General features: G+C 62.2%; 32 protein-coding genes. 13 read left to right on the forward strand and 19 right to left on the reverse strand.

Annotated features, from left to right (window positions below; genetic code table 11):
• From LJE93_00980 to LJE93_01000, 5 genes are all read right to left on the reverse strand, one after another.
• Window positions 1-1,347 (reverse strand): glycosyltransferase (locus LJE93_00980; protein ID MCG6947476.1); only part of this gene is annotated, 1,347 nt, incomplete at its 3' end.
• A gap of 3 nt (window positions 1,348-1,350) precedes the next feature.
• The gene (locus LJE93_00985) at window positions 1,351-2,238 is read right to left on the reverse strand and encodes a carbohydrate kinase (protein MCG6947477.1); all 888 of its coding nucleotides are present in this window, start codon (window positions 2,236-2,238) and stop codon (window positions 1,351-1,353) included.
• A 111-nt stretch (window positions 2,239-2,349) separates the two neighbouring features.
• Entirely contained in the window at window positions 2,350-3,240 is an 891-nt protein-coding gene (gene ablB / locus LJE93_00990; protein MCG6947478.1) for a putative beta-lysine N-acetyltransferase, read from the reverse strand.
• Window positions 3,240-4,547, reverse strand: a complete 1,308-nt coding sequence (ablA, locus tag LJE93_00995) for a lysine 2,3-aminomutase (GenBank protein ID MCG6947479.1) — start codon at window positions 4,545-4,547, stop codon at window positions 3,240-3,242. The genes ablB and ablA overlap by 1 nt, the downstream gene beginning before the upstream one ends.
• A gap of 225 nt (window positions 4,548-4,772) precedes the next feature.
• A complete protein-coding gene (locus LJE93_01000; protein MCG6947480.1) occupies window positions 4,773-5,345 on the reverse strand; it encodes a MarR family winged helix-turn-helix transcriptional regulator in 573 nt (190 codons plus the stop codon).
• 204 nt (window positions 5,346-5,549) lie between these two features.
• Between LJE93_01000 and infC the strand changes: the two genes are divergently transcribed.
• The 3 genes from infC (at window position 5,550) to LJE93_01015 (ending at window position 8,290) form a co-directional block, all read left to right on the forward strand.
• The gene (infC, locus tag LJE93_01005) at window positions 5,550-6,101 is read left to right on the forward strand and encodes a translation initiation factor IF-3 (GenBank protein ID MCG6947481.1); all 552 of its coding nucleotides are present in this window, start codon (window positions 5,550-5,552) and stop codon (window positions 6,099-6,101) included.
• A gap of 18 nt (window positions 6,102-6,119) precedes the next feature.
• Window positions 6,120-7,520 (forward strand): sodium:solute symporter family protein, encoded by a 1,401-nt coding sequence (locus LJE93_01010; protein ID MCG6947482.1) that lies wholly within the window; start codon window positions 6,120-6,122, stop codon window positions 7,518-7,520.
• Window positions 7,521-7,633: 113 nt separating this feature from the next.
• Complete coding sequence (locus LJE93_01015) at window positions 7,634-8,290, forward strand: hypothetical protein (protein MCG6947483.1); 657 nt, start codon at window positions 7,634-7,636, stop codon at window positions 8,288-8,290.
• Window positions 8,291-8,337: 47 nt separating this feature from the next.
• Here LJE93_01015 and LJE93_01020 read toward each other — a convergent pair whose 3' ends face one another.
• Window positions 8,338-9,321: a hypothetical protein gene (locus LJE93_01020; GenBank protein MCG6947484.1), complete on the reverse strand. Its 984-nt coding sequence runs from the start codon at window positions 9,319-9,321 to the stop codon at window positions 8,338-8,340.
• A 226-nt stretch (window positions 9,322-9,547) separates the two neighbouring features.
• Here LJE93_01020 and LJE93_01025 point away from each other — a divergent pair, with 226 nt between their 5' ends.
• Entirely contained in the window at window positions 9,548-12,859 is a 3,312-nt protein-coding gene (locus LJE93_01025) for a PDZ domain-containing protein (GenBank protein ID MCG6947485.1), read from the forward strand.
• A 311-nt stretch (window positions 12,860-13,170) separates the two neighbouring features.
• Here the strand turns inward: LJE93_01025 and LJE93_01030 are convergent, their stop codons facing one another.
• A complete protein-coding gene (locus LJE93_01030) occupies window positions 13,171-13,548 on the reverse strand; it encodes a YigZ family protein (protein ID MCG6947486.1) in 378 nt (125 codons plus the stop codon).
• A 261-nt stretch (window positions 13,549-13,809) separates the two neighbouring features.
• On the opposite strand from LJE93_01030, the gene LJE93_01035 reads away from it, so the two are divergent.
• Window positions 13,810-16,134, forward strand: a complete 2,325-nt coding sequence (locus LJE93_01035) for an aminotransferase class III-fold pyridoxal phosphate-dependent enzyme (protein MCG6947487.1) — start codon at window positions 13,810-13,812, stop codon at window positions 16,132-16,134.
• A 76-nt stretch (window positions 16,135-16,210) separates the two neighbouring features.
• Here the strand turns inward: LJE93_01035 and LJE93_01040 are convergent, their stop codons facing one another.
• Entirely contained in the window at window positions 16,211-17,599 is a 1,389-nt protein-coding gene (locus tag LJE93_01040; GenBank protein ID MCG6947488.1) for an amino acid permease, read from the reverse strand.
• Window positions 17,600-18,005: 406 nt separating this feature from the next.
• On the opposite strand from LJE93_01040, the gene LJE93_01045 reads away from it, so the two are divergent.
• Window positions 18,006-19,112: an aminotransferase class I/II-fold pyridoxal phosphate-dependent enzyme gene (locus LJE93_01045; protein MCG6947489.1), complete on the forward strand. Its 1,107-nt coding sequence runs from the start codon at window positions 18,006-18,008 to the stop codon at window positions 19,110-19,112.
• A 2-nt stretch (window positions 19,113-19,114) separates the two neighbouring features.
• Here the strand turns inward: LJE93_01045 and LJE93_01050 are convergent, their stop codons facing one another.
• From LJE93_01050 to trxC, 3 genes are all read right to left on the reverse strand, one after another.
• Window positions 19,115-20,068, reverse strand: a complete 954-nt coding sequence (locus LJE93_01050; protein ID MCG6947490.1) for an ornithine cyclodeaminase family protein — start codon at window positions 20,066-20,068, stop codon at window positions 19,115-19,117.
• 108 nt (window positions 20,069-20,176) lie between these two features.
• Window positions 20,177-21,160: an ornithine cyclodeaminase family protein gene (locus LJE93_01055; protein MCG6947491.1), complete on the reverse strand. Its 984-nt coding sequence runs from the start codon at window positions 21,158-21,160 to the stop codon at window positions 20,177-20,179.
• Between the two features lie 32 nt (window positions 21,161-21,192).
• A complete protein-coding gene (trxC, locus tag LJE93_01060; GenBank protein ID MCG6947492.1) occupies window positions 21,193-21,639 on the reverse strand; it encodes a thioredoxin TrxC in 447 nt (148 codons plus the stop codon).
• Between the two features lie 178 nt (window positions 21,640-21,817).
• Here trxC and asnB point away from each other — a divergent pair, with 178 nt between their 5' ends.
• Complete coding sequence (gene asnB / locus LJE93_01065) at window positions 21,818-23,761, forward strand: asparagine synthase (glutamine-hydrolyzing) (GenBank protein ID MCG6947493.1); 1,944 nt, start codon at window positions 21,818-21,820, stop codon at window positions 23,759-23,761.
• Window positions 23,758-25,371 carry a glycosyltransferase family 39 protein gene (locus LJE93_01070; GenBank protein ID MCG6947494.1) on the forward strand — a complete coding sequence of 538 codons (1,614 nt, stop codon included), beginning with the start codon at window positions 23,758-23,760 and terminating at the stop codon, window positions 25,369-25,371. Before asnB ends, LJE93_01070 begins: the two co-directional genes overlap by 4 nt.
• Before the next feature lie 84 nt (window positions 25,372-25,455).
• Here the strand turns inward: LJE93_01070 and LJE93_01075 are convergent, their stop codons facing one another.
• A complete protein-coding gene (locus LJE93_01075) occupies window positions 25,456-25,854 on the reverse strand; it encodes a DUF302 domain-containing protein (protein MCG6947495.1) in 399 nt (132 codons plus the stop codon).
• Window positions 25,855-25,958: 104 nt separating this feature from the next.
• Here LJE93_01075 and LJE93_01080 point away from each other — a divergent pair, with 104 nt between their 5' ends.
• From LJE93_01080 to LJE93_01100, 5 genes are all read left to right on the forward strand, one after another.
• Window positions 25,959-26,930, forward strand: coding sequence for a carboxypeptidase regulatory-like domain-containing protein (locus LJE93_01080; protein MCG6947496.1), 972 nt, complete (start codon window positions 25,959-25,961; stop codon window positions 26,928-26,930).
• Window positions 26,931-27,111: 181 nt separating this feature from the next.
• Entirely contained in the window at window positions 27,112-27,498 is a 387-nt protein-coding gene (locus LJE93_01085; protein MCG6947497.1) for a GntR family transcriptional regulator, read from the forward strand.
• A 1-nt stretch (window position 27,499) separates the two neighbouring features.
• Window positions 27,500-28,393, forward strand: coding sequence for an ABC transporter ATP-binding protein (locus tag LJE93_01090; protein MCG6947498.1), 894 nt, complete (start codon window positions 27,500-27,502; stop codon window positions 28,391-28,393).
• Window positions 28,390-30,192 (forward strand): hypothetical protein, encoded by a 1,803-nt coding sequence (locus tag LJE93_01095; GenBank protein MCG6947499.1) that lies wholly within the window; start codon window positions 28,390-28,392, stop codon window positions 30,190-30,192. Before LJE93_01090 ends, LJE93_01095 begins: the two co-directional genes overlap by 4 nt.
• Before the next feature lies 1 nt (window position 30,193).
• Window positions 30,194-30,490 carry a hypothetical protein gene (locus LJE93_01100; protein MCG6947500.1) on the forward strand — a complete coding sequence of 99 codons (297 nt, stop codon included), beginning with the start codon at window positions 30,194-30,196 and terminating at the stop codon, window positions 30,488-30,490.
• A 15-nt stretch (window positions 30,491-30,505) separates the two neighbouring features.
• On the opposite strand, the gene LJE93_01105 is transcribed toward LJE93_01100, so the two are convergent.
• The 7 genes from LJE93_01105 to LJE93_01135 all read right to left on the reverse strand — a co-directional run bounded on the left by LJE93_01105 (window position 30,506) and on the right by LJE93_01135 (window position 40,666).
• Window positions 30,506-30,739, reverse strand: a complete 234-nt coding sequence (locus LJE93_01105; protein ID MCG6947501.1) for a hypothetical protein — start codon at window positions 30,737-30,739, stop codon at window positions 30,506-30,508.
• Window positions 30,740-30,800: 61 nt separating this feature from the next.
• Entirely contained in the window at window positions 30,801-31,598 is a 798-nt protein-coding gene (locus tag LJE93_01110) for a methyltransferase domain-containing protein (protein ID MCG6947502.1), read from the reverse strand.
• A gap of 68 nt (window positions 31,599-31,666) precedes the next feature.
• Entirely contained in the window at window positions 31,667-34,096 is a 2,430-nt protein-coding gene (locus LJE93_01115; GenBank protein ID MCG6947503.1) for a heavy metal translocating P-type ATPase, read from the reverse strand.
• A 70-nt stretch (window positions 34,097-34,166) separates the two neighbouring features.
• Window positions 34,167-34,526 carry a P-II family nitrogen regulator gene (locus tag LJE93_01120; protein ID MCG6947504.1) on the reverse strand — a complete coding sequence of 120 codons (360 nt, stop codon included), beginning with the start codon at window positions 34,524-34,526 and terminating at the stop codon, window positions 34,167-34,169.
• Window positions 34,523-37,687: a CusA/CzcA family heavy metal efflux RND transporter gene (locus tag LJE93_01125; GenBank protein ID MCG6947505.1), complete on the reverse strand. Its 3,165-nt coding sequence runs from the start codon at window positions 37,685-37,687 to the stop codon at window positions 34,523-34,525. The genes LJE93_01120 and LJE93_01125 overlap by 4 nt, the downstream gene beginning before the upstream one ends.
• Before the next feature lie 46 nt (window positions 37,688-37,733).
• Window positions 37,734-39,302 carry an efflux RND transporter periplasmic adaptor subunit gene (locus LJE93_01130; GenBank protein ID MCG6947506.1) on the reverse strand — a complete coding sequence of 523 codons (1,569 nt, stop codon included), beginning with the start codon at window positions 39,300-39,302 and terminating at the stop codon, window positions 37,734-37,736.
• A complete protein-coding gene (locus LJE93_01135; GenBank protein ID MCG6947507.1) occupies window positions 39,299-40,666 on the reverse strand; it encodes a TolC family protein in 1,368 nt (455 codons plus the stop codon). The genes LJE93_01130 and LJE93_01135 overlap by 4 nt, the downstream gene beginning before the upstream one ends.
• Window positions 40,667-40,863: the final 197 nt, after the last annotated feature.

Below are 40,863 nucleotides of genomic sequence, written 5' to 3' on the forward strand. Positions count from 1 at the left end.
TTGACGCAGCAGTGGTTTGACCCGTTTCAGGTACTCGGCCACGTGCCCCTCCCACGAGAAGTGCCGATCCGTATTGCGGATGCCGGCGCGCGACCGTCGATTCCACTCGGCCCGATCCGACAACGACTTGAACAGAGCCTCGGCAAGCGCATCTGCGTCGAGCGGATCGATCAGAACCCCGTTGCTACAAATGCGGACGATCTCTTGTGGGCCACCATCATTGGTGGCCACGATCGGCAGTCCACTGGCCGCAGCTTCAATCAAGGTCAGACCGAACGGCTCGGTCAGGGCAGGATTGACGAAGACTCCGCGACGGGCAGCGGCCAGGCGGTAGATCTCGGCCACGTCATCCGAGGAGTGCTGCTTTGGATACGCCACCGATCCGTAGAGATCGTAGCGGTCTATGAGGTTCAGCATCTGCTGAAGGACCTTGCGCTGCCCCTTCGGCAACCCGTCGACGTCGTTTCGGGTGCCGATGAGCAACACCAGATTGGCGATCTTCCTGAGGTTTTCACTCTGGCCGAAGGCGCGAATCAGGGTTTCGAGGTTCTTGCGTTCGTCGGGTCGTTGCACGGCCAGGATCATCGGCTTCTTCGGCCTGTCTAAAAAGCGATCGACCACCTGTGCGACCTCGAAGCGTTCGCCCCTTTTCGGCGGTCGGAAGCGGCCGAGGTCAACCCCCGGTGGAATCACGACCATCCGATTGCGGGCATCGACCTTGTACATGCTGTACTGCTCATCTATTTCCTGGAGGGTGCTCGCGACGATCAGATCGGTCAGGCCAAGGACCCGTTCTTCCGCCTCGATCCGGCGACTCATGTGGTACCGCTCCTCGATGACCTCTTCCGAAATGCCCTTCTCGAGTAACCTTTGCATTTTGACCCGGCCGAGCGAGTGGCCTGTGTGCACCAGAGGCGCGGTCACCAACCGTGCCAGCCTCGCCCCCGCGTCGCCGGCATCCGCGTAATGGCTGTGAATCACGTCGGGTACGCGTCCGATTTCACGAAAATGGACCAGGGCGTTGTCAACGAATTGTGGCAGGTACGGCCACAGGTGCTCCTTGTAGAGGTAGCGGTGCGGTCCGAAGGGAATGCGAACGATCCACGCGCTGTCGGCGATCTGTTCGAGATGTTCGCCGTACTCGTAGGCGACGTTGGTCGACAGGATCTGACGGGTCAACAGCTCGACGCGCGCTACCTCGGGGTGTTCGGAAAGCGCCCGCGCAAGGTCGAGAACGTACAGAATCTGGCCCCCCGTGTCGGCGTCCCTGCCGAGCTCTGGCTCCTCGCCCCGTATAAGCCCGTGGAGGCTGATCAGCGCGATGTAGAGGCCGCGACTCTCATTCATCTGTTACCACCATCCCCGGCTGCCAAACCTGGAGTAAAAGTCCCGGTCGTTGACGGTTGCACCCGGAACCGTACACATCGCCGCAGCGAACTCGAGGGACCGCGCCAGGCTCACCTCCGTCGGCCATCCCATGGTGAGACCCAGGATGAACACCGCACTGAAGGCATCGCCCGCGCCGACCGTATCGACAACCTCGATGTCCGACCATGCGGCCGCTTCGATAACCCCGTCGCGATCGACGACGTCCGCGCCTTTTTTGCCTCTGGTCACAATCACGGTGTCGAGCCCGTGTTTGGATCGAAATGCTTCGGCGCTCGCCGAATCCAGGGCTCCGGCGAGCAACCCGAGCTCCGCTTCGTTGAGCTTGACCCATCTCGCCCGGCTTACCGACGCCAGGACGTCGACGCGGTTCCACCAGGGGTCTCGCAAGTTGACGTCGACGAAAACTGGTGCACTGCAGGTTGTTTCCAGCTCGACGAGCGCTGAACGCGCAGTCTCTGCTCGCAACACCAAGCTTCCGTGGTACGTCAAGGACAACGGCTCCCCGGCCACGAGCTCCCTCGCCCGGTCGCGATCGATTTGATCGTAGGCCTGGTCGGGAAGAATATGAAATATCGGCTCGCCGTCCGCGAGCTCGACCTGCACCGTTCCGGTGGGTCGGGCCTGGTCGCGCTGCACGCCGGACGTGTCCATTCCCCAGGACTCCATTGCAGCCACGACCTCGTCGCCCGGCGGATCTATCCCAACCCTCGTGACCATCAACGGTTGCAACCCGAAAGCCTGGAGGTGCCAAGATACGTTGAAGGGCGCACCGCCGAGCATACGTTCGCCGTCGGGCAAGACGTCGAACAGGACCTCACCGACTATCAGTGGTCGCCCCTCCTCGCTCACCCGTCACTCCGACTTGAAATTCCGTCTCGGATTTGTTGACACGCCATCTCCACATACTGTACGACGGAATCCGCACACGATCACGTCCGGTGGCGAGTCATTCTTGGTGGGCTAGCGCTGCCGGGATGGCTCCAGCGTCTTGCACCACACGTGCATGTCTTCGAACTGACCGGAAATGTGGCAGTTGTTAACCAGAGTCCCGGTCATCGTATATCCGCGGTTATAAAACACACGATTCATGCCAAAGGACCGCGCTCGGGCTATCGTGTAGAGGTTCGGGTTCGAGCACACGGCCATATCTTCCTCGAGCGCCGCCAGGATGTGCTGGGCGAGTCCCAGCCCGCGCTGGCTCGGCAGAGTCGCGAAATCGGTCATTTCCGCGTTGTGGTGCCGGCGGCAGGTCTCCGCGGAAGCCGCCGCGACCACAACGCCCTCGGTGTCGCGGACGATACGGTAGACGACGTGCGAGTCCATGGTTGATAACAGGTACTCCGGGTCGGTGATCGGAAAAGGATAGCTGTCGAACACGGTTCCGTAGAGCGACGCGAGCTCCTCGAGATCCGACGCCGTCGCGACGGCCATGCGGTAGCCGTCCGGCAGGTCCGGTACCGAAGCGTCTGGTGGTCGAGAACCGATCGTTTCCAGAATCTCGTCCTGCTCGGACTCAAACGGCCGCTCCATGCGGTCATCATTCAGATAGAGCGACATCACGACCGCCGGCTGCCCGGAAAAGTAACCGGTGATCGTAGCTTCGAAGACCATCCCAGCATCTTCAAGAGCTTTGCGATCGAAGACTGGCGCCTTCAGAAAAATCTTTCCGTAGCCTCGGTTGCGCGCCTCGGCCACCAGACCCCGAATCATTGCGCGCGGTTCTCGAGCCTCGTAGTCCAAAATCTGGATACGTCGGTTGAAATCGCTTACGACCATCTGAACCGTGAAGTCGCTGGCCTTGATGCGGTGTTCGACGCCCATTTCTGACGTGGACTGCGTTCCGACTCCCATCAGGCGCTCTTCCCAGATGACACATCGTCATCTTCGGAATCGGCGTTGGCCGTCGTCTCGGTGGGGATCAGGGCGATGTTCGCGGGATCGTCATCAAACAGACCCGCCACGCCACCGTTCTCCGAACCATCGGACACCACCTCGCGGCAGTACGAACAAGGCCGGCCCTCGGTGCACATGCCGGTGTACTCCCCGGGCTCCTCGTAAGCGACGATGCGCCCCTCGAAGTTGCGCAGCACGAACTTGTGCTCATGCTGGGTTACCACATAGTTGGGGTTCACCGGGATCTTGCCGCCACCGCCGGGCGCATCAACCACGAAGGCTGGCACCGCCAAACCGGAAATGTGGCCACGCAGGTGTTCCATGATCTCTATGCCCTTGGCAACTGTGGTTCGGAAATGCTTCAGCCCTTCCGCCAGATCACACTGGTAAATGTAATAGGGACGCACCCGGTTGGCGGTGAGCTTGTGCATGAGCTTTCGCATCAGCGCCCAGCAGTCGTTGACACCGGCTAGGAGAACGGTCTGATTACCGAGGGGAATCCCGGCATCCGCCATTCGTGCGAGAGCGGCCTCGGACTCCTCGGTGAACTCCTTGGGATGATTGAAATGGGTGTTGACGAAGACCGGGTGGTATTTGCGCAAGGTCTCGACGAGACTCTGAGTGATTCGTTGGGGCATCGTCACCGGCAGACGGGAACCAAAGCGGATAATCTCCACCGACGGCACCTCGCTGCGCAGCCGGCGCAGGATGTTCTCGATCCGTTCATCCGATAGCAGAAACGGATCGCCGCCGGAAAGTAGTACGTCGCGCACCTCGCGGTGTGTCTTGAGATACTCGATCCCCGCATCGAGGTCTTCATCAGTCACGCCAGCCAGGGGCTTTCCGACTTTCCGCTTGCGGGTACAGTGTCGGCACAGCATGGCGCACTCGTGCATGATCACCCACAGCACGCGATCCGGATAACGATGCGTCATCCCCGGAGCAACCGCATCGCCCTCCTCGTTGAGGGGGTCCTTGATGTCGAAATCGCCCAGAGTCAGCTCACCGTCGCCGGGGACAGACTGCAGGCGAATCGGACACTCCGGGTCATCCGCGTCGATCAACGATGCGTAATAGGGTGGGATCGCGAACCGGAAGCGGTCGAGCGCGCGTTCAATCGTGCGCTGCTCCCGCGGCGTGATCGAAATGACCCGCGCCAGCTCCTCGGGCGACGTGATCCGATTTCGCATCTGCCAGTGCCAATCCTGCCAGGTGTTGAGAGGAAGATCTCGCCAAACCGACCGCATCTTGTGTTCCGGCTGCACGTCTCTCTCGGCCCGATGCTGGACAGAAAGTGAGTTCATTGTTGATGGCCTTTCAGCTCGGACGATGAGGAATTCAGGCCCGCCGACCTGTTACCAGGCTCGGGCAAGGTGCGAGTTTGGGGAAAAATTCCCTCGAAATTTCCATCGTGTACTAAAGTTTACCATAGAAAATAACTCAAGACAACTCGTTTTTGAGCCGTGTTGCTGGGCTGGCAGTACAGGGATTCAGTCTTCGCGATCTGGTACCGGAGCGGTTGTCAGATAAGCTTCGGTTTCTTCTGGAGTCGCATCGAGCGGACCGGTTGTGAGAATTGGCCCGGCCTCCACGTCTGCCGCCTCCATGAGCGCTACGATTCTTTGCAACGAGGAAAGAATCTGCGTCTGCTGCCAATCCGGAAGCTGTCGAAAACCGCCGGTGAAATGCTCCTGCAGTAAAGGTGGAGCGTCGGCCAAAACCCTTTCCGCCTCCGATGTAGGCGAAACCATGACCTTGCGCCGATCGTGTATGTCACGTTCTCTAATTATCATAGACTTCCGTTCGAGACGGTCGAGTATTCCAGTGACCGTCGCCTGGCTCAGATTCACCGCCCTCGCGAGTTCGCTCACGCTGCGCGGCGCTCGGGCCACCAGCTCCTTGAGAACCACGAGCTGCGGGCCGGTGAGACCGTACCGCTGCACCAGGGAGCGGGAGTGGATATCGATCGCACGAATGATTCTCCGCAGCGCCGCCATCACCTCAGAGGTGACCGGCAACTCGGTGCTGTTTCCATCGCCAGAAAGGTCTCGAGGAGACGACACTCGTTTCTCCGGAAGTGATTCTAACCGAGCGCGACATCACGCTTCAAATAAATCGGGTCTGCGAAAGGATTGACGTCATCCTGAGAGTTAGATAGTTTGAACACGATGTATCTTTTTGGGGTCTGATTCGGATTGTGACGCCGACTGGGTCCTTCGGCCCGACTCTGGATCGCCTGCAACTCGTGTAGAAATGGAGGTTTCTTTATCAGAGGTCGAAAGAGGTTATTTAGAGAGCCACCCCCGGACGCGGAACATCGCGTCAACGAAAGAATTCGTTTCACACCAGTCCGGGTCGTCGATGCCGATGGCGAGCAGATCGGCGTTGTCGAAACCGACGAAGCCAGAAGAATTGCGAGCGAGCGGCGCCTCGATTTGGTCGAAATCGCGCCCAACGCCCGTCCTCCAGTGTGCAAGATCATGGACTACGGCAAGTTCATCTTCGAGCGGGACAAAAAGGCCAAAGAGTCCAAACGCCGCCAGCATCGAATCGAGACCAAGGAGGTCAAGTTCCGACCCAACATAGGGGACCATGATTTTGAAACGAAGCTTCGTCGAGCCAAGAGTTTTCTGAATTCCGGCTACCACGTCAAGCTCACCATCATGTTCCGCATGCGAGAGCTCCGTCGCCCCGAAAATGGTTACGATCTGTTGCACAGAGCCGTCGGAGAATTGGCCGAGGTCGCAGCCATCGAGAGTCCCCCTCCGAAAAAGCTCAATGGTCGAGACCTTTCGATGGTCCTCCGCCCGGTCGGTTGATCCGAGTTCCCCCATCTCATGCAGCTACTGGATTACCTGATTTTGGCCTTCTACTTCGCGGGAATGCTTGCAGTCGGCGTGTACTTCAACCGCCGGCAGACCGGTCTGGACGAGTATTTCGTTGGTGGTCGCCAGATGAGCGCCCGTCATATCGGGCTCTCGGTAGTTGCCACCGATGTCGGCGGCGGTTTCTCGATTGGCCTTGGGGGGCTCGGATTCGTCATGGGTTTGTCCGCATCATGGTTGCTATTCACCGGGTTGATTGGCGCCTGGCTTGCCGCCGTCTTTCTCGTACCACGGGTCAAGGCCCTGGGTGACACTCACGTTCACCGCTCGTTTCCGGATTTTCTCGCCCACCGCTTCGGCGAACCGACCCGCCTCGTGGCCGCCGTCGTGTCCGCGGTCGGATACGCCGGATTCACCGGTTCTCAGCTCCTCGCCGGCGGCAAGCTCGCCTCGACCGCATTCGATTTCGATCTCACGACAGCAGTGTTGGTCATGTCGGTGGTCATCGTTGCCTACACCGCCCTAGGTGGTCTGCAGGCCGTCGTCTACACAGACACCATGCAATGGGGAATACTTTTCGTCGGCCTCATCGGTCTCGGAATTCCTCTCGGCTTCCGAGCAGTCGGCGGTGTCCAGGGGCTCACGGAATCCCTGCCGCCCCAGTACTTTTCGCTCGGAAATGTCAGCGGTGTCGAGTTCATCACCTGGATGGTGACAATCGTTCCCATCTGGTTCGTGGCGATGACCCTGTACCAGCGCATCCACGCCTCGCGCGACGTCGCCACGGCGCGCCGAGCATGGTTCATGGCGGGTCTTCTCGAGTGGCCCGCGATGGCCTTTATGGGCGCGACCCTTGGAATGTTCGCCCGCGTTCTGTTCCCAGCCGCGGAGCCAGAGATGGGATTACCACTCCTTGTTCGCGACGTGCTCCCGACCGGTGCCACCGGACTGGTTCTCGCCGCCTATCTCGCGGCCATCATGTCGACCGCTGACTCCTGTCTGCTGGCGAGTGTCGGCAACATCATCGATGACATCCTCGGCCACGCCGTCGCGCCGGCCACCACCGAGCGCTCGCTGTTGGTCCTTTCACGCGTTCTGACCGTGATTGTAGGTATCGGATCCGTGTCCTTCGCCCTCTATGTTCCACGGGTGATCGATTCGATTCTCCTCGCCTATTCGTTCATGGTCGCGGGTCTCTTCTTCCCGACGCTTGCGGCCCTGTTCTGGAGGCGCGCCAGCGGTATCGCAGCCTTCTGGAGCATCGTTGCCGGCGGAGGCACAACTGTCGTTCTCACCGTTTTCAAAATGTCGACCACACTCGACCCCGTCTTTTATGGGCTCTCCGTTTCGGGCGCCATCCTCGTCTTGATGACCATGTGGTTCCCCAGCGGACGGGCAACTGTCGACGGTTGACGCCGGAACTCTCAATGAACCCTGATCGACACTCTACTCCGACGAGGAATTCTCTCGGCAATCACCTCACCAGACGATCCGGCACCGACCGGAAAACATCCTGCCTCTCCGCTTTGGCCAGTCTCGCACGCCATACCTCACGAGATACCGTACTGATTGCGTCCGCGAGCACCGGCTCCGTTCGTCGCGCGAAGCCGACCGCGGGTCATCTGACCAGCACGGATATTGACGGGCTCTCCAGAGTCGTTCAACCCCTCGGGGCTCGAGACCTCGATCTCGTACTCCACGGATCGGCGGGGGGATTTATTGCGGCTGCGGAGCTCATCTCCCTCTTGCGCGGACGCTACGATTCGATACGCGCACTGGTCCCGGATACCGCACTGGCCGTTCTTTCGTTGATCGCTTTCGCCTGCGACACCGTGATCATGCCCGAGACAGCAGTGTTGGGCGTCAGCGATGATCCACACCAACCAAGAATCACATCGGCTCAAGCCGCGACTTGGTTGGTTCGGAATTGCGTACAGACAGACCTTTCCAAACGGATCGAGTTTGCGGCAACGACCTTCGGCGAGGAAGAGGGATCTCGGGCTCCGATGACCGCGGCCCACGCCCACGAGCTGGGTTTCCAGGTTCACCTGGTCGGCGACCGGAGTGGGATCGGTGCGGACCTTGCGGCACTGGGTCCACCGATTGAAGAATCCTTCCGCACCGCCACGCTGGTCAAGTTGATCGAAAACCATCGCGGAACCTTCTACTCCGTCGCAAGCTGACGGCTTGGAAAATCTGTCCGGGCGAACTGACACACCGCGTCCAGAGCTTATTTCACCGGATACCACACGAGATCGAGTGATTCCCTGTCAAGCAGGATCAAGTTCTCATCGTCCGAACCCACCAACATGAATTGCATCGGCAAATCAGCCAGAGGGAGCCAGGCGGAACCATCGGGAGAAAGCCGATAGAGGGCCTGGGACCACGTGTCGGCGTCGTCCCGGTCGTCGCCCACAGTGAGGAGGGCGAGAACCTCGCCGTTCGACAGGCCGGCCATCCTTGACCTGACCATGTTCTCCGGCGACGGCAGCACGAGCCGTTCCTCAACGGCGCCGTCCGGACCGAAGCTGATGATCTCGTTCGCGGCCGAGAGCCACAGTCGAACCTGATGGTGCCCATGGATGAAACCCGAGTGCAGGCCCTTCCAGGGTTTTTCCGATTCGAAGGTCGATCGCGGCAGCGAGCTGCCGAGCAGATCACCGCTCTCGTCGAATCGATGGACGAGATCGAAGCCCTCGTGGGCGCGCGCCTTCCTCCCGTCGCCACCCAGGCACCATATGGTGCCCTCATCATCGCCGAACAGGTCCCAGCAGAGCACCGAGCCCGTCTTGATCACCCGCACAAGGTCCCCAGATGAGATCTTGTACTCTGCGAGGACCGGCTCGTAGTCGGTGTGCCCGACGGTGGTGGAGACGACCAGCATGTCAGGTGTTGTCAGGGCGGCGGCGAAAATTCTCCCGTCGGTCATCCCGGGAACATCGATGAACGGGGCGCCCTCGAACAGCGGTCCACCCTCCTGATCAAAGACCGCGAGTACGTCGTGATCGCAGTCGCCTTCGGCCGGCACACAATCCTTCGCGACTACGACCCTTCCGTGTTCCGGGCTGATCCAACGGTAGTGCTGCGCGCCGCACAGGTCGATTTTCATTTTCGAGGAAGCCGTCTCCTCGAACACCGCAGGATTCTCCGAAAATGCGAGCTGACAGATGGTGGATACGAGCAACGCGGCTAACACGGAGATCCTCCGCTTCATCGAATTGCCTCCTCTCGCGGTCGGACCGTATCTCGCAACACTTCCTCGCTCGATCGCTGTTGACTCCAGCCAATTTTACGGACTGCTTCGGCGGCATGTCTATCGCCGGATTCCCGTGAACCGATCTGGCAGTCCAGGTGCAATCTGAAGGACAAAATACCCCCCGAGAATGGCGTATCCTTGGCCTGCAGGGCGTTCGACTCCTGTGGAGGAGGGTTGCATCACAATGCGTTTGAAGATCGCCATCACGGTACTGAGTCTGTGCCTCGCCGCCACCACGGCATCGGCTGAGGTGGACGCCCGAATGCTCCGCTACCCGGACGTCTCGGCAACCCACATCGCTTTCGTCTACGCGGGTGACATCTGGACGGTCGAGAAGGGCGGAGGCGTCGCCCATCGCCTGAGCTCGCCCTCCGGCGAGGAGCTGTTTCCGCGGTTCTCACCGGACGGCGCACGCCTCGCCTTCACCGCAAACTACGACGGCAACTCTGACGTTTACATCATACCCGCCATGGGCGGTTCCCCGGTGCGCCTCACGCACCATCCGGACGAGGATCTGCTCTCCGATTGGAGTCCCGACGGTGAGCGGATCCTTTTCTCCTCGCGCCGCGCGAGCGGCATCCGCAGGCTGAGCCAGTTCTATCTCGTCTCGCCTGACGGAGGATTCCCGACGGAGCTCCCGGTCCCATACGGAGTCTTCGGCGCGATCGATCCATCGGGGAGGTCCATTGCCTACTCCACCCGCCACCGTGGCTTCCGCACGTGGAAGCGATTCCGTGGCGGCACCGCGCCCGACATCTGGCACTTCGACCTCGAGACCCTCGAGGCTCGAAACCTGACCGATAGTGCTGCCAACGACGCCTACCCCATGTGGCACGGTGACACCCTCTACTTCCTCTCCGATCGCGGGCCCGCGTTGCGCTCCAACATCTGGGCTCTCGAGCCCAGCGGCGAGATGCGCCAGGTCACTCATTTCACCGATTTCGACATCACCTTCCCGGCCATCGGACCTTCGGACATCGTCTTCCAGGCGGGTGGCCGTCTCTACCTGCTCAGCCTCGACGATGAGCAAATCGCCGAGGTCGAAGTCGAGATCATCACCGATCTCGCGAGTGTTCGCCCGCAGCGTATCAATGCGTCGAGCTATATCGAGAACGCTGACATCTCCCCGCACGGCAAGCGGGTTGTGATCGAGGCTCGGGGCGAGCTCTTCTCGGTGCCCGCAAAGCACGGGGTGGTTCAAAACCTGAGCCGTACTTCGGGCGCCGCCGAACGTTTTCCCGCCTGGTCCCCCGACGGCAAGCACATCGCCTACTGGAGCGACGAGAGCGGCGAGTACGAGCTGACCCTGGTCCCGTCTGCCGGCGGCGAGCCGAAGGTGCTGACCGGCCTCGGTCCGGGTTTCAGATACCGAATCTACTGGTCGCCCGACAGCTCGAAGGTCGCCTTCATCGATCACACCCAGGTGATCCGGGTCTACACCCTCCCGACCGACACCTTCTCGGAGGTCGACAAGGGCCTATGGATGCTCCATCCGGGACTGCAGGATTTCGCAATCGACTGGTCATCCGACAGCCGTTGGATCGCGTATTCGCGGGGATTGGAAACGGGCAACAGCGCGATCTTCCTTTTCGACACCTCGAACGGCACCTGCCATCAGGTGACCTCCGGGTACTTCAGCGACTCGGGACCCGTCTTCGATCCCGACGGGAAATTCCTCTACTACCTGTCGAACCGCTCCCTCGAACCCATCTACTCGGACATCGACGCCACCTGGATTTATCCGAACACCACCCGGATCGTGGCGGCACCGCTTCAGGGCGACGTGCCGTCACCGCTCGCCCCACGCAACGACCAGGAGGCGGTCAAGGACGAGGACGAGGCCGACGAAAAGGCTGAAGAAACCGAAGAGAAGTCAAAGCGAGAGAAGGAGGGCAAGAAAACCGACGAGAAGCAAGGGAGCGCAAAGGACGATAAGAAGCCGAAGCCGGTGAAGATCGACCTCGGAGGCTTCGAAGAACGCATCGTGGTGCTCCCGCCCGAGGCCGGCAACTACGCAAACCTCGCTGCCGTTTCCGGCAAGGTCATCTTTCACCGGATGCCCCGCTCGGGTTCGGCGGACGAGAACCGGCCGATCGCCTTTTACGACCTCGAGGAACGCGAGGAGGAAACCATCATCGGCAACGCCATAGACTTCAGCGTCGCGGCCAACGGCAAGAAGATGCTGGTCAGGTCGCGCGATACCTTCGCCATCGTCGACATCAAGCCCGACCAGGAGATCGGTGGGAATGGCAACTCCGACAACAGGGTCGACACCTCGAAGCTCGAGATGGTACTCGACCCGCAGGCCGAATGGAGGCAGCTGTTCACCGAAGTCTGGCGCACCTATCGCGACTACTTTTACGATCCCAACCTGCACGGCCTCGACTGGGACGCGCTGCGGGACCACTATGGCGCCTTGCTCGACGACGCCATCACCCGCTGGGACGTCAACTTCATCATCGGTGAGCTCATCGGCGAGGTGAACGCCTCCCACACCTACGTCGGCGGCGGGGATCTCGAAAGAGCTCCGCGAAGACCTGTCGGCCTGCTCGGCATCGACTGGGCTCTGGAGAACGGTGCCTACCGCGTCGCGCGAATCGTCGGCGGAGCTCCGTGGGATGGCGGGGAGGTTCGATCACCGCTCGCCGAGCCCGGAGTCGACATCGCCGAGGGCGATTACATCCTTGCGGTCAACGGCGTGCCGATCGACACCTCGAAGGACCCCTTCGCCGCGTTTCAGGACCTGGGCGAGCAGACGGTCGCCCTGACCGTCAACTCGAAGCCGTCGGTGGACGGCTCGCGCGAAGTACTCGTCGAGACGCTTGCGAGTGAATCCAGACTGCGCAACCTGGAGTGGATCGAGCACAACCGGCAACGTGTGCTCGAGGCGTCGGATGGGAGGATCGGCTATATCTACGTTCCCGACACTTCAGTGCCGGGCCAGACCGAACTCGTGCGTCAGCTCAACAGCCAAATCCGCCTGCCGGGCCTGATCATCGACGAACGCTTCAACGCCGGCGGCCAGCTGCCCGACCGTTTCATCGAAAAGGTCAACCGGCAGATGGTCTCGCGCATCTTCTTCCGCCACGGCGCCACTCGCACCCACCCGTCGGTCACCCACTACGGTGCCAAGGCCATGCTCATCAACGGCTGGGCCGGATCCGGCGGCGACGCGTTCCCCTGGTTCTTCAAAGAGATGGACGTGGGCCCATTGGTCGGCGAGCGAACTTGGGGCGGGCTGATCGGGCCTGCAGTCGGCCATCGGCTGATCGACGGCGGGCGCTACACCGCGCCGCCAGGACGCCTTTTCAGTGTCAATGGCGAGTGGTTCCCAGAGGGTCACGGCGTGGATCCCGACATACCGGTCGTCGACCACCCGACCAAGCTCGCGAAGGGCATCGACCCGCAGCTCGAAGCCGCGATCAGCGCGGTACTCGAGCTGATCGTGGAGAACCCGCCGGTCTTTGCCAAGCCGCCGGAGTTCGAAGTTCGCTAGATTCAGCGTAATTCAGCTATCGAAGAGAGCGCTCGCAGGAGCGCCTTTCTTCAATCGATGCTGGATACTGGATGCTGGACTCTCGATCCCCCCAACCAGCCAAGAAGGCCCGCAGATCGCACAGATGGATGTGTCCTGTAGACAGTCTCAGGTGGTCCGGCGGGCCCCACAAGATCAGGATCACCCGGAAATCAGCCATTAGTGATCAGTCGAAAGTGGTCAATGTCTGTCTGTTCGGGCTGCAGGCCGTAAACATCTGCAAATACGAAAGTTTTGAACACTTATAATTAATCACTGTAAATTACTGATAATTATTTTTCGGCAGATTGGAGGGCCCCCAGGGCTGCATCGCGGAAGGCGCGGCCGACACCACCCGGGCCGAGCTTGATGCCGCCGAAGATGCGGGACACGACCAACAGTCCTTCGAGATCGCGCTGCCGGAGCAGCTCGAGCATCTTCATCCCCGGCCTGCCAACCTCGCCATCGTCACGCGCCTGCTCGACCAGACGGCCGTTTTCGTCCCGGACCCGGCAGGCCCAGCAGTGATGGCGTGCCTTGTGGTACCTCCTCTTGCGCCGGGCAAGCTCTTTCTTGACCGCGTCGAGGGTCGCCGCCGGGACCGCGGCAGCGTGGAAACGCGACCGCTGTTCCGTGAGATCGTGCTCGGAGAGGGTCGTGATTCTCGGCATGATGGAAGGATACTCGATGCTGGATGCTTGATGCTGGATGCTTGATCCTGGATGTCGGATATTGGATGTTGGATCGACCCTCCCGCCCGGAGAGCCTGAAGATCATACGGAATCACACGGGGTGTTGAACACCGGGGTCTGTTGGGCGGCGGCAACTCTGTAGAATCAACCAATGAACATGCGTGCAGGCAGAGGTCAGGGGCGGTTTCAGAGCCTGACCGCAATATTCATCGCGGTTTCTCTTCTTGCGCAGGCCGGCCTGTGACCGTCGGCGGCACCTTCCCAACACCCGCCGATGCGGAATCTCTGGCTCGCGAGCACTGGGGACTCGTCTGCCGGGCCGAGCCGCTGGCGGGCGAGGTCGATCGGAACTTCCTCCTGGTGAGCGAAAACGGCGACCGTTGGGTGCTCAAGGTCTCGCGCGAAAACACCGACCCGACCGGCCTCGAGTACCAGATCGAAACGATGCGCTTCCTGGAGAACTCGCCGGTCGCACACCTGGTGCAACGGCCGCTCCCGACCGCCGATGGCCGGTTCCTGCTACCGTTCGGCCCGGGCGAGAGCGGGCGCTGCTGGGTCCGGGCCCTCTCCTTTCTCGGCGGGTCGCCGCTGGTCGATCTCCGCGATCGCCCGCCTGCATTTCTCATAGCGATCGGCCAGGCCCTCGCTCGCCTCGATCTGTCCCTGCACGGATTCGACCACCCGGCTGCGCACCGCGACCATCCCTGGAATATCGAGCGTACGGACGACCTCCTCCGCTTCGCCTCGCACATCCCCGATCCGGCGCGGCGCGAGCTGGTGGAGCGCCACGTGGAGCGCTTCCGTGACGACGCTGTCCCACGGCTCGCCGAACTCGAGCGGGGCGTGATTCACAACGATGCCAATGACCACAATCTGCTCGTGCAACGCAACGCACACGGTGAGCCGGCCCTTGCCGGCATCATCGATTTCGGCGATTCCCGCTTCACCGTCACGGTTGCCGAGCTCGCCATCTCCGCGGCCTACCTCATGCTCGACCGCGAGCACCCCCTGACCACTGCCGCCCTCGTCACCTCCGGCTACAACTCGGTCCGACCTCTGTCGACCGACGAGCAGGCGCTCCTCTTCGATCTCATCAAAGCCAGGCTCTGCGCCAGCCTTCTGATGTCGGCGCGGGGCCTGCACGAAGAACCCGAGAACGAGTACCTGCAGATCTCGGCCGCCCCCGTATGGCGGCTCCTGGAAAGGATGGCCATGATCGACCCCGACGAGGCGACCCGTGCCTTCGAGGAGGCGTGTGCCGGCTCCCGCACTCCGGTTCGAAGCGCCGAGGAGATCCTCGACGTCAGGCGCACCCATTTCGGCTTCAATCTCAGCGTCTCCTACTCGAAGCCGCTCAAGATCGTCCGTGGCGAGGGGCAGTACCTTTTCGACGACGCCGGCCGCCGTTACCTCGATCTGGTCAACAACGTCTGTCACGTCGGCCACTGCCACCCGCAGGTGGTGGCCGCAGCCCAGCGACAGATGGCCGAGCTCAACACCAACACCCGGTACCTGCACGACAATCTGGCGGAGTACGTCTTGCGGCTCGCCGGGACCTTCCCCAACCCGCTCGAGGTCTGCTTCTTCACCAACTCCGGCACAGAGGCCAACGACCTCGCTCTGCGCCTCGCGCGCACCCGTACGGGGTCGAAGGAGATCATCGTGCTCGACCACGCATACCACGGGCACTCGCCCTCGCTGGTCGAGATCTCACCCTACAAGTGCGAAGGCCCGGGAGGTCAGGGCCTGGCCGGGCACGCGCACAAGGTGCCGATGCCCGACACCTACCGTGGACCCCACCGGGGACTGGACGCCGGGATCCGCTACGCCGGCGAGGTGGGCGCTGCAATTGCCGATATCGCAGACGGGGGCAAGAAGCTCGGCGCCTTCATGGCCGAATCGCTGATCGGATGCGGCGGCCAGGTCATACCCGCTCCCGGATTCCTGGCGGCCGCCGCGGAGGCCGTGCGGTCGGCCGGCGGGGTGGTCATTGCCGACGAGGTCCAGGTCGGATTCGGAAGGGTCGGAACGCACCTGTGGGCATTCGAAAGCCAGGACGTCGTCCCCGACATCGTCACCCTCGGCAAGCCGATCGGCAACGGCCACCCGATGGCGGCGGTGGTAACGACCCGGGAGATCGCCGCCTCCTTCGTCACCGGCATGGAGTACTTCAACACCTTCGGCGGTAATCCCGTCTCGTGCGCGGTCGGCCTGGCGGTGCTCGACGTCATCGAGACGCAAGGTCTGCAGCAGCACGCGCTCGAGGTCGGCACCCACATGCTCGACGGCCTGCGCGAGCTTCAGGCTCGCCACTGTCTGATCGGCGACGTTCGCGGCCTCGGCCTCTTCATCGGCGTCGAGCTGGTCCGTGACCACCAGAGCCTCGAACCCGCCGACACCGAAGCTTCCCGAATCATCGACGAGATGAAGTCCCGCGGCTTCCTGCTCTCCACCGACGGCCCGTTGCACAATGTGCTCAAGATCAAGCCGCCGATGGTCCTGACCGCGGCCGACGCGGACCAGACCCTCGAAGCCCTCGACGAGATCCTCGGCGCGTTCGATTGATCGTGCCACGGGCGGAAACGTGAAACGTTAAACGTTGAACGTTGAACGTTGAACGTCGAACGTTCGCCCGGCATTTTCACCGGGTTTGGTGACGAGGGTGGCGCCGCCACCAAAGGTAGGCCGGCACTCCCGTCGCGATGAAGACGAGGCCGATAATCGATTCAACCGGTTTCTCGAGAAGCGTGTTGCCGACCAGCAGGACCGAGGCCAGGATAAAGAGGATAGGAACCCATGGATAACCAAAGACCCTGTACGGCCGCTCGACCTCCGGCCTTTTCCGGCGAAGAACGATGACGGCGCCCGCCGTCCCCACGTGGAAGAGCAGGGCGGCGAAGACCACGTAGGTGTAGATCTGCTCGTAGGTCCCCGAGAGTGCCAGCAGCACGGCCCACAGGCTCTGGGCCCAGAGGCTTCGTGCCGGCGTTCGATAGCGCGAGTGCACCTCTCCAAGACTGCGGAAGAACACGCCATCTCGGGCCATCGCGAGGTAGATGCGGGGACTGAAGAGGATGGTGGCCGCGAGGCAGCCGAAGGTTGACAGCAGGATGGCGAAGGACATCAGCCTGCCGCCACCGGCTCCGAAGAGTGCCGCCGCGGCGGTCTCACCGACTCTCGGCGTCGCCGCTATCTCTTCGAGCGGGAGGGCTATGAAGTAGACGATGTTGAGCAGGGCGTAGAGCACCATGACGATCACCGTGCCCCAGACGAGTCCGAACGGGAGGGTGCGCTGAGGGTCGCGCATCTCCCCGGCCGAGAAGGTCGCGCCGTACCAACCGTCGTAGGTCCATAACGCCGCGATCATGCCGATGCCGACTGCCGCCCACAGGTTGGTCTCTGGCAAATGCTTGAAGAGCGACACCCTGTCCGGAGCATCAACCAGGAACGCCAGCGCCACGAAGACCAGAATCGAGCCGATGCGAAAGACCGTCAGGAAGTTCTGCACGCCCGCCCCTTCGCGCAGGCCCACGTGATTGACTGCGGTGAGCAGAAGAATCGCCAACGAGGCTGCGATCTGCCCTCCGGAAACCGACCAGGTCCAGCTTCCGATCGGCACCGAGAGCAGGACGTTGGCGGTCGAGAACACGGGGATGAAGCTGCCCAGGTACTCCCCGAACGCCACCGCCAGAGCGGCGATGCCACCGGACATGATGACCAGGAAGCAGGCCCAGCCGTAGAGAAAGCCCCAGAAGGTGCCGTAGGCCTCTTTCAGGTAGTGGTACATGCCGCCGGCGCGCGGGAAAAGCGCACCGAGCTCGGCATAGGTGAGGGCACCGGCCAGGGTCAGGAATCCCCCGAGAACCCACACCAGGAGGATCATCCCCTGGTGCGGCAGCACCCGGGCGATGTCGGCAGTCGTGATGAAGATGCCGGTGCCGATGACCGAGCCGACCGTGAGCAGGGTCGCGTCCCAGCGCCCGAGCCCCCGGACGAGGCATTCCGAGGTTGGTTGTTCCTCAGTGCGCACCGCACCTCACCGTACGGTATCTCCCTGAAAATAGCCCCGGCGGCCCGAGGCGAACGCGATCAACTCGGGCGCAGCCCTGCTCGAACCCTCGATCGACAGACAACGGTACGCCCTCTGACCTCATGGACACGATGGGTTCCCAAGGCATTTCAACCCGACAGAAACTACCACGATCAGATCATTGAAATCGCCTGCGACCCGACCCGACTCGTCTATTTCATGGTCAACGGCGATGCCGGTCCGGCATGGTCTTCGAGATGGAGGGGTGAGAACGGCGCCACCCGCGGGTCCATCGACGTCCCAATCGAGAGCCTGATTGGACTCAGGTTAGTATTGTCGAATCAGCGACAGGTCCTCCCCCGAAGGGCTCGGGTGGAGGACCCGGTCAAGTGAGGACGAGAGCACCATGAAGATCGAAGTCTTCGAAATGGAACGAATGCAGTCGACCTGGGAAAACCTGGTCGAATTCGACCTGAGCGAGAGCGGTGTGCTCCCGGTGTCACTCCGCGAACTTTCCGAAATGGGATTCGACCTGGAGTGGGCACTGGATACGCCGCTGACCTACAGTCAGTCCAACGGCACCCCGGAGCTGAGAGAGGCATTGTCTCAGATCTACCCCGGCACGACCATCGACAACTTCGAGGTCACCAATGGGACCTCGGAGGCCAACTACCTGGTTCCACTGAGCCTGTTGCAGGAAGGGGACGGGTTCGCCCTCGAAGTGCCGAACTATATGCAGCTCTGGGGAGTGCCCCGAAGCATGGGCGCCGAAGTGAACATCTTCCGGCTGTTGCAGGATGAAGACTGGGAACCCGACTGGGCGGAATTCGAACGGGCCGTCACCCCCCGCACCCGCCTGGTCTACGTCTCCAACCCCAACAACCCCACCGGGTCGGTGCTGTCCAGACGCTCCATGGAAAGAATCGTCGCGCGTTGCGAGGAAATGGACGCCTATTTGCTCGCCGACGAGGTTTACCTGGGGGCGGAGATCGACGGCCCCCGCACTTCGAGTTTCTGGGGCTTGAGTGACCGGGTCATTGTCACCAGCGGTCTGTCCAAGGCGTTTGGCATACCGGGAGTCCGAATCGGCTGGATCGTCGGCCCGAAGGATCTGGTTCACGAGTGTTGGACGCAGCACGATTCGGTGACGATCTGTCCGAACAAGCTGTCCGATGCGGTGGCCCGCATCGCGGTGCAAAAGGAAAACCGGGAGAGGCTGTACGAACGGGGCCGCGCTCTTCTCCAGAGGAATCGGAAGATCTTCAGCGAGTGGGTCGCCGGACTGGGCGAAGGGTTCTCCTTCATCTCCCCGCAAGCCGGGGCCATGGCCTTTTTGAAGTACTCGTCGCCGACGCCGAGCCTCGAGCTCGCCGAACGGGTTCGCAACAACCAGAGCACACTCATCGTTCCCGGGATTCACCTGGGCCTCGAGGGCTACCTACGCATCTGGCTGGGGGGAGAGCAGGCCTATCTCGAGGAGGGTTTGCGCCGGATCGCAGCGGAGCTCGTCTGACCTCATTTTGAGGTCAAAATCTCGTACACCGCCTTCGAGATCTGGATATCCTGAACGGCGACCCCGGTGAGGTCGGCAACAGTGATCTGGGAATCGTCATTCCTCCGATGCGCCGGATCGACAATCACATCCCCGAGTTCGACAACATCTCCGTCCCGCAACACACCGGCCTCGAATGCATGGTAGATCTCACCCCGAACCCGGCTCTGCTCGATGCTGTCGGCAACCAACAAATCGGCCTTCGCCAGAATGCCCGGGTCGAGCTCGTTTTTCTCCCGGGTGTCCGACCCCATGGCTGTGATGTGCGTTCCTTGCCGGATCTGTTCGGCCCGTAGAAGAGGGGTGCGCGACGGGGTCGCGGTGACAATCAGGTTGCAGGTTGCGGCTATCTCATCGCCGATCAGGGTGGTCTCGACCGCGAGCCCGCGGCCCTCCATCACCTCCCGGTAGGCGTCGAGCTCCTCCTCGCCGGTCCCCCAGACTACGACATCGCGACACTTGACGATCGGCAGCAGCGCCTCGACCTGCATCCTGCCCTGGACTCCGGCCCCGAAAACCCCGATTCGCTTGACCCGGCTCGGCGCCAGATACTTGGCAACGACAGCGCCGGCCGCCGCTGTGCGCACATTGGTCAGATGACACTCGTCGAGCAGCACACACTCGAGCTGCGCAGTCTTCTGACTGAAGACCAGCATGAGACCGTCGGCTGCCGGCAGCCCGAGCGTCACGTTGTTGTAGAAGCCGGAGGCGACCTTGATGACGAAAAAATCGTCGTCCTTGATGTAGCCGTACTTGATATGGACGTCGCCGGGCGGGTCCTCGAAGACCAGCTCGCCGACAGGCGGCACCACGACCTTCCCCTGGGAGTAGGCGACGAACCCCTCTTCGATGGCCTTTGTTACATCGACCTTTTGCAGTGCATCCTCGATCTCGGTTCGGTTGAAGATCTCGGGCATATGCTCTCCTCACGGCTCCCTCTGGTGGGGTGACGAGGTTAGCATGCAGGTTAACGCCGTTACCGGAGAAAAACACCACCGCAGAGGATGCCCGGCGAGAACACCGTGCTAGCCACCGAAATCGGTCTTCGTGCCCAGTCCCCGCTCCAGAGCCCGCCGGTAAACCAGCGTTGCCGAGGCGATGTCCTCGACCGCCAGTCCGAGCGAACGGAAGAGCGTGATCTCGGTCTCGGAGGTGCGGCCGGGGTGGTCGCCGTTGAGCACCTCGCCAAGCTCGGGGACCACCAGGCCGCGCTCGAAAATCCCCTCTTGGATGGCGCTGATGTACTCCCCCGCCTCGTTGTCAAGCGACTCCCTCCGGTCGGTGAAGAGTGACACCATCGGCAACACCCCAGGGTGAATCTCCCGCCACGAAGGTATGGACGCCCCCACCGCATTGATGTGCTGTCCCGGTTCGAGCATTTCGGCGAAGAGGATCGGCTCGCGGGCGGAGGTTGTCGTGCAGACGATGTCGGCACCATCGATAGCCGCGCCCGCGTCGAGTGCCGGTTCGATCGGCACGCCGTGACGATCGGCCTGCTCCTCGACGAAGGACCCGACCTTTTCGGCATCCCTGCTCCATACCCGGATCTGCGATATCGGACGTACCTCGAGCATCGCGTCAACGTGCGAGCGGGCCTGGGTCCCGGAGCCGAGAACGGCGAGGATCGAGGCGTCCTGGCGCGCCAGACGATCGGTCGCGAGCGCCGACACCGCCGCGGTACGAATTGCGGTGATCGCACCCGCCTCACACAGCGCCAGCGGCGCGCCGCCAGCGGGGTCGAAGATGAGGACCGCTCCCTGGTGGGAGTCGACGCCGAGCTCGCCAGGGTCGTCGACCACGCTCAAGACCTTGACGCCGAAGGGCTGCCCGGTGGCCAGCGATCCCGGCATCCAGGCCAGAACTCCCTGACGATCCGGACGCAGGAAGCCGTCCCTGAGCGGCTGCACGCCCTGCCCTCGCGCGAGATCGGCGAGGGCCCTCCCCACGACCTCCATGCAGTCGCTAATCGACAGCAGCTCGCGAACCTGAGAATGGTTGATGATCAGCACGCCGTCCGCTCTCCCTCTGTTCTCTGCAATATTCAGCCGACGTAGGGGCGCAGCCACTGCATCAGCTGTCCACGATCCATGGCACCCGGCTGGCGCGCCACCTCGCGCCCCTCGCGAAACACCATCGTTGTCGGAATGCTGCGGATGTCGAAGCGGGCGGCGATTGACTGCGCCTCTTCGGTATTCAACTTGGCCAGTCTGACTCGCGGTTCGAGCTCGCCCGCCGCCTGCTCGAAGGCGGGCGCCATCATCCTGCAAGGGCCACACCACGGCGCCCAGAAATCAACCACCACGGGGATGTCGTTGCGCGAGGTCTGCCTGTCGAAATTGGCCTCGTCGAGGTTTACCGGTTTGCCGTCGAAGAGCTGGCCCTTGCATTTGCCGCAGCGGGGACCATCCTCGATTCGAGACTCGAGAACCCGGTTCACCGAATTACAGTGGGGACAGACGATATTGAGCGTTTCCGACGGTGGATTCATTTCGCGACCTCCTCTGACTCCGAACCTCCGGCGGTCCGGGATACCTTCCCCTCCTGGAAGAATGGGTCATTGTACCGTGCACCTGTGGGTCCGCCTTCCGCTCGTCCAGGACCGTCTCGCCACAGGCAATCTGCGATAGAATCCTGGATCCGCTGAGGATCGAGATCGGCAGGTCATCATGTGTGGGTTGGTCGGAATTCTGGGGTGCGAGGGACCCGACGAGGAGCGTCGGCAGCTTGTCCACGCGATGGCCGAAACCATGGTCCATCGCGGGCCCGACGGCGAGGGTTATGTGGCGCGTGAGGACTGTGCACTCGGATTTCGGCGGCTCGCGATCATCGATGTCGAAGCCGAATCACCTCCGTTCCCCAACGAGGATCGGTCATTGTGGTCTATCTGCAACGGGCAGATCTACAACGCCCCGGACCTCTTCGAGAATCTCCGCAGCAAGGGCCACACCTTTCGCACCGAAACCGACACCGAAGCGATCCCCCATTTGTACGAGGAGTACGGCGCCGACCTTGCCGAGCACCTCAACGGCATGTTCGCATTCGCGGTCTGGGACGAGCCGCGCCAACGCCTTTTGCTGGCCCGTGATCGTGCCGGAGAGAAACCCCTCTTCTACTGGACCAACGGTCGCGAGCTCGTCTTCGCGTCTGATCTGCGCGCCTTTCTGGTCCACCCGCGGATCAGCGTGGCGATCGACCCGGTTGGCCTCCGCCGCTACCTGACCCACGACTATTTCCCCGCTCCACTCAGCCCGTTGCAGGGCATCCGCAAGCTGCCAGCCGGGCACCTGCTGATCGCAGAAGATTGCGGAATCTCGGTCCGGCAGTACTGGGATCTCGCTGACCACTTCGTGCAGCCCGAGCTGGCCCGCCGAAGTGCCAACGACCTTGCCGACGAGCTCGACTGCCTCATCGGCCAGGCCGTGCGCCGCCGCAGCCGCTCCGACGTTCCCTTCGGGCTCTTCCTGTCCGGCGGCGTCGACTCGTCGACTGTGCTCGCACATCTTGCAGAGCAGCAGGGTGACGGCGTGCCCGTCTTCTCGATCGGCCATACCGACCAGGACTTTGACGAGGCGAGCATGGCCGAGGTCACAGCTCGTCATTTCAAAGCCGACTTCAACCAGCTCATCCTCGACGAGAGGCAGCTGGCCGATGGGCTGCGGAGGATCGGTCCGGGCCTCGGCGAACCCCTCGGCGACGCCTCGACAATCCCCAGCCACCTCCTGGCCCTCTTCGCGCGGGAAAAGGTGAAGGTTATCCTGTCCGGAGAGGGCGCCGACGAGCTCTTCGCGGGCTACCCCACCTACATCGGCAACAAGGTGGCCGAGATTTACAACCGCATCCCGCGGCCGATCACGGATCTCGCGGTCAAGATCGCGCTCAAGGTGACGCCGGTGTCGATGGGCAACGTGAGCTTCGACTACCTCCTGAGCCGCTTCGTGTCCGCAGCCGAGCAGGACCTCGTCGAACGCCACCACACCTGGTTCGGCAGCCTTTCTCCGGAGATGCAGCGGGACGTCCTCGCACCTCGGGTCCTCGAGAAACTCGATGGTGACGACCCGTTCGGCTCGGCGCGATCGCGCCTCGAAGGCAAAGACTTCCCCGACAGTCTCTCCAGGCTCCTCTACATGGACTTCACCATGTATCTCCAGGACGATCTCCTGACCAAGGTCGACCGCGCGACCATGCTCGCCTCGCTCGAAGCACGGGCGCCGTTCCTCGATCACGACCTCTCGGAGTTTGCCGCGGGCCTGCCGTCGAGCCTCAAGCTGAAGGGCAAAAGCACCAAGGACATACTCAAGAAGGCCGTCAGCAAACGCCTCCCACCGGAGATCATCAAGCGCCGCAAGCGTGGTTTCAACATTCCATTTTCGAAGTGGCTGCTGCACGGGCTTGGCAGAGAGCTCGAGGAGAGATTCTCCACCGAACGCGTCGAGACACGCGGCCTCTTCAACCCCACGGGCATCAACGCTCTTCTCGATGAGCACCTGTCGGAGCAGGCTGACCACCGAAAACCGCTCTTCACCCTGCTGGCCTTCGATCTGTGGTGCGATGCCACCTTCGGTGAGGGCACCCGCATACCGCTCGGCGATACCGGGGAGGCCACCTCGTGAAGGCTTCGCGCCTGGTTCTGCTGCTGGCCGCGGTACTCTTCATCTGCAACATCTGGGGCTACGATCTGTGGGCTCCTGACGAGCCGTTCTTCGGCGAAGGCGCCCGTGAAATGCTGGTCGACGGCCACTGGCTGGTGACCTACGTCAACGGCAAGGTCAACACCCACAAGCCTCCGTTCTTCTTTTGGTTGATCGCGCTCCTGTCTCTGCCCCTTGGCAGGGTCACGTCCTTCACCGCCCGCCTGCCGTCCGCCCTCGCCTCCCTCGGCACCGTGGCGCTGGTCCTCCGCCTCGGTCGACGATCGGCATCCGAGCGTACAGCGGTCCTCGGGGCGTTCATGCTCACGACCACCTATCTCTTCTGGGACAAGGCGCGCTCGGTGCAGATCGATGCCGTCATGTGCTGCCTCATCTGGGTCGCCCTATCAGTTTTCGATTCGTGGCGCTCGGGTGACCTCGAAGGCCGCCGCGCCGGTTGGATGTTCTGGGCGGCCGCGGCTCTTGCGGTGCTTGCCAAAGGACCGGTTGGCCTCCTGCTTCCGCTCGGAGTCGCCCTCACGACGCTCGCTTTCGACCGCGAGATTGGCCGCTGGCGCGATTTCGCGCCCTTCACCGGGCCCATGCTCTTCGCCGCGATCTGCGGCGTGTGGGTGGTAGCGACCATGTTGTGGGGGCCGGCCGAGTACTCGGTGTGGGGAGCGCTCAAAGAGCATTTCGTCGACCGGGGAATCCACGGAATGCACCACGCCCAGCCGTGGTGGTACTACGCCAAGGTCCTGCCTCCCCAGCTTCTGCCCTGGACCTTCCTCGTCCCAGGCGCGATGGTTTATGCCTGGCGCCGGCGCGACCGTACCGATCGCTTCCTTTTGACCACCGTCATATTCGTCGTCCTCTTCTTCTCCATCTCGACCGAGAAGCGAACCCTCTACGTGCTGCCCGCCTTCCCGGCATTCGCCCTGATGACGGCTCGCTTCGTGGGCGCGGTGCTCGGGTGGGAGGAAGGCCCTGCGATGTCGCGACGGTGGGTCACCGCAGGGCAGTCATTTCTCGCCGGCCTGCTGATCCTCCTGGGCTTGGTCGCACCGTTCGCTGCGCAGAGAATCGATGAGGTGCCATCGTGGGTCTTCTTCGTGCTGTCCGGCCTCCTCCTCGCGGCCGGCGTGGCGACGCTCTGGGCGGTCGTCAAACGACACGACCTCGGTGCAGCAGTGGCTCCGGGAATCGCCTTCGCGGTCGCCTATCTCTTCGTCTCAGTCACCGTGTATCCAATGGTGAACACCTTCAAATCTGGACGCGAGTTTGCCGAAATCATCGCCGAGGAAACAGCCGCCTCGCGAGCGGCAGGCCACGAGGTACTGGCCTTCGATCTCGGTAATCTGCCGATCCACTACGCCTTCTACACGGACGGCGTCTACACCATCGAGACAAATGATGCTGGTGATCTGGCGCGCCATCTCGACTCGGATGACCGGGTGTTGGGCATCGCCAATGCCGATCGGCTCGATGAGTTGCCGCAGGAGATCCAGGATCACCTGCAGATCATCGCCACAACCAGCGCCAGCCGGCGAAACGTGGCGCTGATCGCCAATCGCCCTCCCAGCCCAAGTTGAGAGTTGAGAATCGAGAGTTCTCCACATCCCACCCATGGAGTCCGCGAGGGCGGTCGGGAACTCTAAACTCTCAACTCTTCACTCTCAACTCAATTTGTCGAGCACCCTCCGCAGGCGATCCTCGACCTGCTCGGCGATTGGCGCGACGCTGGGGTTGTCGACCAGCGAGAAACCCGCGGTTGGTTTGAACGCAGACACGATCGACCCGCCGCCCTCGCGCTCCATCACAACAACGTTGCAGGGAAGAAGGACACCGATGAACGGTTCGCCGCTCATTGCCTGATGAGCGAACTCCGGGTTGCAGGCGCCGAGGATCACATAGCGTTTGAAATCGACGTCGAGTTTTTTCTTGAGGGTCGCCTTGACATCGATCTCGGTGAGAACGCCGAATCCCTCATCGGCCAGCAACTCGGTGGTCTTTTCGACCGCGGCATCGTACCCGAGGTCCGGAAGCTCCTTGACCAGCGCGTAACGGATTTCCATTGGTCACACCCTTTCCAAAATCGACTATCGATTCATCGGTCTCACAAATCATCGTCAACATACCAGATCGCGCCCCGAGGTTCTGCGATACTCGACCAACGACGATGTGGCGAAAAGGCTGGGTCCTGATCCTCACCCTGGCACTCTCACCCTACGGAGCGGGTGCTCAGGAAGGCGGCAAATACTCGAACCGACCGCTGGCGGAAGCTCTTACCAATCTGCAGGCAGAAGGCCTGCGGATCGTCTTCAGCACCGCGCTGGTTCGACCCTCGATGATGATTCGAGAGGAACCCCACGGCGACGACCCACGAGAGATCCTGGATCAGCTGCTCGAACCCCACGGACTCCGCGCTGAGGACTCTTCCGGCGGGACCATCCTCATCGTCCCTGCCCGAACGGGCAGCCCCGAGGCGACGCCCGGCAGCATCCGCGGGATCGTAACCGTAGGCGGCGAGCGGGTGCGCGTGGTCGACCTCGTGATTGCCGTCGAAGGAACCGGGCTGCAGACCACGACCCTCGACAACGGCCGGTTCGTGATCGACGGAGTCTTGCCCGGTCGCTACACCGTCTCCGCCACCTCGTCAGCATTCACGCCGCAGAGCATTCGTGAGGTCGAAGTCCGGCCGGGAAGAGTCTCGCGTCTCCGCTTCGATCTGGTGCCGGTGTCCGTCTTTCTCAGTGAGGTCATCGTCACTCCGAGCCACTTCCGCCTGCTCGACGAGAGACCCGAGAGTCGGCAGTCATTCGACCGTGAGGAGGTCCGCCAGATGCCTCATGTGGCCGACACGAAGGCGCCTGGCTGGCCGGCGTCGACGGCGCCAAGGCAGGCATCATCATGCCGGGCACGGTCTTGCTGGGCGCGAGGTACTACCGACGTGGCCCTGGACCGGGCGGAGCACATGGCGATGGACGCCACTGCCGAGACCGAGGCCGGCACCTTCGAGGACTGCCTCGAGGTGTGGGAGACGACGCCGCTTGCGCCGGACGATCTCAGCATCAAGGTCTACGCACCGGGCGTTGGCCTGGTCGTCGATGATGTCACCGAGCTCGTGGGGTATACCGATCCTGACTCTTGATGAAACCTGGAGATTTCTGCCCGAGGGCGCCGATTCGGCGCCCTATTTTTTTGCCTCCGCCGCTTGACACGGCGGGTTTTGAAACCTATCTTGTGTCATAGCGTATTACTTCGCTGATACGCTATGGCTTATTGAGGATGAACCGAGACAGAGTCTTCACTTCGCGGATGGAGGGTCGACGATGCTGATCGTGGTCGATCCGTCGAGCGGCGTGCCGGTCTTCCGCCAGGTGATGGACCAGGTTCGGTTTCATATCGCGAGTGGGCTCCTCCGGGCTGGGGACGAACTGCCCCCCACGCGGACGCTGTCGGCCGAGCTCGGAGTCAACCCGATGACCGTTTCCAAGGCCTACAATCTGCTCGAACGAGACGGTGTGCTCGAACGGCGGCCGGGACGGCCGCTCGTTGTGGCACATCTGGACGAAGTCGACCTCGATGTCCAAAAGATCGACCACCTTCGCACCAGCCTCGCTGATGCTGTACGCGCCGCGCGCCAACTCGGCATCGAAACCGACGACGCAACCCGATTGTTCCGCAATCTCCTCGAAGAAGAAATGAAGGAGGACTGACATGCATGTCCTCGCCCTCAACGACATTCATCGATCTTTCGAACCCGGCGTACCGGTGCTCGACGGAGTAGACCTCAACGTCCAAGTCGGAGAGGTCGTGGGGCTCCTCGGCCGCAACGGCGCCGGCAAGACCACCCTCCTGCACATCACCATGGGCATGCTGCGACAGCAAAAGGGCACAGTTGAGGTCTTCGGTTTCGATCCACTCCAACAGCCGGTCGAGGTCAAGAGCCGGGTTGGCTTCGTCTCCGAGAACCAGATTCTCCCTACCTTTCTCAAGGTCCGCGAGGTCATCGATCTCCACCGAAGCCTCTTCCCTTCGTGGGACGATGACATGGCCGGGCGTCTCGCGGATCGGTTCCGAATCCGGTCGAACGCCCGCATCAAGAACCTCTCCAAGGGTCAGGCTCGGCAGGTGGCCCTCCTCTGCGCCCTGTGTCACAGGCCCGGACTGCTGCTGCTCGACGAGCCGGCCGGCGGCCTCGACGCCCTCGCCCGGCGCGAGTTCCTCGAAACCTCCATCCAGGCCCTGAGCGACACCGGGACGACAATCATCTTCTCGTCCCACTACCTGTCGGACGTCGAAAGGCTGGCCGGCAGGGTGGTCATGCTGCACGACTCGAAGGTGCTGATCGACAACACCCTCGACGAGCTGCACGAGTCGTTCTCGATCTGCCTCGTGCCGCACCGCCCCCAAGGCACCAGCGAGGCGCTGCTCACGCTTCCGGAATGCCTCGGCGTGCGAGTCCGGAGCGACGCGGTGCACGCGGTCTTCCGTCTCGATCCCGACGACTCCTGCTCCCTGATCAAGGACAAGCTCGGGATCACCGACGCCCTCTGCCGGACGGCAGGCCTCGAGGAGATGTTCATCGAGATCGCGGGGGGCGAGCGATGAGCTCGACCGCCGACCTCTTCCGCCAGGATCCTGCACGAGGCGCCCTGGTGCGCGCCGTCCTCACGAGCCTGGCCGTCGGCGTGCTACTCCGGCTCGTTCCCGACGTCTCCCGAGGAATCACTGCCCTCGATGCCCGCGACCTTCCGGGTGGCTTCCCCTACATGTATCTCGTGCTGACGGGCCTTGTAGTCTCTTTCGTGCTGAGCGGCAACTCCTGGACCCGGTCGAGCCGCCTCACTCTCGGCCTTCCCGTCCCGGCCCGCACCGCGTGGACGGTGCGCATCACGTCGCTGATCATCATTGCCCTGGCCTCCGTCGCGGCGCTCGCCATCACTACTGGAATCATGACCGAACCCGACCAGAGCAGCCTGAATTTCAGCCAGGTGGTCCTGCTCTCCGCTGCGCGAGCAGCGGTAACCAGCGTGCTCATCCTCTTCCTGTTCCAGCTACCACTGTCGCAGCGCGCGAGCATCCCGATAACCGCGCCGTACGTGGTCTACATGCTCTTCGCCGGCCTTCTCACCCTCGTTGTCTCCGCAGCTGCCGTAACATCGATTGCCGGCACGCTCGTGCTGCTGTTGATGACGATGTCGCTCGGCACATGGCTCGTCATCCGCGTGCCGCGGACGTTCTCGGTCGGTCCCTCCCTCGAGGAAAGCGAGCACCCGATCCCGGACCACTCCGACGAGATCGCATCCGTCGATTCAGCCGGCTGGATGGGCGGAACACACGACGTGCCCAGGTGGCACCTCCACTGGGTTCTCTTCAGGGGGCTCAAGAGAAACGTCCTGATCTGGTTCCTGCTCGGTATCGTCGGCGCATCGTTCGCCGTCGCCACCCTCGAGTTCTTCGACGGAACCAACGCGTTCCTGCCGTTCTTCTTCGTCGTGCTCTACCACCTGCCGCTGTTTCAGGGGGCGATTGAAAACATGACGCCTTATGATCCTCTGCCGATCTCGCGAACCGTGCTCTGGGCCCACACCGTGGGGCCGATCGCATTTTCGGCAGCCCTCGGCGTCGTGATCGCCGTTCTGATCTTCGCGGCGAACCCCAAACCCTACACACAGATCCAATTCAGCTCCTGCTGTGTTCAGGTGCCCTGGGACTACTGGGAGATCGCTCGCGACGGGCAAGTGCCGACCGTAACGTCGCCGTGGGGAGAAAACCACATGCCCCAGGCTTATTCTCTGTGGCGCGACTCCGCAGCCTCTCTCTACAACCCTTACGACTCAGGCCCCGAAAGCTCTCCACGCTTCATCGAATACCAGATGCGGCGGGCGGCACGCGCGGTCTATGGCGATCCGCTTCCGACGGCCTTTTCGGACGCCGGTTACGAGTCGCCGTCGAACATCGTCGGCGGTGCGGAGCGAGGGGCATTCACCATCGACTCCACCCGCGGCCGGAGTTCGTCGGACCGGATCCGCACGGCGGCCGCCGCCCTGATGATTCTCTGTCTGCTGATCGTCGCTCTGATGCTGCCGGCACTCCTTCAGTACGGCCCGTGGGTCCGCCGAAAGCTCTTCAAACGAGCTTCAATCGCACTGATTATCCTGCTGGTCGTGGCTGCCGTGGCTCTGTCGACCGCTCGCCTCCTCGGCTGGACCGAGGTCTGGTACCTGGGGGCTCTGATCTCGATCGGCTGCCGCACTCTCGCCCACTCACTGCCCCTCTCGACCCCGGTCCTGTGGTTCCTGTGTGTAACTTTCTGGGCTGGTGCGTATCTAATACTAGGGAGAGTTTTTTCGAGCATCGAGTTTCCGTGTGAGAAGACCATGGGTCGTTTCGCCGAGGAATACTGAGATGGACACCACCACATTGCAGGTCACAGCCACCACGCCATCGTCGCGGCGGCTGTTGGTCGCTGTCGAGGGCTATCTCGACGAGCGTGGCGGCGCGGCTCTCGCCCGCGAAACCCAGGCCACGCGAGGGCCCGAGTCCACCCGCATTCGGATCGATCTCGGAAACGTCTGTCTCTTCAACTGCTTCGGGGCTCGCCGGCTGATCACGCTCGTCTCCGACCTGGAACACCAGGGTCACGAGGTCGAACTCGTAGGCGTCCGGCCGCCACTCCAGAGAGTTCTGGATCTACGGGCCTGACCGGTCCAACTCCAGTTAATCCGAGAACTCCTTCTTCACCTCTTTGGTTGCCTTCTTGACGTCCTTCTTGACCTCATTCGTCTTCTTTTTGACGTCCTTGGCGGCCTTGTTTGCGGCGTCCTCCGCCTTGTCGAGCGGACCGGTCGAAGTATGGGCATCGACTACGTCGCCAACGACTCCCATGTCGTCAACCGCCTTGTTGACCGTTTTTCTCGCCGTGTGTTTCGCCGCACCTTTAACGACTCCCATCGTTGCCTCCTCTATTCGATAATGAGTTTCGTTACTATAACATATCGCATTCCTCGGCTCGTCAGTCGACTCTGCCGCGTACCGCCCACGCGCCGGCGATAAGGCGAATCGAACCGTCAGAATCCCTGGGAAGCGTCTCGTCGAGATGGTTTTGAAGGGCAGTCCGAGCCTCGCCGTCGAGCGAGGCAACATAAGAGGGTGCCGGCCCCGGACCTCCCAGAAAGGGTTTCCAGTACTCGTCGAAGGAGGCAAAATCCGTCGCGATATCGAGCGGTTCACAGCGGACTGAACGGAGGCCTGCTTCGCGAAAAAGGCTGGTGAGATCGTTCGGCTCGCATATCGGGAATCGGCTGCCTTCATCGAGCTCCGCCGCTTTCGGATCGACCCGCAACGCAGCGTCCCAGAACAGACGAAGGAACTCCATGCGGTCCGAATAATCCCAGACGCACGACGAAATCGTCCCATCGGTCGCAGTTACGTCTTTCATTTCCGAAATTGAACGGTCGGGATCCGGAAAGAAATTGAGCGCAAGCAACGATGTCACGCTTCCGAAACCGCCGTGACGGCTCGGCAATGAACCGGTTCCGCCGATCTCAAACGAAGCACACTCGCTCGACCAATGAGTTCGAGCATACTGGATGTAGGTCTCCGCTGGGTCGCAGCCGACGACAGACGCCGGGTTTGCGAGCCCGCAAATCGCGGCCGTCAGGGCGCCGGTCCCGCAGCCGACGTCGAGCCAGTGAGCATCTTCCGGGACTTCGAGCCATTCAACGAACCTCGGCGCCAGCTCACGGCTCCACCGCCCCATGAAGTCCTCGTACGCTGACCCGTCATTCCACTTATCAGAGACGTTTTCCATCAACCTTCGTACCTCCAATTGCTCGCATTACCGCTTTCGCTGGCCGAAGCCCGTCGTTTGACATATCGTCAGATCCTCACCCGTCGCAGGCGCAAGGCGTTGCCGATCACCGACACCGAGCTGAAGCTCATGGCCGCGGCAGCGATGATCGGGCTCAGGAGCAGCCCGAACGCCGGGTACAGGACTCCCGCGGCGATCGGAACCCCGATGCTGTTGTAGACGAAGGCGAAGAAGAGGTTCTGTCTGATATTGCGCATGGTGGCGCTGCTGAGCCTCCTCGCACGAACGATGCCGCGCAGATCACCCTTGACCAGCGTGACGTCGGCGGACTCCATCGCGACGTCGGTGCCGGTTCCCATGGCGATACCGACGTCCGCTTGCGCCAGAGCGGGCGCGTCGTTGATGCCATCGCCAGCCATCGCAACCACAGAGCCCTCGTCCTGAAGATGGCTCACGACCTCCGCTTTCTTCTCCGGAAGGACCTCGGCATGTAGCTCGTCGATGTCGAGCTGGCGGGCAACCGCCTTTGCGGTCGTCCGATTGTCGCCGGTGAGCATCACAACCCTGATTCCCTCGTCGCGGAGTCGCCGAATGGCGTCAGGGGTGCTTTCCTTGATCGGGTCCGCCACTCCAAGAAGCCCAACGACATTGCCCTCAACTGAAACGAACATGACGGTCTGACCGTCCCCGCGGTATTTCTCGGCACGCTTCACATCTGATTCGTCGAGGTCCGCACGATCTTCCATGAGGGCTCGGTTGCCGATCGCGACCGAGCGACCACCAATGTTTCCGACCACCCCCTGGCCCGTTATCGACTTGAAACTGCCGGCTGACTCGAGAGTAACCCCTCGCTCGCGGGCGCCTTCGACGATGGCCGCCGCGAGGGGATGTTCGCTGCCGCGTTCCAGGCTGGCCGCATCGCGAATAAAGTCTGTCGATGCATTGCCGTTCAGTGCCTCGGCAGTGACCAAACGCGGCTTCCCTTCAGTCAGGGTGCCGGTCTTGTCGACCACCAGGGTGTCGACCTGGCGCATGACCTCGATCGCCTCGGCGTTCTTGAAGAGGACGCCCGATTCGGCCCCCTTCCCGGTCGCCACCATGATCGACATCGGCGTCGCCAGACCGAGGGCGCACGGACAGGCGATGATCAAAACCGCCACAGCGTTGATGAGGGCAAAGGCCATGGCAGGCGCCGGCCCCCAGATCGCCCACACCACGAACGTGATCACCGCGCTCAAAACAACTGCAGGGACAAAATAGCCTGCAACGACATCCGCCAACTTCTGGACCGGCGCCCTGCTACGCTGCGCCTCCGCCACCATCTGCACGATCTGCGACAGCATCGTGTCGGCGCCGACTCGTTCGGCCGTCATCACCAGCGAGCCAGTGCCGTTGACGGTGGCTCCTATGACGGCGTCACCCGGTCCTTTCTTGACCGGGACCGGCTCTCCGGTGACCATCGATTCATCGACCGAGGTCGAACCGCTCTCCACCGAGCCGTCGACCGGCATTTTTTCACCCGGTCGTACGCGAAGGTGGTCGCCCACCTGCACCTCGTCGAGCGGCACATCCTCTTCGCTACCGTCGGGGTTGACCCGTCTCGCCGTTTTCGGCGCGAGCCCGAGCAATGCCTTGATGGCGGCCGAGGTCTCGCTCCGGGCCTTGAGCTCGAGCACCTGGCCGAGCAGCACCAAGGTAGTGATCACCGCCGCCGCCTCGAAGTACACCGCCACGTTGCCGGTATCGTCCCGGAAGGAGGCCGGAAAGATCTCCGGCAGCACTGCGGCAATCACACTGTAGACATAGGCCACCCCGACGCCCAGTCCTATCAGGGTGAACATGTTGAGGTTCCAGGTCACGATCGATCGCCAGCCACGCACGAAGAAGGGCCAGGCGCCCCACAGGACCACCGGCGTCGCGAGAGCCAACTCGATCAGATGCAGCCTACTGGGCGTCGCCAACCATTCGAACGAAACCCCCGGGATGAGCGCCCCCATGGCAACGAAAAGGAGAGGCAGGGACAAACACAGGCTCACCCAGAACCGCCTTCGCATGTCTCGCAGCTCCGGGTTCTCCTCGTCCTCGATGTCCACCGTTCGGGGCTCGAGCGCCATGCCGCACTTCGGACAGCTTCCTGGATGGTCCTGCACCACCTCAGGGTGCATCGGGCAGGTGTACTCGACGCGAGTGGCGAGTCGGCCCGGGCTGACTGTTTCCAGGGCCATCCCGCAATCGGGGCAATCGCCCGGGCCGTCCTGCCGCACCTCGGGATGCATCGGGCAGGTGTATCCACTGCGCGCGCTGGAAGCTGCTGCGTCGTGGCGGTGTACTTCTGCTTCCTGCTCCTTCGTATCCACGCCGAGGTACCTCGCAGGATGTTGAGTGAATCGCTCCTTGCAGCTTTCCGAGCAGAAGTGATAGGTCGTCCCTCGGTGCTTGACGGAAGGCTTTCTGGCTTCCGGATCGACTTCCATTCCGCAGACCGGGTCGGTAGCCATGATGTCATCCCTTCCTAGAATTCACGTGATCCGCCAGGTGGTGCACAGTCGTCAATCGCACTTCGTGAGTTCACGACGAGCCCGCACTGGCCTGAAGGGCGCGTGAGTCCTCGTCTCCCGTGCGGATCTTCACAGCGCGCTCCACCGGTGTGGTGAACACAATGCCGTCACCGGGGTCGCCTGTACGTGCAACCTGAACGATGACCTCGGCGGCGTGGTCAGCGCAATCCTCCTCACAGACGACCTCTAGCTTGGCCACCTCCGCCGTCTTCTTCAGCTCGCTCGGCGCCAGGGTGAAGAGGTATGGTTCATACCCGTAGCCGACGCCGTGGACCCGGGTCACAGTAATCCCGGGCGCCCCTGCTTTGCGAAGTGTACGGATGACGTCGTCGACCTTCGAAACTCGAATGTACGCTTTGATTTCTCTCATTGTTCGTCCCTTACAGCCACAGCTGAGCCCGCCTCGCTGTCGGTGTGAGGAAACAGCGGTGTACGGGTGAGTTTGACCGAACGCCAGATGAAATAGATCGCCGGAAAGACGATGAGCTCCGCGATGAACGACGTGATCACGCCCCCGACCATCGGTGCCGCGATGCGTCGCATGACGTCGGCTCCGGCGCCCGCGGCCCAGAGCACCGGGCCCAGCGAGAACAGAATCGTCATCACGGTCATCATCTTCGGGCGGATTCTCTTGACCGCCCCGTGGTCGACGGCGTCCGCAAGGTCGGCGTAACTCGCCATCTTCCCTTCGGTCGACCACCGCTCGAAGGCGATGTCGAGATACAGCAGCATCACGACACCCGTCTCTGCCGACAGCCCGGCGAGAGCGATCAACCCGACCCAGACGGCGATCGACCAGTTGTAGTGGAGGAAGTAAAGAAGCCACATTGAACCGACAACCGAAAACGGTATCGCCGACAGCACGATCGCGGTCTTGATAATCGATTTCGTGTTCAGGTAGAGGATGAGAAAGGTCAGAAACAACGTGATCGGGACGATGATGACCAGCCGCTGCTTGGCCCGCTGCATGTACTCGTACTGGCCGGACCAGAAGATTGTGTAGCCGGAGGGCAGCTCGACATTCTCCGCGACCACTTGCTTGGCCCGTTTGACCCACGTCCCGACGTCGATGCCGCGAAGGTCGACATACACCCAGGCGTTGGGGCGTGCATTCTCGGACTTGATCGCGGGCGGACCCTGATGGACGCGGATCGTGGCGAGCTGGGTCAGCGGGATCTGAGCACCGTTCGGGGTCGGCACCAGTACGTCGCCAAGTGCCGCAACGTTGTCCCGCAACTCGCGCGGGTAGCGGAGGTTGATCGGGTAGCGCTCGAGCCCTTCGACGGTCATGGACACGTTCATACCGCCGACAGCGGACATGATCACATCTTGAACATCGCCGACCGTCAGGCCGTAGCGCGCCGCGGCCTCGCGGTCGATGTCGAAGTCGAGGTAGTTGCCGCCCATTACGCGCTCCGCGTACGCCGAAAGCGTGCCCTCGAGCGGCTTGACGACTGCTTCCACCTCCTTACCGATGCGCTCGAGCTCCGACAGATCCGGCCCGGCGATCTTGATGCCGACCGGGGTCTTGATCCCGGTTGAAAGCATGTCGATGCGAGTTTTGATCGGCATCGTCCAGGCGTTGGTCAGACCCGGGAACTGGATCGCGCGGTCGAGCTCCTCGACGAGCTCGTCCTTGGTCATTCCGGTTCGCCATTCGGAGGGATCTTTGAGAACGATGGTGGTCTCGATCATCGACAGTGGCGCCGGGTCGGTTGCAGTCTCGGCGCGGCCGATCTTGCCCAACACCGACTCCACCTCGGGGAACGTCGCGATGATCTTGTCGGTCTGCTGGAGGAGCTCCTTGGCCTTGGTGATGGAGATGCCGGGAAAGGTCGTTGGCATGTAGAGGAGGTCGCCCTCCCACAGAGGCGGCATGAACTCCGAGCCCATCTTCTGCATCGGAATCCAGGTGACCGCAACGACGATAATGGAAACGATCACCACGGCCCACCGCCAGCGGAGGGCCAGGTTGAGGAACGGTGTGTACACGCGCTGCAGGATCCGAGAGACCGGATGATTCTCCTCCGAGTGGATCTTGCCGCGAACGAACCAGTACATCAGGACCGGGATGACGGTTACCGCGACCAGTGAGGCAAGCCCGACCGAGTACGTCTTGGTGAACGCCAGCGGCTTGAAGAGCCGGCCCTCCTGGGCCTGCAGGGTGAAGATCGGCATGAACGAGACCGTGATGACGAGCAGGCTGAAGAAGAGTGTCGGTCCGACCTCCTGCGCCGAACGTAAGATGATCTCGAAGTGGGATCTTCGGCCTTGCCACTCCTCAACATGCTTGTGGGCGTTTTCCACCATGATGATGGCCGCGTCCACAAGGACACCAATTGAGATCGCGATACCTCCGAGCGACATGATGTTGGCGCCCAAACCCTGGGCCTTCATGACGATGAAGGCGAGAAGGATCGAGATCGGGATCGAGACGATGGCGACGAACGCCGAGCGAAAGTGGAAGAGGAAGACGATGCAGACCAACGCGACGATGATCGATTCCTCGATGAGAGTGTGGGTCAAGGTCTCGATCGAGCGGTGAATGAGCGCAGTACGATCATATGCCACCGAGATCTCGACGTCGTCGGGCAGGCCCTGCTGAAGCTCCGCCAGGCGCTCCTTGACCCGCGCAATCGTCGACAGCGTGTCCGAGCCGTAGCGGACTACGACAACGCCACCTACCGTCTCTCCCTCACCGTTCCATTCTGCCAGCCCGCGCCGAATTTCCGGACCGAGAGTTATGTTGGCGATGTCCTTGAGCAGTATCGGCGTGCCGCCGGGTCCCGAACCGAGTGGAATCTCCTCGAGGTCCTTGATTTCCTTGACGTAGCCGAGGCCACGGACCATGTACTCCCGTTCGCCGGTCTCGATCAGGCGACCGCCGACGTCATTGTTGGAGCGCTTGATCGCCATCCTGATCTTGGCAAGTGGAATGTTGTAGGCACGAAGTTTGACCGGATCGACCTCAACCTGGTACTGGCGGACGAATCCACCAATCGAGGCGACCTCCGAGACTCCCTCCACCGACATGAGTCCGTACTTCAGGTACCAGTCCTGGTAGGAGCGCAGATCGGCAAGCGACCGTTCGGGCGAGTTGAGGACGTACATAAACGCCCAGCCGACTCCGGTGGCGTCCGGTCCCAACTGGGGAGCGACCCCGTCCGGAAGTTGACCCGCCATACCGCTCAGATACTCCAGGACTCGGGAGCGGGCCCAGTACATGTCGGTACCGTCCTCGAAAATGACGTAGACAAAGCTGAATCCGAAGAAGGAGTATCCGCGAACCACCTTGGCGAACGGAACTGAGAGCATCTTCGACGCGATCGGGTACGTGATCTGATCCTCAACCACCTGTGGCGCCTGGCCCGGGTACTGCGTGTAGATGATGACCTGGACGTCCGAGAGATCGGGAATGGCGTCGAGGCGAATCGACTTCATCGCCCAAATGCCACCGAGGATGGCAAACACCACACCTATGACGACCATGAACTGGTTTCTGAGCGACCATTCGATGATCCGGTTCAGCATGGTGGCGCCTCCCATTCGTGCACGGACACGGACGTGGGCGCCAGAATCACGACCCACCTCCCGCGCGTTTCTCGGCGATCATCTTCTGGATCGCCTCCTGGAGATTCGATTCAGAGTCGATCAGGAACTGAGCTGACGTCACGATCTCTTCGCCGTCCGACAGACCGTCGATCACCTGAGTGAAGCCGTCGCCCTCCGGTCCCAACCGCACGTCGCGCGGTGCGAACTGACCGTCACCAAGCGCGACGATGATCACGTTGCGTTGCCCGGTTCTGAGAACCGCCTGTGACGGAACGGCGATCACATTTCTGGCGGCCACCGGCTCGAAAAGCACGGTAGCGTACATGCCCACCCGCAGCCTGTTGCGGCTATTGTGGACCTCGAGGGTGAGCTGGACGGTGCGGGTTTTCTCCGACACCTCCGGTTCGATGTAGCGGACCCGCCCGTGAAACGTCTCGCCCGGGAAATAGGTGAGAGTTATGGTCGCCGTGCTGCCGACATCGAGCCACGGCAACTGGTCCTCGAAGATCTCGACCGTCAGCCAGAGGTCGGAAAGGTCAGCGATGTGCAGCAGTTCCATGCCGGGACGAGTCGCCATACCTTCTAGACCCGGCATCCGTTTCATCACCACACCTCTCGCGGGAGACAGAATCTGCAGGGTTCGGAAGACCTCGCCCGTTTCCTCGAGCCGCCGAATCTGCTCTTCACTGATATCCCAATAGGCAAGTCTCTGACGCGCCGCTTCGAGCAGGGCCTCGGCGCGGCGTCTGACGTCTCCCGGTGCATCGGTCAGGCTGGCGGCGTACTGCTTTGCCGCCAGCAGCTCCTGCTCCGTCTGCACCAGCTCCGGCGCGTAGATCTCGAATAACGGTTCACCCTTCTTCACCGGCTGTCCGATGTAGTTGACATAGGTCTCCTCGATGAACCCCGGATATTTGGTGGTCACCGAAACCATCTTTTCCTGGTCGTAACCGAGGTATCCGACGGTGCGGATTTGGTGTTTGATATCGCGTCGCCTCACGACCTCGGTCAGAACATTCATGTTCTGCTGCACTTCCGGATTGATGGTGACGACCGCGCCCCCGGCTGCCGCTGACTGGGCTTCATCGGCGTAGACCGGAACGTAATCCATTCCCATCTCGTCCTTGCGCGGCACCGGCGACGTGATGGTCGGGTCCATAGGGTTGCGGTAGAAGAGGATGTCGCGCTCAACGGCGGGCGGTTTAGCGTCGGGAGCCTCTCCCTCTCGAAGCGGCACCAGATCCATGCCACAGATCGGGCATTGACCCGGCGCATCCTCGATCACCTGCGGATGCATCCCGCAGGTCCATAACTCTTCTCCGTGCCCTTCTCCGTCTTCGTGCCCGACGTGCGCGTCTTTCGTCAACCCAAGCCAGTCATCGACCGGGCTGATTCCGACCGGATCCACCACCAGCACCAGCATCACCGCCGCCCCAACCAGCACCCATAGAATGGCCTGCAGAATGGCCCTGCCCTGCTCGTTGGAACGGCGGGCGGCATATATGCCGCCCCTGCAGAAGGCTGATTCCGCAAGGTGGTCGTCGTCGGGGCGGGATATATTCCGCCCGTGGCGCGTTTCGAAGATCTTTTTCATTGCTCCACCCCCCGGTGGGATTCGTTCAGTGGCCCTGCGACCACCCCTTCGAGACGTGCGATTGCGACATCGAGATCGGTCCGGACTCGCGCCTCCGCGATCCGGACCTGGAGCAGGACGCGCTCCGCATCGAGCAAATCGAGGGCGTTCACCGTGCCAGCCGCGTAGGCGGACTCGGCGGACCGCAACGACTGTCCCGCCTGAACGAACAGAATTTCGTTATAAAGTTTCACCTGTTCAGCCAGGAGAGGGATTCGGTGCACGAGGTCACCGAGCTCGCCGTCGATCGCGGCGGTGACTTCGCGACGTCCCTCTTCCGCAGCCAGGCGCTTCTGCACGCCCTCTTCGATCCCGGCCTCGAGGCTGGACCCCCATATCGGTACACTGACTCCCCCAGTCAGCCCGAGGATGTCCTGGCCATTGTCCTCGGGCGGGTTGAGCCGGCCCGCCTGGTCGCTTCTTCGGTCCACGAATCCGTAGTTGAGGCCAACCACGAGGCTGGGGCTGTACGCCTTCTTCGAGGCCTCGATGCGATCTGCGGCAGCCTCGACGCGGGCATCGGCCTCCATGATCTCGGGACGATTGGCTATCGCGCGCAAGCGAAGCTCCTCGAGTCCCGGGGTTGGCGCCGCCTCGTGATCCGGTGCTTCCACCGCGACAGGCGTTGTCTGCGGGCGATCGCGCAGCGCGTTGAGCCTGGCGACCACCTCCGATCGTCGTTCCGCGATATTCAGCAGACGGGTTTCAGTCCGTGTGATCTCGGCCTGGATCTTGATGACTGCCTGGTCGAGACCGACACCTGAGGCGTAGCGGGCCAGCGCGAGCTCGGCGTAGTGCTCGAGGGTCGCCCTGTCCTCTTTCACGACGCGGCTCTCGATGTCGAGAAACTGCAGCTCGTGATAGTCGGTGCGCGCCTCGGTCACGATCTCGATCCTCGCGGCCTCGAGCCGCGCCCGGCTCGCAACGGCGTCCCACAGGCTGGCCTGCTCATCGATCTTCAAGGTCCCGAACCACGGCAGACGCTGCATCAGGCTGACGGCAGCACGCTGCGGTCCGACCCGGGTCTGTGGCGACATCACGAACCAGGTCAGCGTCGCAGTCGGATCGGGCAGAGCTTTGACCTGGGGCGATCGCTGCTCGACGGCAGCCGCCTCGGCTTCCAGCCGGGCCAGTCTCGGGTTGCGGTCGAGGACTTCAGTGAGAAGCATTCGGAGCTTCGTGTCAGCTACCGAGGCGGTGATTTCGTCCGCCGCCGCCAATCGATCCGTATCCTCATACTCGGCGGCTCCAAAAACGGCTGCGCCGAGGACGCCGCCCATCGCGAGCGCCACACATGTTTTCGAAAATGCGTGTGTGATTCCCATTCCTGATCCCTTCGTTCGAGGGGAAAGGACGCACCTCTCCCCCAGTCAGCGATTCGCCCGGCGAATCGCCCTAGGTCAGGAATGCACAGTCGACGAGGTAGGCAGGTGGAGCCGGTGGAGGCGCCGGCGGGCGGAAGGAGCGTACCCGCGGCGAGTCGCCCGGAGACCCGGGCCCGAAAGCCGCCAGCGCTGAAACC

The sequence above is a fragment of the Acidobacteriota bacterium genome (assembly GCA_022340665.1).
GTDB lineage: Bacteria > Acidobacteriota > Thermoanaerobaculia > Thermoanaerobaculales > Sulfomarinibacteraceae > Sulfomarinibacter.

Coding starts and splice junctions, on each gene's coding strand:
- ablB (MCG6947478.1), bottom strand. CDS start 3,240: ATGGGAGTCGGAACGCAGTCCACGTCAGAAATGGGCGTCGAACACCGC.
- LJE93_01010 (MCG6947482.1), top strand. CDS start 6,120: ATGCAGCTACTGGATTACCTGATTTTGGCCTTCTACTTCGCGGGAATG.
- LJE93_01020 (MCG6947484.1), bottom strand. CDS start 9,321: ATGAAGCGGAGGATCTCCGTGTTAGCCGCGTTGCTCGTATCCACCATC.
- LJE93_01025 (MCG6947485.1), top strand. CDS start 9,548: ATGCGTTTGAAGATCGCCATCACGGTACTGAGTCTGTGCCTCGCCGCC.
- LJE93_01030 (MCG6947486.1), bottom strand. CDS start 13,548: ATGCCGAGAATCACGACCCTCTCCGAGCACGATCTCACGGAACAGCGG.
- LJE93_01045 (MCG6947489.1), top strand. CDS start 18,006: ATGAAGATCGAAGTCTTCGAAATGGAACGAATGCAGTCGACCTGGGAA.
- LJE93_01050 (MCG6947490.1), bottom strand. CDS start 20,068: ATGCCCGAGATCTTCAACCGAACCGAGATCGAGGATGCACTGCAAAAG.
- trxC (MCG6947492.1), bottom strand. CDS start 21,639: ATGAATCCACCGTCGGAAACGCTCAATATCGTCTGTCCCCACTGTAAT.
- asnB (MCG6947493.1), top strand. CDS start 21,818: ATGTGTGGGTTGGTCGGAATTCTGGGGTGCGAGGGACCCGACGAGGAG.
- LJE93_01075 (MCG6947495.1), bottom strand. CDS start 25,854: ATGGAAATCCGTTACGCGCTGGTCAAGGAGCTTCCGGACCTCGGGTAC.
- LJE93_01080 (MCG6947496.1), top strand. CDS start 25,959: ATGTGGCGAAAAGGCTGGGTCCTGATCCTCACCCTGGCACTCTCACCC.
- LJE93_01085 (MCG6947497.1), top strand. CDS start 27,112: ATGCTGATCGTGGTCGATCCGTCGAGCGGCGTGCCGGTCTTCCGCCAG.
- LJE93_01090 (MCG6947498.1), top strand. CDS start 27,500: ATGCATGTCCTCGCCCTCAACGACATTCATCGATCTTTCGAACCCGGC.
- LJE93_01095 (MCG6947499.1), top strand. CDS start 28,390: ATGAGCTCGACCGCCGACCTCTTCCGCCAGGATCCTGCACGAGGCGCC.
- LJE93_01100 (MCG6947500.1), top strand. CDS start 30,194: ATGGACACCACCACATTGCAGGTCACAGCCACCACGCCATCGTCGCGG.
- LJE93_01105 (MCG6947501.1), bottom strand. CDS start 30,739: ATGGGAGTCGTTAAAGGTGCGGCGAAACACACGGCGAGAAAAACGGTC.
- LJE93_01110 (MCG6947502.1), bottom strand. CDS start 31,598: ATGGAAAACGTCTCTGATAAGTGGAATGACGGGTCAGCGTACGAGGAC.
- LJE93_01115 (MCG6947503.1), bottom strand. CDS start 34,096: ATGGCTACCGACCCGGTCTGCGGAATGGAAGTCGATCCGGAAGCCAGA.
- LJE93_01120 (MCG6947504.1), bottom strand. CDS start 34,526: ATGAGAGAAATCAAAGCGTACATTCGAGTTTCGAAGGTCGACGACGTC.
- LJE93_01125 (MCG6947505.1), bottom strand. CDS start 37,687: ATGCTGAACCGGATCATCGAATGGTCGCTCAGAAACCAGTTCATGGTC.
- LJE93_01130 (MCG6947506.1), bottom strand. CDS start 39,302: ATGAAAAAGATCTTCGAAACGCGCCACGGGCGGAATATATCCCGCCCC.
- LJE93_01135 (MCG6947507.1), bottom strand. CDS start 40,666: ATGGGAATCACACACGCATTTTCGAAAACATGTGTGGCGCTCGCGATG.